48 protein-coding genes (1 of these 48 cut by a window edge) are annotated in these 57,671 nt (G+C 36.1%); 24 read left to right on the top strand and 24 right to left on the bottom strand.

All coding sequences use genetic code 11. The annotated features are described in order from the left end of the window. Positions 1-265, bottom strand: partial view of a biliverdin-producing heme oxygenase gene (locus tag GFU89_RS09445; RefSeq protein ID WP_318846890.1) — the 5' portion only. 287 nt of this gene lie to the left of the window's left edge; only the first 265 of its 552 coding nucleotides appear in the window; its start codon is at positions 263-265; the stop codon falls past the left edge of the window. Between the two features lie 21 nt (positions 266-286). Beyond that, positions 287-2,485, bottom strand: a complete 2,199-nt coding sequence (locus GFU89_RS09440; protein WP_318846889.1) for an ATP-binding protein — start codon at positions 2,483-2,485, stop codon at positions 287-289. 367 nt (positions 2,486-2,852) lie between these two features. Between GFU89_RS09440 and GFU89_RS09435 the strand changes: the two genes are divergently transcribed. The 6 genes from GFU89_RS09435 (at position 2,853) to GFU89_RS09410 (ending at position 10,058) form a co-directional block, all read left to right on the top strand. Continuing rightward, entirely contained in the window at positions 2,853-3,902 is a 1,050-nt protein-coding gene (locus GFU89_RS09435; protein ID WP_318846888.1) for a linear amide C-N hydrolase, read from the top strand. 170 nt (positions 3,903-4,072) lie between these two features. Beyond that, positions 4,073-5,239 (top strand): porin, encoded by a 1,167-nt coding sequence (locus GFU89_RS09430; RefSeq protein WP_318846887.1) that lies wholly within the window; start codon positions 4,073-4,075, stop codon positions 5,237-5,239. A 20-nt stretch (positions 5,240-5,259) separates the two neighbouring features. Beyond that, on the top strand, positions 5,260-6,690 hold the full coding sequence (locus GFU89_RS09425; RefSeq protein WP_318846886.1) for an anion permease: 1,431 nt from the start codon (positions 5,260-5,262) through the stop codon (positions 6,688-6,690). 16 nt (positions 6,691-6,706) lie between these two features. Then, positions 6,707-7,363, top strand: coding sequence for a succinate dehydrogenase cytochrome b subunit (locus GFU89_RS09420; RefSeq protein ID WP_318846885.1), 657 nt, complete (start codon positions 6,707-6,709; stop codon positions 7,361-7,363). Between the two features lie 11 nt (positions 7,364-7,374). Continuing rightward, positions 7,375-9,291, top strand: a complete 1,917-nt coding sequence (locus tag GFU89_RS09415) for a fumarate reductase/succinate dehydrogenase flavoprotein subunit (protein WP_318846884.1) — start codon at positions 7,375-7,377, stop codon at positions 9,289-9,291. Positions 9,292-9,305: 14 nt separating this feature from the next. Then, the gene (locus tag GFU89_RS09410) at positions 9,306-10,058 is read left to right on the top strand and encodes a succinate dehydrogenase/fumarate reductase iron-sulfur subunit (RefSeq protein ID WP_318846883.1); all 753 of its coding nucleotides are present in this window, start codon (positions 9,306-9,308) and stop codon (positions 10,056-10,058) included. 122 nt (positions 10,059-10,180) lie between these two features. Here the strand turns inward: GFU89_RS09410 and GFU89_RS09405 are convergent, their stop codons facing one another. From GFU89_RS09405 to GFU89_RS09395, 3 genes are all read right to left on the bottom strand, one after another. Then, positions 10,181-10,954: a cyclase family protein gene (locus GFU89_RS09405; protein ID WP_318846882.1), complete on the bottom strand. Its 774-nt coding sequence runs from the start codon at positions 10,952-10,954 to the stop codon at positions 10,181-10,183. 57 nt (positions 10,955-11,011) lie between these two features. Continuing rightward, on the bottom strand, positions 11,012-11,974 hold the full coding sequence (locus tag GFU89_RS09400; RefSeq protein ID WP_318846881.1) for a hypothetical protein: 963 nt from the start codon (positions 11,972-11,974) through the stop codon (positions 11,012-11,014). A 61-nt stretch (positions 11,975-12,035) separates the two neighbouring features. Next, a complete protein-coding gene (locus tag GFU89_RS09395) occupies positions 12,036-13,049 on the bottom strand; it encodes a nucleoid-associated protein (protein ID WP_318846880.1) in 1,014 nt (337 codons plus the stop codon). Between the two features lie 464 nt (positions 13,050-13,513). Between GFU89_RS09395 and GFU89_RS09390 the strand changes: the two genes are divergently transcribed. The 5 genes from GFU89_RS09390 to GFU89_RS09370 all read left to right on the top strand — a co-directional run bounded on the left by GFU89_RS09390 (position 13,514) and on the right by GFU89_RS09370 (position 15,441). Further along, positions 13,514-13,678, top strand: a complete 165-nt coding sequence (locus tag GFU89_RS09390) for a hypothetical protein (protein WP_318846879.1) — start codon at positions 13,514-13,516, stop codon at positions 13,676-13,678. 11 nt (positions 13,679-13,689) lie between these two features. Then, positions 13,690-14,046, top strand: a complete 357-nt coding sequence (locus GFU89_RS09385; RefSeq protein ID WP_318846878.1) for a hypothetical protein — start codon at positions 13,690-13,692, stop codon at positions 14,044-14,046. Positions 14,047-14,126: 80 nt separating this feature from the next. After that, positions 14,127-14,258, top strand: coding sequence for a hypothetical protein (locus GFU89_RS09380; RefSeq protein WP_318846877.1), 132 nt, complete (start codon positions 14,127-14,129; stop codon positions 14,256-14,258). 50 nt (positions 14,259-14,308) lie between these two features. Next, the gene (locus GFU89_RS09375; protein ID WP_318846876.1) at positions 14,309-14,704 is read left to right on the top strand and encodes a hypothetical protein; all 396 of its coding nucleotides are present in this window, start codon (positions 14,309-14,311) and stop codon (positions 14,702-14,704) included. A 134-nt stretch (positions 14,705-14,838) separates the two neighbouring features. After that, complete coding sequence (locus tag GFU89_RS09370; protein WP_318846875.1) at positions 14,839-15,441, top strand: hypothetical protein; 603 nt, start codon at positions 14,839-14,841, stop codon at positions 15,439-15,441. 68 nt (positions 15,442-15,509) lie between these two features. Here the strand turns inward: GFU89_RS09370 and GFU89_RS09365 are convergent, their stop codons facing one another. Continuing rightward, positions 15,510-16,022: a thioredoxin family protein gene (locus GFU89_RS09365; protein WP_318846874.1), complete on the bottom strand. Its 513-nt coding sequence runs from the start codon at positions 16,020-16,022 to the stop codon at positions 15,510-15,512. 163 nt (positions 16,023-16,185) lie between these two features. Between GFU89_RS09365 and GFU89_RS09360 the strand changes: the two genes are divergently transcribed. The 3 genes from GFU89_RS09360 to GFU89_RS09350 all read left to right on the top strand — a co-directional run bounded on the left by GFU89_RS09360 (position 16,186) and on the right by GFU89_RS09350 (position 17,916). Continuing rightward, positions 16,186-16,977, top strand: coding sequence for a helix-turn-helix transcriptional regulator (locus tag GFU89_RS09360; protein WP_318846873.1), 792 nt, complete (start codon positions 16,186-16,188; stop codon positions 16,975-16,977). A gap of 149 nt (positions 16,978-17,126) precedes the next feature. Further along, on the top strand, positions 17,127-17,543 hold the full coding sequence (locus tag GFU89_RS09355; protein ID WP_318846872.1) for a DoxX family membrane protein: 417 nt from the start codon (positions 17,127-17,129) through the stop codon (positions 17,541-17,543). A 19-nt stretch (positions 17,544-17,562) separates the two neighbouring features. Beyond that, a complete protein-coding gene (locus GFU89_RS09350) occupies positions 17,563-17,916 on the top strand; it encodes a cupin domain-containing protein (RefSeq protein WP_318846871.1) in 354 nt (117 codons plus the stop codon). A 462-nt stretch (positions 17,917-18,378) separates the two neighbouring features. Here the strand turns inward: GFU89_RS09350 and GFU89_RS09345 are convergent, their stop codons facing one another. The 9 genes from GFU89_RS09345 to GFU89_RS09305 all read right to left on the bottom strand — a co-directional run bounded on the left by GFU89_RS09345 (position 18,379) and on the right by GFU89_RS09305 (position 31,898). Next, positions 18,379-19,128, bottom strand: coding sequence for a carbonic anhydrase family protein (locus GFU89_RS09345; RefSeq protein WP_318846870.1), 750 nt, complete (start codon positions 19,126-19,128; stop codon positions 18,379-18,381). A 192-nt stretch (positions 19,129-19,320) separates the two neighbouring features. Beyond that, complete coding sequence (locus tag GFU89_RS09340; RefSeq protein ID WP_318846869.1) at positions 19,321-20,859, bottom strand: M20/M25/M40 family metallo-hydrolase; 1,539 nt, start codon at positions 20,857-20,859, stop codon at positions 19,321-19,323. 250 nt (positions 20,860-21,109) lie between these two features. Continuing rightward, complete coding sequence (locus GFU89_RS09335) at positions 21,110-22,657, bottom strand: tetratricopeptide repeat protein (protein ID WP_318846868.1); 1,548 nt, start codon at positions 22,655-22,657, stop codon at positions 21,110-21,112. 298 nt (positions 22,658-22,955) lie between these two features. After that, entirely contained in the window at positions 22,956-24,068 is a 1,113-nt protein-coding gene (locus GFU89_RS09330) for a heparan-alpha-glucosaminide N-acetyltransferase domain-containing protein (RefSeq protein WP_318846867.1), read from the bottom strand. 362 nt (positions 24,069-24,430) lie between these two features. Then, positions 24,431-25,570, bottom strand: coding sequence for a cytochrome-c peroxidase (locus GFU89_RS09325; RefSeq protein ID WP_318846866.1), 1,140 nt, complete (start codon positions 25,568-25,570; stop codon positions 24,431-24,433). Positions 25,571-25,577: 7 nt separating this feature from the next. Then, positions 25,578-27,170 (bottom strand): DUF6850 family outer membrane beta-barrel protein, encoded by a 1,593-nt coding sequence (locus GFU89_RS09320; RefSeq protein ID WP_318846865.1) that lies wholly within the window; start codon positions 27,168-27,170, stop codon positions 25,578-25,580. Beyond that, positions 27,160-28,509, bottom strand: coding sequence for a DUF4876 domain-containing protein (locus GFU89_RS09315; RefSeq protein WP_318846864.1), 1,350 nt, complete (start codon positions 28,507-28,509; stop codon positions 27,160-27,162). Before GFU89_RS09315 ends, GFU89_RS09320 begins: the two co-directional genes overlap by 11 nt. A 20-nt stretch (positions 28,510-28,529) precedes the next feature. Continuing rightward, positions 28,530-31,250, bottom strand: coding sequence for a TonB-dependent receptor (locus GFU89_RS09310; RefSeq protein ID WP_318846863.1), 2,721 nt, complete (start codon positions 31,248-31,250; stop codon positions 28,530-28,532). A 204-nt stretch (positions 31,251-31,454) separates the two neighbouring features. Further along, positions 31,455-31,898, bottom strand: coding sequence for a DUF3291 domain-containing protein (locus GFU89_RS09305; protein WP_318846862.1), 444 nt, complete (start codon positions 31,896-31,898; stop codon positions 31,455-31,457). A 93-nt stretch (positions 31,899-31,991) separates the two neighbouring features. Between GFU89_RS09305 and GFU89_RS09300 the strand changes: the two genes are divergently transcribed. After that, on the top strand, positions 31,992-32,405 hold the full coding sequence (locus GFU89_RS09300; protein WP_318846861.1) for a helix-turn-helix domain-containing protein: 414 nt from the start codon (positions 31,992-31,994) through the stop codon (positions 32,403-32,405). A gap of 69 nt (positions 32,406-32,474) precedes the next feature. On the opposite strand, the gene GFU89_RS09295 is transcribed toward GFU89_RS09300, so the two are convergent. Together GFU89_RS09295 and dnaK are read right to left on the bottom strand one after the other, a co-directional pair. Further along, complete coding sequence (locus tag GFU89_RS09295; RefSeq protein WP_318846860.1) at positions 32,475-33,713, bottom strand: erythromycin esterase family protein; 1,239 nt, start codon at positions 33,711-33,713, stop codon at positions 32,475-32,477. A gap of 401 nt (positions 33,714-34,114) precedes the next feature. Further along, positions 34,115-36,013, bottom strand: a complete 1,899-nt coding sequence (gene dnaK, locus GFU89_RS09290; RefSeq protein WP_318846859.1) for a molecular chaperone DnaK — start codon at positions 36,011-36,013, stop codon at positions 34,115-34,117. Between the two features lie 409 nt (positions 36,014-36,422). On the opposite strand from dnaK, the gene ppk1 reads away from it, so the two are divergent. The 7 genes from ppk1 to GFU89_RS09255 all read left to right on the top strand — a co-directional run bounded on the left by ppk1 (position 36,423) and on the right by GFU89_RS09255 (position 45,070). Next, the gene (gene ppk1, locus GFU89_RS09285; protein WP_318846858.1) at positions 36,423-38,495 is read left to right on the top strand and encodes a polyphosphate kinase 1; all 2,073 of its coding nucleotides are present in this window, start codon (positions 36,423-36,425) and stop codon (positions 38,493-38,495) included. Next, on the top strand, positions 38,492-39,376 hold the full coding sequence (locus GFU89_RS09280; protein ID WP_318846857.1) for an exopolyphosphatase: 885 nt from the start codon (positions 38,492-38,494) through the stop codon (positions 39,374-39,376). The genes ppk1 and GFU89_RS09280 overlap by 4 nt, the downstream gene beginning before the upstream one ends. A 303-nt stretch (positions 39,377-39,679) precedes the next feature. Then, a complete protein-coding gene (locus tag GFU89_RS09275) occupies positions 39,680-40,333 on the top strand; it encodes an NAD-dependent epimerase/dehydratase family protein (protein ID WP_318846856.1) in 654 nt (217 codons plus the stop codon). Then, positions 40,330-40,479, top strand: a complete 150-nt coding sequence (locus GFU89_RS09270; RefSeq protein ID WP_318846855.1) for a hypothetical protein — start codon at positions 40,330-40,332, stop codon at positions 40,477-40,479. The genes GFU89_RS09275 and GFU89_RS09270 overlap by 4 nt, the downstream gene beginning before the upstream one ends. 141 nt (positions 40,480-40,620) lie before the next feature. After that, positions 40,621-43,659 carry a choice-of-anchor I family protein gene (locus tag GFU89_RS09265; RefSeq protein ID WP_318846854.1) on the top strand — a complete coding sequence of 1,013 codons (3,039 nt, stop codon included), beginning with the start codon at positions 40,621-40,623 and terminating at the stop codon, positions 43,657-43,659. 101 nt (positions 43,660-43,760) lie between these two features. Further along, positions 43,761-44,588: an SIR2 family NAD-dependent protein deacylase gene (locus GFU89_RS09260; RefSeq protein ID WP_318846853.1), complete on the top strand. Its 828-nt coding sequence runs from the start codon at positions 43,761-43,763 to the stop codon at positions 44,586-44,588. Between the two features lie 89 nt (positions 44,589-44,677). Then, complete coding sequence (locus tag GFU89_RS09255) at positions 44,678-45,070, top strand: DUF3060 domain-containing protein (protein WP_318846852.1); 393 nt, start codon at positions 44,678-44,680, stop codon at positions 45,068-45,070. 101 nt (positions 45,071-45,171) lie between these two features. Here GFU89_RS09255 and GFU89_RS09250 read toward each other — a convergent pair whose 3' ends face one another. The 4 genes from GFU89_RS09250 to GFU89_RS09235 form a co-directional block, all read right to left on the bottom strand. Continuing rightward, a complete protein-coding gene (locus tag GFU89_RS09250) occupies positions 45,172-45,420 on the bottom strand; it encodes a NifU family protein (protein ID WP_002977212.1) in 249 nt (82 codons plus the stop codon). Between the two features lie 46 nt (positions 45,421-45,466). Further along, positions 45,467-46,573, bottom strand: coding sequence for an Mrp/NBP35 family ATP-binding protein (locus GFU89_RS09245; protein ID WP_318846851.1), 1,107 nt, complete (start codon positions 46,571-46,573; stop codon positions 45,467-45,469). A 119-nt stretch (positions 46,574-46,692) separates the two neighbouring features. Beyond that, positions 46,693-47,439 (bottom strand): hypothetical protein, encoded by a 747-nt coding sequence (locus tag GFU89_RS09240; RefSeq protein WP_318846850.1) that lies wholly within the window; start codon positions 47,437-47,439, stop codon positions 46,693-46,695. Between the two features lie 40 nt (positions 47,440-47,479). Then, positions 47,480-49,435 carry a hypothetical protein gene (locus GFU89_RS09235; RefSeq protein WP_318846849.1) on the bottom strand — a complete coding sequence of 652 codons (1,956 nt, stop codon included), beginning with the start codon at positions 49,433-49,435 and terminating at the stop codon, positions 47,480-47,482. Positions 49,436-49,662: 227 nt separating this feature from the next. On the opposite strand from GFU89_RS09235, the gene GFU89_RS09230 reads away from it, so the two are divergent. Continuing rightward, positions 49,663-50,118 (top strand): hypothetical protein, encoded by a 456-nt coding sequence (locus GFU89_RS09230; protein ID WP_318846848.1) that lies wholly within the window; start codon positions 49,663-49,665, stop codon positions 50,116-50,118. Between the two features lie 78 nt (positions 50,119-50,196). On the opposite strand, the gene GFU89_RS09225 is transcribed toward GFU89_RS09230, so the two are convergent. After that, positions 50,197-52,539: a TonB-dependent receptor domain-containing protein gene (locus tag GFU89_RS09225; protein WP_318846847.1), complete on the bottom strand. Its 2,343-nt coding sequence runs from the start codon at positions 52,537-52,539 to the stop codon at positions 50,197-50,199. 94 nt (positions 52,540-52,633) lie between these two features. On the opposite strand from GFU89_RS09225, the gene GFU89_RS09220 reads away from it, so the two are divergent. Beyond that, positions 52,634-55,435: a GH92 family glycosyl hydrolase gene (locus GFU89_RS09220; protein ID WP_318846846.1), complete on the top strand. Its 2,802-nt coding sequence runs from the start codon at positions 52,634-52,636 to the stop codon at positions 55,433-55,435. A gap of 187 nt (positions 55,436-55,622) precedes the next feature. Here the strand turns inward: GFU89_RS09220 and GFU89_RS09215 are convergent, their stop codons facing one another. Next, positions 55,623-56,345, bottom strand: coding sequence for a phytanoyl-CoA dioxygenase family protein (locus GFU89_RS09215; RefSeq protein WP_318846845.1), 723 nt, complete (start codon positions 56,343-56,345; stop codon positions 55,623-55,625). A gap of 6 nt (positions 56,346-56,351) precedes the next feature. Continuing rightward, positions 56,352-57,602: a dicarboxylate/amino acid:cation symporter gene (locus tag GFU89_RS09210; protein ID WP_318846844.1), complete on the bottom strand. Its 1,251-nt coding sequence runs from the start codon at positions 57,600-57,602 to the stop codon at positions 56,352-56,354. Positions 57,603-57,671 lie beyond the last annotated feature (69 nt).

Raw genomic sequence — 57,671 nt, 5'->3', positions numbered from 1 at the left:
GATTTTCCAGAGAAAGGCTTTTCAGGTCTTTTTCAATAAGAGAAAGCTTCTTTCTTGCATCAAGCTGAAGCTTTTCTGCATACTTATCAGAAAGGCTGCTGAATATTTTGGCTTCACTGTGAAGAAGCATCAGGTAATTGGTATGGATGATCTTTTTATAATCCTCTAAAGTGAAAGTTTTGTTAAAAATCTTTTCAGAATTAAAAAGTTTCTCTGCTGCATCGTGATAATCTGCCGTATTCTGTTTAAGATATTCTGATACCATAAATAACGTTTTAAAAGTTTCTCAAATATAAGGCTTTTTGAACGTTAAAATAAAGGAAGTTCCCTCACTGCTGCTTTCATAATCCACATTTCCTCCTATTCTTTTCATGATACGGTGTACAATAGACAGCCCTACTCCATTTCCTTTAAATTTCTTGGCATTGTCCATCCTGTTGAAGATCTTAAACATCTTGTGCTTCTCCTCTTCAGGAATACCGATACCATTATCAGAAATTTTGTAAATAACAGTCTGCCCGTCTTCTGTCCCTTCAATTTCCACTTTCGGAAGATCTTTGTGGGATGAATATTTCACGGCATTATTGATGATATTCAGGAATACCTGATGAAGCATGGTTTTATCAGCCAGTACATCCGGGCATTCCTTAATGATAATTTCACTATTCGGACTGCCATAGGTCATCTTGGCATTTTGAGATATTTTCTCAATCGTATGAGCCGTTTTCAGACTTTCAAGCTGTATTTCACTATGCTTGGCGCGGCTGAGCTGCAGTACATCATGCATCATTTCAGCCATATTATCTATTTCCTCGATAATTGTGTTGATCTTGGTTTTGCTTTTTACAGAATCATCGGTAAGATTTCCCAAAAGCATTTGTGCATTCAGTTTCATTACCGTAAGAGGCGTTCCAAGATCATGCGAAATGGTATAAGAAAAACTGTCAAGTTCATCATTTACCTTTTTCAGCTCATCATTAAGCCTTTTGATCGCATTGTAATTTTTGTGAGAGGTTTCTAAAATCAAATCTCTTACAGCCTGTACCGCACTTACGTTTCTGGAATTCCATCTTTTAGAATTCCCTTTGATATTTTCTGTAAAAATGTGGAAGGAAGTTCTCGGTGATATCATTTGTTTTTCTTCTCCATTCTGAGAAAATACACCAATTTTTTTCTCTGGATTGCCAGCCCAGTTGATGTGTTCATCAAATTCTTTCCGAAACCAGATCAGCATTTCATTTTTATCTCTTTCAATAAAATAAATAATCATACCTGCAGCATTTTTAGGTACATCCAGTTCTGCACCGTGATCTTTAAGAAAGCTGCGGTTCACATAGATCCGTTCATTGGTATTCTCAAGTGCCCATTGTATAATTCTACTAAGACTTTCCGGATCAGGAGTTTTACCGTCTGTTACGATGCTCTCATCCGAAACAATGGCAAGCCCGTCTGCCTCGGGTAAATTTCTGATCTCTGTTTTACACTCAATAAGAGAATCAAACAGAATATTATGTTTTAAGAACTCCGTTTTAAGCTGAGATACTTTTTCATTCAGTTCCAAACGGTAATTCAGTTCGCTTTTGGATTTAAATGATGAATAAGCATTCGCAGCCAGAGTCGTGAAAATTCCGGCCTGTACCCTGTCTTCAAGGTCAATATGCTTAGGCTCTACATTCTGGCAGGTTACCAACCCCCAAAGATGATCATCAATAATAATTGAAACACTAAAGCTTGAAGCTGCTCCTGAATTTTTAAGATACTGCCCGTGAACAGGCGACATTCCTCTGGATGCAGAGAAAGTAAGGTCAATATTTTCAGGACTTTTGCTCAAAATAGGAACCGTATCCGCATATACATTGCTGAAGATTCTCTTTCTTTTTTTCAGATAAAGATCCCGTGCCTGTTTTGGAATATCAGACTCCGGATAATGAAGACCCAGAAAGCTTTCCATATTCTCATTTTTCTTTTCGGCGATTACTTTTCCCGAACCATCCATCATGAATTTGTAGACCATCATCCGGTCATAGTTCACCACCTTCGACAGGGTTTCCAGAAGATGATTCCAGAGCTCCTTTTCATTATCGATGATGTAAAAGTTATCGTACTTATTCGAAATCCGTTTATTGGGGTTAATCAGAACTTCTTCAAACTCCATGAAGATATAAAGTTCACTTCTGAAAACAGAAAAATGGTACTCTGTATCACCAATAAAAATCTTGTCAAAATAAGTTTCATTCTTCCTTCTGGTAAACTTATCCAGTGAAGTATAGATTTCTGAATCAATAATGCTTTGAAAACTTTCCGGAAAGTCAGCAAGCTTTCTTCCGAACAGCTCCTCTGAACTCCCGATTTTAAATATATCCGAAATATTCCTGCTAAAAAAAGTAATGGTACGGGACTCCGCATCAATGCCAATCAAATAACCAAAACTTTGTATAGAACCCGGAATATGGATAGGTTCTTCATGGCATTCTATAAAATTCATATATCTTTTCAGTCTAACTATCAAATATAGTGCTTTTTGAAACAGCTTTCTATTTTGTGGTACCTATTTCAAATTTCTACCCCTAGTATTTTCATACAATATACCTCATAAAAAACACATTGAAATATTCTTCACTTTCACCTCTTTTTTATGAGATATATCTAAAATTTACAAAAAAAAATCCAATAATCACGTTTTCACTCTTTAACCATGATTCATAACATGAATTACACATTATTAACCTTAATAATTATTTTATTTAAACAAATTTATCTAAATTTATATCACCAAATAATGAATATGATCAAAATTAATTGAATTATTCACAATAAATTCAATATAAAATTTAAATTCAAATAATACTATTATGAAAAAGTTCCCATTAATTTTATTTTCCCTGGTCCTCTCTATAGGATTATGGAATCCATCAGAAGCATGTACAAGAGTCGTTTACAAAGGGCCCCAGAATACCGTTATTACAGCCCGTTCTATGGACTGGCGTGACGAAATCCCCGCTAACCTGTGGGTTTTCCCAAAAGGAATAGACCGCAACGGATTGGTAGGCTCTAAATCTATAAAATGGAATTCCAAATATGGAAGCCTGATCAGCTCTTCCTGGGATATTGCATCTGCAGACGGAATGAACGAAAAAGGACTGGTTGCCAACCTTCTTTGGTTAGGAGAATCCCAGTATCCGAAATTTGATGGAAAAGGAAGTAAAAAGGGACTTGCCATATCATTATGGGCACAATATTATCTCGATAATTTCGCCACAGTAAAAGAAGCAGTAGAATTTTCACGAAAAGAACCTTTCGTTATTGTAAGTGATTATATTCCCGGGACGGAAAGATTTACAACAATTCATCTTTCCATTTCCGATGCTTCAGGAGACAATGCTGTATTTGAGTATATTGACGGTAAACTGGTTATTCATCATGATCCGTCTTATACAGTAATGACCAATTCTCCTGTTTTTGAAGAACAGCTGGCTCTAAACAATTACTGGAAAGGAATTCCGGGAACGGTAATGCTTCCGGGAACCAACCGAGCTGCAGACCGCTTCGTAAGAGCTTCTTACTATGTGAATGCAATACCGCAGACTGCTGATACCCGTACAGCTATAGCGAGTGTTTTCAGTGTCATCAGAAATTGTTCCGTCCCTTATGGAATTACTTCAGCAACAGAGCCTAATATTTCATCAACCAGATGGCGTTCTGTATCAGATCAGAAAAATCTGGTATATTATTTTGAAACAGTTTTCACACCGAATACTTTTTGGGTAGATCTTAAAGATTTCGACCTAAGCGCTAAGGGAAAAGTGATGAAACTGGATTTGAGTAATAACAACACTTACAACGGTAAATCCAATGCAAATTTTAAAGAATCTGCACCGTTCACATTCTTAGGATTAAAATAGATATTTCATCACAACAATGCTTCTGCTTAGCAAAATAATACCCTAAGTATACTGCATTATGATTAACCGAACACCATTTTCTTTCTCTGAAGAAAGTCAAATCAATATTTGCAAGTGGTTATAAAGTCGGTGTGGTAAAATAATATTCACAGTAAAAAACAAAAATAGATATGGCCTTTTTTTCGATAAAAAAGAAAAGCCTGATCCTGTGCTTGCTGGCCTGCGGGTTATCAGCTTATGCACAAAATCAGGACTCTCTGAAGACCACCTCTCCTCCACAGGAAGAAGACAATGTAAAATATCCACAACTGCAGATCAAAGGCCTTTTTCAGGCACGCTATCTGGTTGGGATGAGTAAAGATGTAGATGTTAATGGACTTCATCATACGGATGGTTCCGGAACTGATAATAATTTCATGCTTAAATACATGAGAGTTCAGGTTCGGGCACAGATCAGCAAACGCACAGAAGTTGTTGTTTTGGCCAATCTTGCCGATTTTAAAAATGATCCTAAAAGCAGGGTTCTTGAAAATGCTTATCTGAAATACACCTTCAATCCCAAATTAGCGATTACCGTAGGACAATTCAGACCTTGGTTTGGTATTGAAGAGACGTACCCTATTGATATTATTAAATCCTTAGACTGGTCTAATCAGTATACGGAATTCGGAAAACTGGGCTGGACGAGTTTCCAGATCGGGATGTCTGCCACAGGACAGCTTCAGCTGGGAGAAATACCTTTCCAATATGCTGTTTCGCTAGTCAACGGAAATGGAAAGAACCAGATCAATGATAATGACAATGGAAAACAGTATTCTACCCGCCTTGTTTTCGGATTATCCAAAAAATACAATTTCAATGTGGGTCTGAACGGAGGTATTGGAGAAGTGTTCAGCAAAAAAGTATATGCGTTGGGAGTAGACCTAAGCTCACTGATCCAGTTTGATCCGAAATGGAGTCTTGATATGCAGCTGGAAGCTAAACAGGCTACCAACCATGTCCTGTATAATTCCATTGCACCTGAATTGAGACCTGAGAATCCTGACCAATATCTGATCCGCGGAGCATACTTCCTTCCGAATCTAAGATATGAGATCAACCACAAAAACCTGAGTGCCTTCGAACTGTCCTGCCGATACGAATATCTTGACACCAATTTCAGAATGGCTTCCAATCCAAGACAAACGATTACCCCGATGTTCGGCCTGGAATTCCTGAAAAATTACGGAGCAAGAATTCAGCTGGGTGTACAGTTTGACCGCTATAAATATCAGGTGGAAAACACCTCACAATACAACAATAATCTATTCATTGTGCAAGTGCAAAGTAGGTTTTAACCCATTAAATAGTTAGTATCATGAAAGAAATAAATATCAGAAACGTAGCGATCACATTTGTTGTTGCGTTGATCATATGGTTCATTCCTGCTCCGGAAGGTGTTGCCGAGAATGCCTGGCATCTGTTTGCCATTTTTGCAGCCACTATTTTAGGAATCATCCTTAAAGCCGCTCCAATGGGTACGATGTGTATGATGGCCATTGGTTTTACAGCCCTTACACAGGTTGTTGCTCCCGGAGATGCAGGAAAATCTATTACAAAAGCTCTTTCCGGTTTTGGAGATAAAGTAATCTGGCTGATCGGGATTTCATTCTTTATCGCCAGAGGATTTATCAAAACAGGACTTGGAAACCGTATTGCCTTTCTGTTCATCAGAGTTTTTGGTAAAAGCTCATTGGGATTGGCTTACGGATTGGGCCTTGCCGATGTTTGTCTGGCACCTGCTATTCCGAGCAATACAGCAAGAGGTGGGGGGATTATCTACCCCATCATGAAGTCTATGGCGATAAGCTTTGATTCCGTACCTGACAAACCGGAAACCCATAGAAAATTAGGATCATTCCTTACGTTGAACAGCTATTATATGAACCTCATCGCTTCTTCTATGTTCCTTACTGGGACAGCAAGTAACCCGATGTGTCAGAAATTTGCAGCCAACCTTGGTATTGATATTACATGGATGTCATGGGCTGCAGCAGGTTTCATTCCGGGAGCAGTAGCATTCTTTGTCGTTCCTTTGGTATTGTACAAATTATATCCGCCTGAATTGAAAAAAACAGGAGATGCTCCCAAAATGGCCGCTCAGAAATTAAAAGAAATGGGACCTATTTCCAGAAACGAATGGCTGATGCTGTTAGCATTCTTTATTCTGTTAGCTCTTTGGATATTTGGAGGAGCGCTTTCTATTGATGCAACAACTACTGCATTTATCGGATTAACATTATTGCTGCTAACCTCAGTATTAACCTGGGAGGATGTAAAAAGTGAAAAAGGAGCATGGGACACCATTGTTTGGTTTGCCGTATTGGTAATGATGGCAAGTTCTTTGAATGAATTAGGCTTCATTGGCTGGTTCAGTAACCTTATCAAAGTTCAGATCGGAGGTCTGAGCTGGCAGGTAGCCTTCCCGGTTATTATTATCGTCTATTTCTTCAGTCACTATATTTTTGCAAGTGCTACAGCTCACGTAGCAGCCATGTATGCTGCATTGTTAGGGGTTGGTGTTTCTTTGGGAATTCCTCCTATGCTATTGGCGATGATGCTAGGTTTCATGGGTTCTATTTATGGTGTGCTTACCCATTACGGACACGGTCCTGCTCCGGTATTTTTCGGAAGCGGATATGTAGACCTGAAAGTATGGTGGCTCAGAGGTCTTGAAATAGGAATCGTTCTCTTGATCATCTATATGGTTGTAGGCGGATTGTGGATGAAAGTCTTAGGATATTATTAATTTTTAAATCAAAAATATGTTATCAACATTGTCAAGAAAAATGCTGATGTGCCTTACAGGACTCTTTTTGGGATTCTTCCTGTTGATTCATTTCCTTGGAAATCTTCAGCTTTTTCTACCACAAGAGCAAGCACATCTGCAGTTTAATGCCTATTCGCATTTTTTATCCGGAAATATTATTATCAAAATAGTTTCTTACGTTTTGTATGCCAGTATTATTCTGCATGCTGTAGATGGATTGATTATTAGTTTAAAAAATAAAAAATCTGGTGGCAGCTATCATTCGGACAGACGTGGAAGAGCCAGTAAATGGGCTTCCAGAAATATGGGAATCCTTGGAACCTTAATCCTGATCTTTCTGGTAATCCATTTCCAGAACTTCTGGTATATCTACAAATTCGGAAATCCTCCTTTGGATGAGAACGGAAATAAAGATCTCTACATTTTAGTAGTGAATGTCTTTAAAGAATGGTGGTACGTTATCATTTATGTTTTATCAATGATCGCATTGTGTTATCACCTGATTCATGGAATATACAGTGCTGTAAGAACTCTGGGGCTTTATCACCCTAAGTTTGTACAATGGTTCAAAACTATCGGAATTGCTTATTCAATCATTATCTGTGTAGGTTTTGCATTGATGCCTGTGTATGTATTTTTTACTTATCATTAAACAGAACGGTCATGATTTTAGATTCAAAAATACCACAAGGCCCATTGGAACATAAATGGGAAAATTATAAAAAGAAAGCAAGACTCGTCAACCCAGCCAACCGTAAAAAACTGGATGTGATTGTTGTAGGAACGGGACTTGCAGGAAGTTCTATTGCAGCTTCTTTGGGAGAAATGGGATATAATGTCAAATCATTCTGTTTCCAGGACAGCCCGAGAAGAGCACACTCTGTAGCCGCACAGGGAGGAGTGAATGCTGCTAAAAATTACAAAAATGATGGTGACAGTGTGTACAGAATGTTTGTAGACACGTTAAAAGGAGGCGACTTCAGAGCCCGTGAAGCCAATGTATACCGCATGGCAGAATGTTCTTTGAACCTCATCGATCAGGCCGTAGCTCAGGGAGTTCCTTTCGGACGTGAATATGGAGGGTATCTGAACAACCGTTCTTTCGGAGGAGTTCAGGTAAGCCGTACTTTCTATGCAAGGGGACAAACGGGCCAGCAGCTGCTGTTAGGAGCTTATCAGGCTTTAATGAGACAGGTTGGAAAAGGTTCAGTACAATTATTTTCAAGACATGAAATGCTTGATCTTGTTACGGTTGATGGTAAAGCCAGAGGAATTATCGTAAGAAATCTAGACACAGGAGATATTGAAAGACACGCAGCTCATGCTGTAGTATTGGCAACGGGAGGTTACGGGAAAATCTATTATCTGTCCACTCTTGCTATGGGATGTAATGGTTCTGCCATCTGGAGAGCCCACAAAAAAGGGGCTTTAATGGCTTCTCCAAGCTGGATTCAGGTGCACCCTACTTCTCTTCCGCAATCCGGAGATTATCAATCTAAACTGACCTTAATGTCTGAATCATTACGTAATGACGGACGTATCTGGGTGCCGCTGAAGGAAGCTGAAAATAGAATCGCGAATGATATTCCGGAAAATGAGAGGGATTATTACCTTGAAAGAAGATATCCGGCTTTCGGGAATCTTGCTCCGAGAGATATTTCTTCCCGTGCAGCGAAGGAAAGAATTGATGCCGGTTTTGGAATCGGGCCTTTGAAAAATGCAGTATATCTTGATTTTTCAAAAGCAATACAGGAACAGGGAAAAGATAAGATCAAGGAAAAATATGGAAACTTATTCGATATGTATCTGAAAATAACAGGATATGATGCATATAATGAGCCCATGATGATCTCTCCGTCAGCACACTTCTCTATGGGGGGCCTTTGGGTAGATTATGAACTGATGACCACTGTTCCGGGATTATTTGCATTAGGGGAAGCTAATTTTGCCGATCATGGAGCTAACAGATTGGGAGCCAACTCTCTTTTACAAGCTTCTGTAGACGGCTATTTCATCGCTCCTTACACCATTGCAAACTATCTGGCAGATGAAATTCACACCGGAAAAATTTCACCGGATTCGCCTGAATTTGAACAGGCTGAAAATGCCGTTAAAAACCAAATTACTGATTTTATCAATATCAAAGGAAGCAAAACTGTAGATTATTTTCACAAAACATTAGGAAAACTCCTGTACGATTATTGCGGCCTGGCCAGAAATGAAGAAGGTCTGAAATATGCCATTCAGGAAATCCGAAAACTGAAAGAGGAATTTTATAAGGACGTAAGGGTTTCCGGACAGGGAGGTCAAATGAATACCGAACTGGAAAAAGCAGGCCGTGTTGCCGATTATTTCGAAATTGGAGAACTGATGTGCTATGATGCCTTAACCCGTAACGAATCCTGTGGTGCTCATTTCCGCGAAGAATTCCAGACTCCGGACGGAGAAGCCATGAGAAATGATGCAGAATACCAGTTTATCTCTGCATGGGCATGGGCAGGTGAAAATAGCGAACCAGAATTGATCAAGGAACCTTTAACCTTTGAAGAAATTCAGCCAACGGTAAGAAGTTACAAATAGAAAAACAGAAAATTATGGATTTACATCTTAAGATATGGAGACAGAAAGACAGAAAAAGTGAAGGGAAACTGGTAGGTTATGATCTGAAAGGATTGAATTCTCATATGTCTTTCTTAGAAATGCTGGATACATTGAACGAAAAACTGATCATCGAAGGTGATGAACCTGTAGAATTTGATCACGACTGCCGTGAAGGAATTTGTGGACAATGTGGAATGATGATTAACGGTATTGCCCATGGTCCTCTGAAAAATACAACGACCTGTCAGCTTCATTTACGGTCTTTTAAAGATGGTGAAACGATTCTGATAGAACCCTTCCGTGCCGAGGCATTCCCTGTAAAGAAAGATTTAAAAGTAGACCGCTCTGCTTTTGACAGAATTATATCTTCAGGAGGTTTTGTATCTGTAAACACAGGTCAGGCTTCTGATGCCACTGCCATTCCGGTTACCCACCAGACAGCAGAGGAAGCTTTTGATTCCGCAGCGTGCATCGGATGTGGAGCTTGTGTTGCTACGTGTAAAAACGGCAGTGCAGCTTTGTTTACGTCTGCCAAGATCACCCATATGGTTCTTCTTCCTCAGGGGAAAGAAGAAAGAAGCAAAAGGGTTCTGGATATGGTAACCCAGATGGATACCGAATTATTCGGGCACTGCTCCAATACAGAAGCCTGTGAAGTGGAATGTCCGCAAGGAATTTCCGTACTCAATATCGCCAGAATGAATTTTGAATATAGCAGATCATTGTTTTTCAGAAAGAAAAACTAGTCAAGCGAAAGAATAGAAAGATAAGAGGGTAAATTTGTCAATAGGCAGATTTACCCTTTTTTATTTTGTGCTAAATTACTGTGAGAACACCGATAAAATAGAACAAATTCTCCTTTTGCATTCTATTCATTCATCATCGCTACCACTCTTGCCGGCGCTGCGGAACCACCGACAATTTTAAGCGGAAATACACAGATTTTAAATCCGGATGGAGGTAATGCACTAAGATTTGTAAGCTGCTCAATGTGTAAATATTCTTTTTCGATACCTACGCGATGGCCTTCCCAGAAGAATTCGGGATCATTGAGTTCTTTGGCTTTCTGCGCCATATATTTCAGAGGAAGATCCCATCCCCATTGGTCGATTCCCATTACTTTCACGCCCTGATCAATCAGCCATTCTGTAGCTTCTTTGCTCATTCCGGTTCCTTTTTCTACAAAATCTGAGGTTCCCATCATTTTGTCACGGTCGGTTCTGATCAAAACAATATTTCCTTCCTCTATAGTAATTCCGTTTTTATCCAGATCTTTTTTCAGATCATCTATAGTGATGGCCACAAAATCTTCTTTATGAGTACAATCAATCACAATTCCATCTCCAAAGCACCACTCCAAAGGAATCTGATCTATGGTTTTAGCCGGTTTGCCTTCCACAACAGGACCATAATGCCATGGAGCATCAATATGGGTTGTAGCATGAAGTCCCATATTTTTGATGGTATCATCTGCCCAACCCGTCCAGTTTTTAGGAAAAAGCCTTGCTGGAAGCCTTAGTGCCAAACGAATCAGCCAGTGTGATTTTCTGTGTGCTTTATGTTTTATTTTCACCCTCATGAACCATGGGTCACCTGCATTGTATTGAATGGGTTTTGTAAGATCGACTATTTTTGTTTTCATATGATTCAGCTAAAGAAACAAAGATAGCTAATGAGGAGAAGAAGGCAAAGAGGAAACTTAAAACCCTTTAGGAATCATAATTTTCTTCGGATCGTTCTCATCATACATGATTTCAATGCTTCCGTATTTAGGGACAGAAGAAAGATTTAAAAGGCTGACAACTTTCTTGTAAACGGTGATATGTTCAGTTCCTCTGAAATCTTTAAAACTTACCTGAAACATAATTTGTGGCTGATCATTTACAAGAAGACCTGTCTGGCTTACACTGATAATATTGGCTTCCGCATTTCTTCCTGAGAAGAGGATTCGTTCTTCTTTTTTATTTTTAAAAAGCCTGCTGATCAGCAACTGAAAAACCAATATATAAATAAGAGTCATTACTCCACTGAAAATAATCGGGTGCATAAAAGTCAGGAATCTCCAGCCAAAATCGAAGGATTCCCGCATATAGAAGTAATAGTAAAGTCCAACTATGTAAGCAATCAGAAATACAGCAAACACAATTCTTAAAACAATTCCAGAGGTATTGAATCCCACCTTCTGATCACTTAAAATAAAGTAAGGCTCCTGTGAAACGTTGGGATTAAGCAGGACCTTCACCTTATTTCCGACATCAAACCTTTTTTCCTTTGGCTTGGAGTCGTGAAACATCATTTCATGTTCAATCAAGGTATTTCTGAGATTAGGAAATGAAAGAACAATCTGAATGATATTCATATTGGTTTTCGGAATATACTTCAGGAGTTTATAGTTGATGATTTTTGCTTCTCTGGGAATTCCGTTCTGCAGTATAGACTGAATAGTATTCTTTTCTCTAAAGGTTTTTATAAAAAGGATATTGATAAAGAAAATAATCACATACAGCCATATGAGCAAAGAAAAACCGAGATATCCATAGCTCGCAGCTAATGAATTTCTCGGTTCTGTTGCCAGTTCCTCACCCATCATATAGATAAAAATAGGAAAAGGAGCACTGAAAAAAAAGAAAAAAGCCCCCCAGAAAATGATCAAAAATTTCATAACTTTTATTTTGTGTGGTGAGATAAAGTTATGATATTATTATTGAATGGGAGAATTCTTTTTATACCTCTTTTTCGAAATAAAGTCTGTAGTATTTTCCTTTATCATCTTCCCCCATTTCCAGTTTCTGTCTGTCTCCGTGGATGTAGATATGGAAATTTTTATCAAGCTTAATGATACTTTTAAAGTGTCTTTGAGTCTTTTTTACCGCTGCTTCACTGATTGGAAATTCTTCAGCAATATTCACCTGCATATCCTGTTCGTAATCTGTTTTAAAGTTCACAAAACTTTCAATCACATGTTCATCTCCCAATACTTCACTGGCAAATTCATCCAGTTTAAACTCTTCTTTTTCCTTGAAGAAATTGATAGATTTATTCAGGAAATCGGCTTGGTCTGCTTTGGAAACTTCAAATTCCTGAGGAAGCTGTTTTGTGATATAGTCTTTATACACCATCAAAGCTTCCTGCGTGTGAAAATATTCATCATCACGCTGCTTTACTTTCAGGAAATCTTCGAACCAATAGTACATATCTCCGTTTTTGTTGTTGTCAACTACAGAAAGTACATATCCGGTTTCTTTATTGTTGTTGTAAATTAAAGCCGCTTTATCAATTTTAGACAAACCGATTCCCTGATCTTTTTCAATATCAAATGTTTCTTCGGAAGGATTAATTTTCAGGAAAGATTCTCTCTTCTCCGTTTTAAAGATCCCGATTTTGTCTACTCTATCCGGACGGTCACTTTCATCTTCAAAAAGAACAATGAAAAGTTCTCCACTCTGAACTCTTGGGTTTTCTGCAGCTTCGAAAAGATGCTTTGCAAGGTTTTCAGATTCCCAGATAAATTTGGATTTGTCATCAAAAATTTCTGATACTGCACTGTAAACCGGATTATTTACCAGGTAAGTATCACTATAAAAATGGAAAGTTTCTTCCGATTTAAAAGAACCTAAAAAGTAATCCTCAAGCATTTCTGCCATTCCTTCTTCCAGCTTCAATTCCTCCTGAGAAAGCGTCAGAGAATCTCCATTGATTTTATTTCCGACTCTGTGTACTATTATTTTTGAAAACATTTTTCTGAATATTTGGACTGCAAAGATATTCATTCTTATTCTTTCTGCGAAACTTAAAAATAATATTGATTTTGGTAGAATGTAAACTTTATTTTCTACCACAAAAGGCACAAAAGGTTTTATTTTAAACACTTTAGCACATTTTAGAAGGTTAATGATAACACTAAAAAGTTCACTAAAGGTGAAAATCTAAGATTTTCAAAACTTATGAGTACTTCTTATACATAAAGCTGGTGACCTTAAATAATTTAACAGTTCAACTCTTTTGTGACTTTGTAGTGAGCTTTAAGGCAAGTAATTTATTCTTAAACCTTCTCCATTTTGATAAAATCCTTATCATTTTGACATGCTTTTTTGTTTAAAAAATCAAGCTTAAAAATCACAAAATACTATTTATCAATACTTTAAATTAAAGTTATTTCCAACGGAATACCATTGGCATCATGATTTGAAAACATAGAAATATGGACTTAAAGACTTTAAACAGAATAGACAAGCTGAGAAGATTAAAAAGCAGAGGACCCGAAACTCCAAAGTGGCTGAAGCCCTATCATCTGCTCTTCTTTGCTTTTTTAACCATTTTCATCTTTGGCGCCATCATCAGAATGCTGGAACAGAATCACCATTAAAATATAATATTATGAATTATCTACAAGCCGTAAAGGAAATCACAGATGTGGTTCCTGATTTTGAACAAGAAGTGAAAGAAATCAAAATTCAAAACTCCTACAGCATCATCCGCACTTTCACAGAGCGTATTAAAAACATGATCCGCCAGAATGACAGAAATCTGCTGTTCAGAAGTTTACAGAAAATGGACAAAATTTACACTGATGGAGATACGGTATTAAAGAATGCTATTGAGACTACTTTTATCTATTCTCTGGACAATTGTACTGCTTTCTGCAGTGAAGAATACAGAAAAGTGATTTTTAGTCACATTTCTACCAACCTTCAGAAGGTGTATTCAAGACAAATTTACAGTCACGGTATATAGGTTTTATTACATTTTTTATCCGTTTCATTACAAAGTGTTTAAATTAAACAAAATTAAAAATAACTCACAATCAATAGATTATGAAAAATAAAATAAGAAGGATTTCAGACTGGAAAACCTGGAAAACTACGACTAACAGACACAATGCAGAGATATTACTCACTCACATCGCTGTGATAGCAGGAGTATTTATTTTTGCAGCATGCCTTTAAATTTTGGTATACATTTCGCTGCAATAAAAGTGTTTGAAAAATTCTAAATTATGATGAAAGTACAAATGCAAACTATTAATCAAAAAATAGCTGTTGAATACTTAAAATTTTTCTATCCGCCACTTCGCAATGAAATCACACAATTGTCTGTTCAGGACAATTTCGCTGGGATCATGCAGGCTACCGTGAACTATCTGAAGAATCTTTTACAGGAATCTAAAATCAGCATTATTGCCCATCACCTTAAACTGATGGACTCAATCTATAAAAATGGGGATTCTTATGTAAGAACCATGATTGAAAATCTGTTTATAAGATCCTTTGAAAGCTTCAAAAAACACGCAAAGATTCAACATTGGAAACTCCTTTATCAATATATGCCTGTAAGCTTCCAGATCATTTATAATGAACAACAGAAGCAGGATATGATGTATTTTGGGAAATAACATGTAAAATAAAAAGCAAAAAGGCAAATAAGTGAATTCGTCTTTTTGCTTTTTCGCTTTATTACTGACAAATGACACCCTATTCTATTTCACCAAAACGTGTAAAACCTCTATTTTTGTAAAAAAAAATAACGATGAAGTACCCTTTTTATGCTGCGATGATATCGCTCTCGATGATCTCATGTGGAAATAATGATAACACCATTGACGATCCGAAGCCAATTGATAAAGAAATGTATCAATTTGAATTCAAAAGCTATGCAGTAAAAGGAACCACTCTTTATACCGGATCATTCGGAAGTAAATCTAATCCTGATGAATCTTATCTAAACAAATACTGGAGCATGTATCAGGAACCTGCGTGGAAAAAGATAAGTCTTGATCTCACAAACAAGACCATCAAATTGATTTCTGAAACCTCATCTACAGATTTCACGTATAGTTTCAAGATCGAAAATGACTCTGTACTCATCAAAGAGAATAATACGAATAAACCAACTTACATTGGTGATTTCAATAAAGAGAATTCTACCTTTACTTTGAAGAGAACATTACAGTATATGAAACGTGAATCGAGAGAAAGTGGTAATGGTCTGACGGTTGTTCAGAATGTATCTTTTGGCACTACCCAATATGACAATATGTTTGGAATTCTTTTTATCACTCCATCTGATATGACAAAATCAGGAGATCAGGTTTTATGGACGAATATTGAATATTACTATAAGAAGCTTTAATCAACCGATGATATAATAAAAATCCCTCCAATGAATTCGTTGGAGGGATTTTTTCTATTTTTTAAGTCTTATTTCTTCACAAATACCTTTTCTATGGTCTGTGCTTCTTCATTATTTAGTTTTGAGGCTTTTCCCAACTTGGCAATGAAAGTGGTTACTTCTTCAGGCGTGGCTGGTGATCCCAGATTTTCTCCTTTGGCATTAAAGGAATCTGCCAACACTTCTCCTTTTGGATTTAGAATCAGCCAGAAAGGAAGTCCTGCATTTTCACCTTTATATTTATTCATCAGATCTTGTCCACCCGGGTTTTCAAGGTTTTTCTTGTCACCTCTTTCCTGAACATCTACATAAGCAGTAACAAATCGTTTATCAAAAATAGGTTTGGCTTCAGGAAGATCCATATTTTTCTCCATCATCTTGCACCATTTGCACCATGAAGCATGGAATACCAGTAAAACATTTTTCTTGCCTGCTTTAGCTTCTTTGAAAGCTGTATTTAATACTACATCTGCTTTTTCCTGTGCGGCTCCTAACTGAAATAAAAACAGAGTAACAACGATAATAATTTTAGAGTATTTCATTCTGAATTTTTGTTTAAATCTACACGAATTTAAGTATTTTTCTTTAACAATATAACTTTGCGACTAATCAATTTAGTTAAACATTTTGTAATTTAGTCCATGATAAATTTGCTTTCTGATATAGTATAAAAATGGAATTTTCTATTCTTAAATAGGTTTAAACATGATTGAAATAAAAAAATATTCTAATCAGGCAGGCCATCCTGAACCAAGACGGGTCATCAGATACACATTATTCTGGTGCCATCACGGAAGTGCTGAAATTCTGATTGACGAAAATATTTTTATCCTGAAAACCGGACAGACCATCACAATTACTTCCGGACAGTTTCATCAATTAAAATCTGTGGATGGAGAACTTACTGCGTTGGAATTTACGCTGGATTTTTTCTGTAAAAGTGACAGTGATATCGAACTTATTTTTCACAACGGACTTTTTTGTCATTTCGGAATGAATGAAATGATCACCGTACAACATCCTGAATTTTTCACTGAAACATTGAACACCATTGAAAAAGAAATTCTGGAGCAGCCTTATCAATATCTGATCTCTACCCATTCTCTGGTGGAATTGCTGTTGGTGGAAATCAACCGCAGTAAAATTGCCAACGGTGATGAAATCTGGAAACCGGATGCTTTATTTTTAAAATTCCTTGAAAGTGTCAGAAACAATTTCAAAAATAATTATCAGGTCTCTCATTTTGCTGATATCCTTGGAACCACTGAAGCTAAACTGAATGAGGTTTCAAAACTCCATACCAGCAAAACGGCTCAGAATGTCATCTACAGTCTTATTATTTCTGAAGCAAAGAGACTTTTACTGTATGAAAAACTAACGGTAAAAGAAATTGCATATCTGCTTGGTTTTAATGATCCTTTCTACTTTTCGAATTTCTTTAAAAAACATACTTCCCGTTCTCCCAAAGATTATCAGAAAGCCGTAAAGGAAGTTTAGTTTTCCGCTTGAATAAAAAAAGCTCATAACTTTTCGATTATTCTTCTTTTCAGCATTCAAATATTATATGCTTTTCCCGGAATTGTCTATTCTTTAGGCAACGGTTTTCGCTGAACTTTGTACCTGTAATTAAGACTAAAAATTATAGTATGAAAACTCAACAGGACACCGCAGTTTTTTTATTAAGGATCGCTTTGGCATTTGGATTTTTATCTGCCGTAGCAAGCAGGCTGAATCTTTGGGGAGCGCAATCTTCAGGATGGAAAAAATTTATTGATTATACCGCTGAAACAAATTCATTTTTACCGCAGGCATGGGCTTCCATTATTGCTGTATTGTCTACTGCAGCTGAATTATCAATCGGTATTCTGCTACTTCTAGGCTATCAGGTAAAAGGAACGGCAAAATACGCCTCCATTCTCACTTTATTATTTGCGGTTGCAATGAGTATTTCTTTTGGCATTAAAGAACCTTTAGATTATTCTGTCTTTGCATTCAGTGCCGGAGCATTTCTACTAAGTACTTTCTCCCGCTATCAGTGGAGTTTAGACCAATTTTTACAATAACAATTAAAATTTATATATCATGAACACCAACATCCACGATTACATCGTAAAAACAGAACAAAAAGAATGGCAGCCATTAATTGAAAAAGGGATTCATTATGAAGGTATTTTTGTAAAATCTTTAAAATTTGATCCGGAGAAAAACCGTTCTACCAGCATTCTTTTAAAATTTGAACCGGGAGCCAGCTATCCTTATCACAATCATCCCGCCGGAGAAGAACTATTTATCATGGAAGGTGATGCCAGTATTGCAGGAGCCCAGCTTGAAAGAGGAGATTATTTGTATACCCCACCTAATTTTAAACATTCCGTAAAATCTGAGAAAGGCTGTATTATTCTTTTTGTAATACCTGAGGAGGTGGAACTTCTTTAAAATGACCATCAAAAAACCACAGTAAAAATTTTACTGTGGTTACCTATAAACTGTTACAAATACTTTAGGCAAAAAGCAGATCAGATTGAAAATTAAAATATTCTCTTTCTTTCATAATCTACTAATACCTGGAATGAAACTGTGAGAAAATATATAAAACGATGAACCTTAGCACAAAAATTGTATACAATTGACAATCTGAGAATCAGCTGATTTCGCAGAATATTCGACTGTAATTAGGTTTTAATTATCAAAAAAGCAGTTACCACTTCCGGAGTATTACTGGCTATCAAAGGTTTACTCTTTATCACCAGCCAAATCTGCCGGAATACCTTCGTTTCGCACTTGGAATCTTCAGGAAAAAAAGTCCCTCATTTTACCTTCTATTTATTCACAAACACAGTACAACCGGAGCTTTTCTCTTTATCCTACACATCCGTATAAGTGATAACCGCTATTTTTTTAATTGCTTAGAAACTCTACATTTCCTGTCTCCATATGATATTCCCCACCAACTATTTTTATTTCTCCTTTTGCTTCCATTTCTTTAAGGATAAGACTGCTGTTTCTTATGTTGAATATAGTCTGATTAATATTTGCCTTTGTAACAGCCTCCAGATATTCATTGTTACCAGAGGTTTTCTCTCCTTTAAAACCATTGACCTTCTCTATAGCCGGTCTTATTTTGGATAAAAGAGCGGTAATATTTCCGAGTTCCACATGGTCAATTGCTGATTTTACAGCACCGCAATGCTCATGCCCCAAGACTATAACTACTTTCGCACCAGATACTTTACATGCAAATTCCAAACTTCCCAAAATATCCTCATTGCTAATATTTCCAGCAACCCTCGCTACAAACAAGTCTCCAATTCCTGAATGAAAAACATCCTCCACCGGCACCCTTGAATCCAGACAAGACAGTACAACGGCTTTGGGATATTGTCCTAAAGAAGCCTTTCTTATTCTTTGCGAGGTATTCCGAATGGTCAAATTATCATTAGCAAAATCATTATTTCTCTTTTTAAGAATATCCAAAACAAGATCCGGAGTCAATTTCGACTGGTCTTCTTCGGTTAAAAACTGTTCATCAATCATTTCATTTTCAGAAATAGTTTCCCGTCTGTTTTCTGATTTTTTACAGCATATGAAGCTCATTATAATAATTAAAGTCATCATCATTACCTTAATGAAATTATCTTTTATTTGCATTTATTAGTTATTTTAATGTTATTTTTATATAAACTGCTTAGTCCTTATTTAGCAAAGCTGTCTAAACTTTCATAAAAATCACACTCCTCGGATAGTTTCAAACAATCATTCTCTAGACATACAAAATGTTGTTTATTTTAGTATGACTTTGCATCAGCTGATCATAGAAACTATAAAGCTTTCTGACTAATTCTAATTATCATAATTCTTCATAATAAACTCAAAATAACTGATCATTTTCGTATAGTTCTCTATACTGATATGTTCATTGGTACTATGCATACTTTGCTGTTCTGAATTATTAATTTTGATGGGCATAAAACGGTAAATATGATCACTCAGCTCCTGATATTTAATAGCATCTGTTCCTCCAACTGTTAAATAAGGTGTTATAAGAAGATCAGAATAAACATGATTAAGCGAAGATTTCATTATTGTATATGCTTTTGTATCTACCGGTGAAACTTTTGAAGCTTCTCTGGCATTATCCACTATACTTACTTCAACATCGAATCCTTCAGTTGCTTTTGCAACATGCTTTTTCACTTCTTCAATTGTATTTCCCGGTAACAACCGGAAATTGGCCACAAACTCCACCTCAGAAGAAAGTACATTAGGCGCATCACTTCCCTTCATCATAGTTAATGCCGTTGTTGTACGAATGAGAGCATTTGTTGAATGATTTTTTGAGAGTTCTGATAATAAAACAGACTCCATCAGCCATGCATTGGCAATAGCTAGCCTTGATGTAAAAGACATAGAACCGCCTACATTCTGAAAAAAATTACGCATCAGTGGAATAACCATAGGCTTCATAGGATTTTGCTCCAATCTTTGCATCATAATAGCAGCTCTTCCAATGGCCGTTTCTGACGGTGGCATGGAAGAATGACCTCCTAAACCTTTAACTTTAATTTTCAATGATAGAAATCCTTTTTCAGCACAACCTATCAATGCTACGTTAGCGTCTATACCCTTTAGATTTCCTTTTTCAAGAATAAATCCTCCTTCATCATATATGGCATCAAACCAAAGACCTTTATTTTTAAAGTATTCCGCTATTTTCGCAGCTCCAAGTTCTCCACCTACTTCTTCATCAAAACCAAAGGCAAGATAGATGTCACGTTTAGGCTGTTGCCCACTCTTTATTGTATTTTGTAATGCCTCCATAAGAGCGAACAGCATTCCCTTCATGTCCAAAGCTCCCCTTCCATATATCTTCCCGTTTGTAACAGCGCCAGAAAAAGGTCCGTAATCCCATTCTTTGGCAATAGTATTCACCGCAGTACCAGGTTTATCTTTTGGACGGAATATATTTTCCTGGGTATTCCTGATCCGGGCAGAACCTGGAGGTACAACATCCATATGGGACAGGAATAAGATAGGTTTTAAATCATCATTTGTGCCTTTTAATTTAAATACAAGCGCATGGCCATTCACTGTAAAGCTTTCAGCATGTTGATATATATAGGAATATTCTTTTTTTATAAATTCATGAAATGCATCAAAACTGGTATAATCAAATTTCAGAGAATCCCCTGAGGGAACTGTAGGAATTTTGATTCCTCCCGAAAGCCTGTATACTGAAGAATCACTGACCATTATTTTAGGTAAATCTTTGCTGACTTTCTCCATTTTGGTAAACGGATAAGTAAGCGTACGGATTACGAAGAATACAATTAGAAGTCCTAAAAAAGCAAAGACTGTAATGAGAATTTTTTTCCTTTTCATGTTGATTGTGTTTTTATCCTGACCCTTCAATTATAAATCCAGAGAGATCTTCATCTCAATTTATTGTAGCACCAATACCAACATGGTAAACTACTTTGATCCGTTATAATTTTCGTCTTCTTTCATTTTCAAAATTAAACGTGAATACTACTGCCACAAAATAAAACACCTCTGAAATTATTAAATCCAGAGGTGTTTTAAAATACATTACCTTAACTAAATCAAACAGTTATAACCAATTATTCAGAAATTATTCTTTGGCTTTCTGTTTAATAAAAACAGAGGGTGTCATCCCTGTATATTCTTTAAAAGCAGATACAAAGCTGCTATAGGGAAGCCCGCACTCATCAGCTAGATACGTTATTTTATAGGTATGATATTTGGGATCAGTATATATTTTATTGATGATGTATCCAATTTTAAGATCATTCACATAGGAATTGAAATTCTTATTTTTATGTTTGTTGATAACCTCAGACAAATAAGTTGTATTGGTCCCCAACTGAAATGCAAGAGATGCTATAGTGAGATTTTTATTGACAATTTTTTTAGAATTTTCAAATTCTGAGAGCTTCGCTAATAACTCTTTTTCTGTTTTCTCAGTGATAGAGGATGAAGATTTTATGATTTCAGAATTTTTAATAGGAACTTGTTTTTTCAGTTCATTTTCCTGTTTTAGATTTTCAATAACCTGTTGATACCGGTTTTTATTTTTAAGCGCTCTTTTTCTTAGTATCAATATGACGATGCCCGCGGCCAATATAATCACTACAATGGTAATGATAAGCATGTACTTCCAGTTTTCCTGAATATCAATTGCATGCAGCATTTCTTTTTTCGAATTGGTGAAGGCAAGGGAAGTGGCATTATTCAGATCATGATCTCTCTGCTTTTGAGGATTTTCCAAAAGATGATAATACTTTTCGGAATTGAGATGATCTCCCTGCTTTGCATAACTTTTTGCAAGTAATTCATACAGACCGCTTTTTAAACCAAAACCATCGAAAAAAATAATATTCTCAGCTTTTCCTGCAGAATCTATAACGGCCTTATAATTACCTTCGGCAAAATACAATTCGCCATAACTTTTAAGAAGGTAAACTTGTAATACCTTATCTTTTACAGGGTAAATAATATCTCTGGCTTTATTATAGCAGATCCTGACCGAATCATTTTTTTTCATTTCTATATAGCTTTTACCCATTGCTAGATAGTTATTGGCCAGCAGATAACTAAATTTCTGATGAGCCTTGTATTCTTTCGGAATATCCTGTAATAACTGAATTGATTTTTGGTAATATTTTAAAGAGGATCTGTCATTCTCATTTGCATATTCTATATTCCCGATTTCATAGGCCGCACCAGCTGCTAAAAAGACAGTTTCTTTCTGATGGGTATTAATTTTTGATACTAAACGGAGTGCCTGATTATAATAATCGACTGCCTGCTCATTTAAGCACAACTGGCGGTAATCCTGTGCTATCAGAGATAAAGACAATGCAGTGTACTCAGGGCTTTTTATTTTTTCTGAAAGTTCCCTGGCTTTCATGATGGCATTTAATGCTTTTGGAGTTTCGCCCATTATAAAATAGGCATTGTTCATCATGTGATAAGCTCTTATTCTTTGGATGTCTGTTGCATCCTCATTTTTTATGATGGCCTCTGCATCTTCTATTGCTTTTCTTATACCCTGAGGCTGATCTTTTATTATTCCTGCGTCCAGAATACGGTCTATTTTATTTTGTGAGGGAACAAATAAATAGAAAAAAAGGCAAAAAAATAAAATATTTTTTCTCATAAATCCATCGTGTTTTCGTGATAAATATATGAATTTATGAGAAAAAAAGTGGTATTTCCTTTCTAATGAGTTAATTTACAGAGTTCGGTGTAAAAAATTAATCTTTTGTAACTGGAAGAGGAGAATAAAGGTTAATCATAAAATTAATAAAATTCACCTGAAGTACGGTTTTAACTTCAGAAATTTCGCTCTTCCGACTTTAACCTCCCTGATATCATTAAAAGCTTAATATATAAACCCAAACTGAGATGATTGAATATCATTCCATTTACGGAAATACCTTACTGATTCAATTTTGCTATTCCTTCAAAACCGTTTCATCCACTGAAGTCTGTTGGAAATAGAATAGCGTTTTTTTCTTTCTTATAAGATCTACCAAAGTCTGCACTGAAAATGTGAGGATAATATAGAATAAGATTAATACCAATACATAGCCAATACTGTGCTGCCTGTACCCAAAAATTCCTTTTCCCCACGAGATCAGTATCCATTGGATCATATACATGGAAGTCAAATTTCTGCTGCAGTATTTTAAAACTTTAATCGCCTTATTTTCCTTACTGTTTACGGTGAGAGTATAGATAATCCACAGGAAGATCAGCGTCCAGCCTGCAAAATAAACAACTCCGCCGGGTCCCATATGATAGAAACCGTTGTAGTTATATCCGCCATATAGAAAAACCAACGGCGCACCAACTGCCACGAAAACCAATCCCACATACAGCATATTTCTAAATAACTGCTTGCTGTTGTAGTTCAGCTCCTGGAACCATTTTCCGAAAAACATTCCGATGATGATAAAAGCCATCCATGGAAAAACAGGAAAATATACATATGCCGGATAATCAGTATTAAAAAGAAGATCCAGAACATAATTGATCACAGGATAGTCAAAATTAATTCCACTAACTTCTCTGGATATCAGTGCAACGAAAAGACCTATCGCCAGAATGATATATTTATTTTTCACATACTCTCTGATAAACCCGACAAACAGCAAAGACATTCCTGCCAGCTGTAAAATATCACCCAGCTGTACCAGATAAACATATTGCTGCTCTATAGGAGCATGCCATCCGTATTTTTGGATAAAATTATCAGGAGCAAAATTAAAAATCACAGGGATCATAAACTTCATAAAATTCATGAACAGGCCTGCAAATACAAGTAAAACACCCCGCTTCAACGCGCTCTTAAGACTTTGATGACTGGAAGTCATGAAGGTAATTCCCATGCAGATCAGGAAAATGGAAGTTCCCCTTCCAAGAAAAACAATAAAACTGCCAATTGCTGTTTCATATTGTGATTTTACATTGGCATACACCAATAAGGTATGTATGATGATCATTCCGATGACACTTATACCTTTTATTAAATCCAGTGTGAGGATTCTTTTGTTTAGTTGTTCCATAGTTTTTTTAGTGAAAATGGTGGATTAGATGGATAAAATTGTATTCATTATTATTTCTTTAAACAATATTTTTATTTATTCTAAATAAAATCAAATATACAAATTAAAACCACATCTCATAATGCACAAATTAATTTTCATAAACAATTAATAATTAAATATTTATTATGAAATCCAAGAGCATTTTGGGTGAAATTTTCATCCAAACCAAACCAAAAAACCAGATACTAAATTGATAAAACCGATATTTATTAATCAACAAAAATATCCGATTGCGAGAATTCTTCATCATTGAATTCAGTGATTACTATTTCATAAAATAAAAAACTCTTCCAGAGCTGGAAGAGTTTTTACTATAATCATTATTTTGGTAATTCCGGTGGGCGCATTTTGTATTTGTAACTGTTTAGTGTTTTTAAAAATGCTACGATATCAAAAACTTCGTCGTCCGTCAGATTTAGTTTTTCTACCATTTCTGATTTATGGGGAAACTTTGGATCATTGATCTGATCTCCTTTTGGAGTTTCTCTTCCCATTCCGGCGTTGTACATCATAACGATGTTCGCCAGTTCAGGGAAAAGTCCGTTATGCATGTAAGGCTTATTCTCAGAAACTTCTCTTAGTGTAGGGGTTTTGAATTTTCCTACATCTTCGTTCTCTTTGGTAACGATATATCTTCCCAGATCTTCATATTTCTTTCCGTAATATGTCAGTCCCAAATTGTGGAACTTCTGGTCAGAAAAATAAGGGGTGTTGTGACAATTGATACAATTCGCCTTGGTACGGAATAAGTGAAGTCCGTTGATTTCAGAATCCGTTAAAGCATCTTTTTTCCCGGTAACGAATTTGTCAAACTTTGATGGCGGGCTTATCAGAGAGCGCTCAAATGTTGCAACGGCTTTTGCAATTTTCTCCTCGGTCACTTCTCCATTTCCGAAAGCTTTTACAAAGAAAGCTTTATAACCTTTAATCTTCCTGATATTCTTTGTCGCCATTGACATATGCAGATTCATTTCTACCGGATTTTCAATGGGAGCTTTCACCTGCTCTTCCAAAGTTGCTGAACGGCCGTCCCAGAAAAACGTTTTTGCATATCCGATATTCACCAAAGTAGGTGCATTTCTGGTTCCAGTCTGCCTGTCATGTCCAAATGAGACTCTGCTTCCATCAGACCATCCAATTTCAGGGTTGTGACAGTTGGCACAGGAAATCTGTCCGCTTTTGGATAATCTCGGATCAAAAAATAACATTTTTCCCAGTTCCATTTTATCTTCGGAATAGGGATTATCTTCAGGAAATTTCATTTTAGACAAAGGTCCGATATCCTGAAAACCTTCTTTCGCTTCATCAAATAAGTGAGCAACTGGCCATTTGTTCTGATCGCCGCTGCTGTATAGGGTACGAAGCTCTTCTACGGTATACCCCGTAGAGTCATTTGAAGTATAACTTAATAAACATACTATTCCGGCAATGGCCAGAAAAGCGAGATATCTGTCTTTCATTTATTTTTTAATAATAAACATTCAATCCTACCATGGCAACGTGATTAGCTCTGCCATTATAGTCAACTTGATTTTTATATGTACTGTTCATCAGCCAGGTTTGAGAAAAACTCCCAAACAGCTCATACCTTATTTTGTTCTGATCAAAAATATAACTTGCATTAAAATTAAGACCTATTTTAGGGGTTGCATCATAAGCAAAGTCCGGCTGAGCGATCTTAGTTGCAAAGATATTCTCTTTTGTGCTTTGGTAAGGCTGATAATTGAATTCTTTTTCCAATGGAATATAAAGATTTTGAGAAAGCCCAATAGCTATTTTATGGGAAGGTTTTAAAGCAAATTCTTTTTCCGCTCCAAGACGATAATTGAAAAAGGAAAGTTTTCTGTCCATCACTACAGAAGCATCTTTCACGTGATTCTTTCCATAAGCTGCATCAAAAAGAATTTTAAACACCTCATTTTTGTGGTTAAACCAAACTACACTATTCTGCCAGAAAAGATTCTTCTGCTCGAGACGGTAGGATCTGTACTCCAAAGGATAGTTGTAATTGGTATCCAGCTGATCCTGATAGGTCATCATGGAAGCCCATTTTTTACCATTATAATTCCCTAGAAAATTAAGATAGAAACTATGAAGATCCGTTTTCAGCCCGGAATATTTTGTATAGTCTTTATGCCAGTTAAAGCTGCCATCCTGATATTCAAAAACTCTGTAAAAACGCTCAATCAGATTTTTATAATCATATCCGGCAGAAAAATGGGTATTCCCATTATTAAAGGCATATTCACCACCCCAGATATAACCTCCTAATTTATATTCTGAAGTTTTATACATAGTATTCCCGATATACTGATTACCATATCCTTCATTATAACGGATATAAATGCTGTCATTCGCAGGTACATTTCCTTTCATATTGACAAACATGATGTCATTTCCCTTGTAATGATGTACGTAGCTCAGTTTTCCGAAAATAGCATGCTGCTTCCATTTCAGACCCAATTTTGCAAATGCTTTGTATTTGTAATCATCTACCTTCGGTCTTGGATCTGCATTCTGACGGTAAGATTTGGAATAGCTCCCTTCTCCTCCCAATTGCAGGATTACAGGTTTTACAGGATTATAGGCAAACTGTCCATTGATAAAATAGTTTTGTTTCTGCCATCTTGCCGAACGGGGAACCCAATAGTATGAAGGATTGTAAATAAAAGAAGAGTTGGTAGTTCTTTCATCACTTAGAATATAGGGAACATCTTCTTCGGTAGTTTTATCTGCTTTAAGTCTCCCAGATAAGACAATTTTATCATTCAGTTTATAAACTCCTTCAGACTGAAACGTAAAACTGCCTGTTTCTCCTGCAGTCTGTACTCTTTTAAAATTTTGTTTTACAGAAGAATACTGAAAAGTTGTCCGTGAAAAATCCAAAGGCTGGAAAAATGAAATATAGGGATCATTTATTCTAATGTCTTTTTCTACAGAACTGATGTTAATACTATCTAAATGACTAATCTGAGCATGGAAAAACTGACTGCTTAATGCAGCTAATCCCAACATACCGTATTGAAAAACTTTAATTGTCTTATTTTTATTATTGTGCATATCCTCTAGGGTTTGCTTTAATCGTTACAAAATCATTGGCAGAATTATTTGTATCCTGCAATACCACACGTCCACTTATAATTTCCTTCGTTTTACGGATGACAGAAAATCCGCTAAAAGTACCTTCAGCCTGTCCCAATAAGTTGACAATGAAAGTTCTTGAAGCATCTATATCTGCAGGGAAATCTTTAGGTACTTTCTGCTCTTTATCTGTAATATCTATTCCGTCTATGATATAGTTTTTAGGAATTTGTAAAAACAGGGTTCCGGTAGGCGCTTTAGGAGCTGCTACTTTTTGCCAGCTTGCCACTTCTGCATCTGTTGCTCTCAGAATCCCCAATCCCAGCATAGAATTCACATTCAGGATTAAGTCATTAGAGGCAATACTCCAGTAAGCAACCTGCATATCTGGCACCATAATATTCTGAATATCCCATGCGAAAGGCTTCTTACCAATACTTATATTATAATCTCCCATATAGGTTTCAAAGTCAGCATGGCTCAGATCAACAGTTCTGTCAGGCTCCTGTATCGCTATTCCTGTACCGTTAATATCATCGAAAGGCATTTTATGATTAATGGCTGTCTGAGCTACAATAATACTTTTCCCTGGTAAAATCGGATATTGGTTACCGCTTCCAGGTATTTTGATAAGTATATTAGAGTATACATAATCTGTATTGGCTGATGCACCTCCTCCAGCAGTTTTGCTCCAGTCATACTGTCCGTTGGATAAAGTATAGGTCGTCACGTTACTATTAACATTTCCTTCCAGAAATACCAGGTATAAGCCGTCAGCATAAATAGTCTGATCTGAATTGTTGTGAATCTCAATAAACTGATCTCTGAAATTGGCTCCTAATTTATTATCAGAACCTGCATAATAATATTGTTTAATCACAAGATCACCAAGATTTCCACTGATGATTCTGACCAATTTGGAAGAAGTATTGGCATTAATGGTTACTTTTTCATCAAACCCTCCGAAGTGAACAATTTCATAACTTGTTTCCTCCCCTAGCTGCTGTTCATATTCACTCTGTTTTAGCTGAAGTTCAGCCTGGACACTGTAGCTTCCTGGCAGAACGGCATCTAATTTCAGTTCTCCGTTGGCATCTGTTTTTCCAACAATCTGATCTTCTGTTGCTGTATTTTTCAGGATAACAGTTACATTCGCTACGCCTTTATCTGCTACAGAAGGATATTTGGAAGCATCATATTTAATATTTATCGTAAACGGAACAGGCTTAATCTCGTTATTTCCTCCAAAGTCATCATCTCTGTTGCATCCAACAAGGGTAAGAACGGGAACTATTAACAATAGTATTAATCGTTTCATTATTTTTATTTTTAGTATTATTAAAATCTGTATGAAATATTTCCTCCGAACGAAGTAGAAGTAAAATTGCCGTAGACACTTCCTCTTTCGTCATATGCTTTTAAATTGAAAACATTACTTACATATATTGACAATCTGAAACCACTTAAGAAATCTTTTGTAACCCTTAAATGAACATTATGAAGTGTTTTGTTATATAACCCTGAAAGTTTTTCGTCAGAAGGTTTCAGGAATAATCCCTGATATTTTGGATTGGTACGATCATTTTCAGAAATCATCTGCATTTCTCCATCATGTTTTATATACCCTATCGGATAAATATCATTCATTCCTGTCAGGGATCTGTCTGAAAGAAAATGATCTGTTCTCAGGCCAATAATTAACCCAGATGAAGCCAGGTGATAATCAAAGCTGAAACTCGCTCTGGCCATTGATCTTTTATTTTTAATATCATTATAAATCCCGTATTGGAAATCTTTATCCATGATCTCCGGTGCACTGATTTTGTAAAGTCCGTCGTCTTTTTGTCCGGAAGTTTCTACGTAACTGGCATTAAAACCAATCACAAGATTAAGGGCCTCTATTTTTTTGAAGCTGACCATCAGTTCCAATCCTTTATCTGAAGACTGGTATCCATTAATAATTCTGTTCTGGAGGTAATTAAATTTTTCAGTTCCTACCACTTCGAAAGTAGGCACGTTTGTTCCTGATATATTGACATCCACTTTGGCTTTATCCATGATCTTATGAACACTCAATGTGGTAAAACCATCAACCAGTTTATTGTAATATGCTGTAAGGTTAACTACTGCGAAAGGAAATCTGTAATCAACTCCTATTTCCGTTTTCCAACTTTTTGAAGGTTTAAGGTTTGCATTATCTCCTGGAGTCACTACTGTTTGCATAATTGCTGCTGAGTAATATCCCGGCAAACGATAATCCCCTAACAAAAAGTCAAAATATCTCGGTGATGTATAGATCTGATTGAGTGAAGGTGCTTTAGATGTTAATCCAAACCCTCCTCTCACAGAAAATTTTCCCATCTGATAAGATGTGTTTACCCTTGGCGAATAGGTAGAATATGAATTCTGCAGATCATAACGAAGACCTAGATTTGTCTTAAAAATGTGTTTATTAGCAAAGACTTTGGTTATATTATCCTGAATATACAGTGCATATTGTTTACTGGAAAATACATTATCCCTGTAATTAAAATCTCTCATCCCATTGGAACCTTGTCCCGCTGCATTTATCGTAGTAAACTGACCTGCCGTTCCGTATCTTCCTTTTCCAAAGTTATCTCCATAGCGGAAATTAGCACCCATACTATAATTATGAGCCCATTTGGAAGAAGTTAATTTTATTCCGTTAATGCTAAAATTAGTGTAAATATTAAGAGGTTTACCATCCGAAAATGCCTGATTCTCGTAACTTGGTGGTGTATAAGGTGCATAATAAACACCATCTGTTGTAGAGTTCCCATAAGGACGAGCACCTTGGTTTAGCCAATATCTACGTTCTGTAAGCTGAGTTGCATAGCTTATCCCCATATCGACATTGATTGATTTAAAGAACGTTTTTTTACCATTCTGTGCGAAAAAATAGCTGATATTATTTCCTAATGAAAAGCTTTTATTTTCGACATTGATAATCATTCCGTCAACATCATCAGGATCTCTTTTTCCTTTGCTGCTATTAGTAGAAAATGAAGCAGAAAGCTTATTTCTAAAGCCTTTTTTATTACTTGACCAAAGAAGATTGACATTTGTTCTGTCATATCCTACAAGACTGGTTCGGGGATCTGAAAGCGAATTCATATAATCAACGGAAGCATTCAGGGCATTGTTCTGATTAATTTTAAAACCTTTGGTAAGGCCAACCTGATAAGTTCCTTCTCTCAGAGAGGCATCCAATCGTAATGGTGATACCTTCGCTGTTGTGGTAACTTTGATTAATCCGGAAGTCAAATCTCCATATTTGGCATCTGGAACCCCTTGTATAACTTCAATACTTTCTATATTTTCTGTAGGAATTTCTCTTAAATCGACCCCATAGTTAGGCTGTCCCGGCATTAAGTTTCCTCCTTTGGTAGAAGTATTAAAGCTTATTCCAAAAGGACCGCTGTTGGCAGAATCATAGCTCTGCATATTTTCGTTATTAGATAATGCAATATCATTGACCATCAACTGTACTCCAAACGCTCTGTTTCCAAAATCATCACCTCCCGGAACAGTTCCGGAGCCCGTGATTGAAGGTCCGCTGGCGGTTCTGAATACAATATTTTTAAATTGGGTATTGTCAAATTGCTGTACATATTGACCAGGTAATTGTTGCAATACGTCACCGATTGAAAATGACTGCAGGTTTTGAAGTGCTTCCTGTTGAATAACGATCTCAGAAAATTGTTTTTTTCTCGCTGTAAGCTGTACACCTTCAATTCTGATTTCTGATGTTCCTGGGGGAATTATTTTATCTGGAAGAATTTTTAGACTAAGCTCTTCTCCCTCTTTTAGAATAATAATTCCCTCTTTATTTTTATCATCACGAAAATTGAGCTCACATTGCCCTGTAAACAATATTTTAAAGTTCTCTGTAAATATCCGTTTACACTTCCCTGTTTCATCATTGTTAATAATATTTCCCTTCTTGATTTGTCCATTGTGAAAAATTTCTACTTTTTGGGCAGACAAGAATCCGCCTACTGTTAGAAAAACAGCACCTGCTAATAACGATAATTTCACCCTTAAAATATTTAGACCGCAAAATTAATTATAATTATTCTAAATAAAAAGTAAGTTTTTGAAATTGTTTAAGTTATTTTAACTTAAAATAAAACAATATACGTATTTAATTCCCCATATAAGGAATATAATTATAATAATACAACTTTAATATACTGCATTTATAGTGTATTAAAGTTGTTCTCTTTATCATTATATATTTAGCTATGGCTTTTGAAAAACAGATTGAAAATTAAATGCATAGGAAGATGAACCTTTTTTCTGTAAATATTCCAACCGTTTTAATGCCTCGTCAATACTTGGATATTCGTTATCTTTAATCCACCATAAAGCATAATAAGCCTTTCCATATTTTTGAAACCATTCTTTTCTTCTTCTTACAAAATCAACGTGAAATGTCTTATAGGTATAATATTCCAACGATTCTATATCTTTCCATACAGAGATATTGATAATAATTTTTTCATCATTAAGCGGATTAAAACTTGTAGCATTGTTTTCATCGTCTTTCAGTCTCCAGATAAATCCATCGCTTTCCTCTGCCAATCGGTTTACTGAATCCAAATGACTGACAAACTCATTCATTACCGGATCTTCTATGTTAGCCCCTATCATTCGGGCAACATTAATTTGTGCTAGCTGGTACATTTTTTTATTTCTTTTATTCTGATTAATATTGTGTAAAAATAGATTCTGTACTATTAGCATAAAATAACTATCAATTTAGATACTATAAAAAAGATGGAAAAAGAATGTAAGACCTTATACATCAATGTTGATCAAAAATCATATCCCTGTGCAGTAAGTTTTGTCATGGATTTCATTGGAGGAAGATGGAAAGCGGTTATTCTCTGTCACTTAAAAAATGGTGATAAAAGGTTTGGTGAACTAAAAAAAGAGCTTTTTTTTATTACTGAAACAACCTTAAGTATTCAACTGAGACAATTAGAAAGAGATCAATTAATAACACGAACAGTATTCGGAACAAAGCCTCCCGTAAAAGTTGTATATAGTTTGTCAGATTTAGGATTATCATTTATTCCTTTGTTAAATCATATTAATGATTGGGGCAAAACCATTTTAGAAAGTAAAAAAAACACTTTAAAATTTGATGTATTAAATCTGAATATCAGTCTAAATAAAACCCCGCAGTAAATAAATTACTGCGGGGTTGATTTATATGTTTGTTTCTAATTTTATTATGTATGTACCATTTGCTGTAATCTATTTATTTGAGTTACCATTTAAAAGTTTTGAGTTTGTTGACTTATTGATAAATATTAAATAATCAAAAGAGTTAGCAACATTGGTTTTTAAAAATTCATTTTTATCTGTACCAGACCCTGTTTTGCGAAATAAAATATCTTCCAATATCCAATTACCAAGTTTGTTATTATCCTTCTTAATGGCTTTCAGGTCCAAAATAAAAATTGGAATATTGAGTGAATTAAGCTTATTTTCTAATGTTTTTGAACCTGCTTTTTCTGAATTATAGGTACCAAGCTTTCCATCAATACTTGCAGAATAAGTCCCTTCATAAAAAGCAAATCCAAAATTTACAAAATCCTGACCATACATTTCATTGATCCAATACCCCATTCTGTCTGAATTTAATTTTGCAATGTGGTAATTATGGGCCGAGACAATTACTTTAGAATTTAAATAGTTTTCTTTTAACCATTTAATATTTTCTGACATGAATTTGTCTCTCCTGATAAAATTGAGTTGGGAATATTGTCTAATAATATCTACATTTTGCAGGAAACGTGATTTTTCTTCTGGATTTTTTATTGATACATTTTTTTGTTTTATTAAAAACAGATACTCAGATATAATTTTCTGGCCTTTTTTAGAATACATTCTAAAGCCTCTGTTATTTTCCTTTAAAGCTGTTTCCAGTTCATTAATCTCTTGCTCGGGCAACTGATTTTCCTGGTATGTTTTTCTTATTTGATCTATTGCTCCTTGAGCATATTGCATATCGAAACCGTCAAAAAAAACTTTTGAACTATGATTTTCATTATATTTTTTTAACCATTCAACAAAAGTTAAAGTTTCTTCGGTTTGCCACAGCCAAAAATACATACCCTTTAGAATATCTTTGGGATTTCCTTTTCCTTCCTGAATATATTGATTCATTAAAAAACTTTCAGGCATATTGGCTTCGAGTGAAAAGACGTTGAAATCTTTATGAGCGATCAAATATTCACTTATTCTATATTTCATTTGATACATTTCACTCGAACCGTGAGTAGATTCTCCTAATCCTACTATTTTAGAATCTCCAATCAGTTTGTTTAAGATGAGCAAATCACTATTATCTCTTTCGTCAGAATTAAAAGTTTTTATGGGATATATAAACTTTGAAATATATTCTTTCTCTTCAGAGTTTAAATCATTTTTTGATTGTGCACTGATGGTTACAAAAAACAGAACCAAAATAAAGGATAATTTCAAATTCATTTACTACTTATAATTAGATTACAATTTTACAAAAAAATATTACTTAAAAAATTCAGTATAAGTTTAAATAATGTTCAAAACCAGCGCATATTTTTTAAGTCGCAGATCATTTACTACAACTGATATCCTAACAGTTTTCTAATCTGATAAAAAAAGCGTTCAATGAATATCAGATCTTCTGTGATGATTTCTGCGTTGCCCCTGAGTTACATTTTAGTATTTAACACCTTTATTTATTTTTCCAGTTGTTTTCTGTAAAGAATCCAATCAAGTCCTTTATTTATTTGTCCGCATAGTGGAAGTTTACCATTACACCGAACAAGTATCAAAAAAATGAAAAACCCCATAAACAGTTGTTTATGGGGTTTTCTATATTTTATTAATTATTATTAATCAAATATTTATTTTACTTCTTCGAAGTCTGCATCCTGTACATCTTCAGCTCCGGCATTTCCACCAGCATTCTGAGCTCCAGCACCTGCATCAGCACCTGGCTGTTGACCAGCTGCATATAATTCTTCAGAAGCTGCCATCCATGCTGCATCTAATGCTTCAGTCTTAGCTTTTACATCATCAACATTTTTAGCTTCGAAAGCAGTTTTTAATTCTGCGTGAGCTGCTTCAACTGCTGCTTTTTTGTCAGCAGAAAGTTTTTCACCAAATTCTTTCAATTGCTTTTCAGTCTGGAAGATCAATCCGTCAGCTTTGTTGAAGATTTCAACTTCTTCTTTTCTTTTAGCATCCGCTGCAGAGTTTTCCTGAGCTTCTTTCTTCATTCTTTCGATTTCTTCGTCAGAAAGACCTGAAGAAGCCTGGATTTTGATAGTCTGCTCTTTACCAGTTCCTTTATCTTTAGCAGATACACTTAGAATACCGTTAGCATCAATATCGAAAGTTACTTCAATTTGAGGAACTCCTCTTGGTGCTGGTGGAATATCCTGAAGATCGAATCTACCGATTTCTTTGTTATCGTTGAACATTGATCTTTCTCCCTGTCCTACTCTGATGCTTACAGCCGGCTGGTTGTCAGAAGCTGTAGAGAATACTTCAGATTTTTTAGTTGGGATCGTTGTGTTCGCTTCAATTAATTTTGTGAATACAGAACCCATTGTTTCAATACCTAAAGAAAGTGGAGTAACGTCAAGTAGTAATACGTCTTTTACATCACCTGTCAATACACCTCCCTGGATTGCTGCACCAATAGCTACAACCTCATCCGGGTTAACTCCTTTAGATGGTTTTTTACCAAAGAATTTTTCTACTTCTTCCTGAATGATCGGGATTCTTGTAGAACCACCTACCAAGATTACTTCGTCAATATCAGAAGTTGAAAGACCAGCATCTTTTAATGCTTTAGCAACAGGCTCCATAGATCTTCTTACAAGATCAGCAGATAATTGCTCGAATTTAGCTTTCGTTAAAGACTTCACTAAGTGCTTAGGACCTGTAGCGGTAGCTGTGATATAAGGTAAGTTGATTTCAGTCTGTGGAGAAGAAGATAATTCAATTTTTGCTTTTTCAGCAGCTTCTTTCAATCTTTGAAGAGCGATAGCATCAGATTTTAATTCAACACCTTCTTCAGCTTTGAATTCATCAGCCATCCAGTTGATAATCACATCATCAAAGTCATCACCTCCTAAGTGAGTATCACCGTTTGTAGACAATACTTCGAATACACCATCTCCTAAATCAAGGATAGAGATATCGAAAGTACCACCACCAAGGTCATATACTGCAATTTTCTGATCTTTATGGTTCTTATCAAGACCGTAAGCTAACGCTGCAGCTGTAGGTTCGTTGATAATTCTTTCTACTTTAAGACCAGCAATTTCACCAGCTTCTTTAGTAGCTTGTCTCTGGGCATCATTGAAGTATGCAGGAACAGTGATTACCGCTCTTGTTACTTCCTGTCCAAGATAATCTTCAGCAGTTTTCTTCATTTTCTGAAGAGTCATTGCAGAAATCTCCTGCGGAGTATATTCTCTATCGTCGATTTTTACTTTTACAGTATCATTAGGTCCGGAAACCACTTTATAAGGTACTCTTGTGATTTCAGAAGCATCATCTTTAAAGTGTGTTCCGATAAATCTTTTGATAGAGTAAACAGTCTTCGTTGGATTCGTTACAGCCTGTCTTTTTGCAGGATCACCTACTTTTCTTTCTCCGTCTTCCGTAAAAGCTACGATAGAAGGAGTAGTTCTTTTACCTTCTGCGTTAGGAATAACAACAGGGTCTTTACCCTCCATTACAGCAACACAAGAGTTGGTTGTTCCTAAGTCAATTCCAATTATTTTACTCATAATATTTTATATTTTTTCTAATTTCTAATATTTAATTTACACTCTCAATTTCTCAATATCTGTACCATTCAAAGAATTATGACAAAATGACACAATAAAAATAAAAACCCCGATAAAATCGAGGCTTTGTATGATTTAATATGGAAATATTTTCATGCAAGCTTCAACAAAATGCATAGATAAGAAGTGCTGTCCTTCCTAAAGATTAATAATACATATATTATATTTTTCTACATAAAGTTAGGGATCCCTTTATCTTTAATACCAAAAATCTATTGATTATCAACATAATTGTTATCAACAACACAAATTAATTCACCATCCTTTAAAAATTAATCAAAGTTTAACCTTAGAAATAGAGGCAGAATCTTTACGAATTATTATTTTTGATAAAATATACACATTTAGAATGTCGATACACTTTAATCCACGAGATATCACATGGCTTGCCTTTAATGAAAGGGTTTTACAGGAAGCCATGGATGAAAATGTTCCCTTGCATTTAAGAATACGTTTTCTAGGAATTTTCTCCAACAATTTAGATGAATTTTTCAGAGTACGTGTTGCCGGATTAAAGCGTGCCATGGATTTTAAGGAAAAAGTGATTGCTGAATCTTTCTACCAACCACCTTCCAAGATCCTTCAGCGAATCAATGAAGTGGTGATGAGACAGCAGCTGAATTTCGATAAAACCTGGAAAAAAATCCAGGCTGAAATGGCTGATCATAAAGTTTCCATTAAAAATTCCAAAAATCTGACAGCAGGACAAAAAGAATTTGTGAGACAATATTTTGATGAGGTGGTAGAATCCAATGTGATTCCTATCCTTCTTCATGAAAATACGCCAATGCCCTACATGAGAGATAAAAGTCTCTATCTGGGGGTTGCAATGAGAAAAAAAGACTGGCAATATTCCAGCAATTATGCTATCATTGAGATTCCTTCCCGTTTTGTAGGAAGATTCGTATTGCTTCCAACAGAAGATCCGGAAGAGAAAAATGTAATGCTGCTGGAGGATGTGATCACATTCAACCTTCCGCATATATTTTCTTATTTCGGATATGATGAATTTTCTGCCAATGCTTTTAAAGTGACAAAAGATGCAGAATTGGATCTTGACAATGACATCAGGACCAACTTCGCAGAAAAAATAGAAAAAGGGCTCAAAAATAGAAGAAAAGGAAAGCCTACCCGTTTCGTTTTTGATAAAGATATGGATAAAGCCCTGCTGGAACTCCTGATCAGAAAATTAAATTTAACGAAAAAAGACAGCATTATTCCGGGAGGCAAAATCCACAACTTCAAGCACTTTATGGATTTTCCTGATGTTTTTAAAACGTATGAAAGACCTGTGGAAAGAAGCTCGTTTACTCATCAGGCATTTGAGCATGGTGAAAGAGTGACGGATGTTATTTTAAAAGAAGACGTTCTTCTTACTTTCCCTTATCATAAATATAATCCGGTAATTGACCTTCTACGTGAAGCAGCCCTGGATCCGGATGTAAAATCTATACAGATCACGGCTTACCGCATGGCAAGCAGCTCAAAAATCATCAACGCGCTTATCTATGCTGCAAGAAATGGTAAAGAAGTGACCGTAATGCTGGAACTTCAGGCAAGATTTGATGAAGAATCCAATCTGAAATGGAAAGATATGCTTGAACCGGAGGGAATTACAGTTCTTGTAGGAATTCCCAACAAAAAAGTACATGCTAAACTGTGTGTTATAAAAAAGAGAGCACACAATAAAACCATCCAATATGGATTTGTAAGTACTGGAAATTTCAACGAAAAAACAGCAAGAATATATGGTGACCATCTGCTGCTTACAGCTGATCGCGGTATCATGGCAGACATCAATAAAGTTTTCAATGTACTGAAAAAACCGAAGGATGATTTTATTACGATTTTGAAAACTTGTAAAAATTTATTAGTTTGCCCTCAATTTATGCGTGAAAAGATTGTTCACCATATTGATAAAGAAATCGAAGAAGCTAAAGCAGGCCGAAAAGCAGAAATTATTATCAAGGTAAATTCTATGAGCGACAGACTGCTGATAGAAAAACTATATGCTGCTGCCCAGGCTGGTGTGGTAATCAGGCTGATCGTAAGAGGAATCTATTGTGCTGTAAACCAGAAAGAGTTTAAAGAAAAAATAAAAGCCATAAGTATTGTAGATGAATACCTGGAGCATGCCAGAGTAATGTATTTCTACAATAAAGGAACAGAAGACATGTACATTTCTTCCGCTGACTGGATGACCAGAAACCTGGATTACAGGATTGAAGCTGCGGCTAAAATCACTGATAAGAACCTTAAGAAAGAATTAAAAGAAATTCTTGACATTCAGCTTAGGGATAATGTAAAAGCCAGAATTTTGGATAAAAAGCTCAGCAACGAATACATAAGAAATGATAAAAAAGAATGTCGTTCACAAATAGAAACCTATAAATATTTAAAAGCTAAAACAAGCAAAAAATGAAGATAGCAGCGATAGACATAGGGAGTAATGCAGCCCGCCTTCTTATCAATGAAGTTAAGATAAATAACAGAAAACCTGAATTCATCAAACTCAACCTTCTCAGAATTCCTCTGAGACTGGGAATGGATGTTTTCACCATCGGAAAAATAGGTCCGGAAAGAGAAAAAATGGTTATTGATTCCATGAAAATCTTCAGCGACCTGATGAAAATATACAAAGTAGAACATTACAGAGCCTGTGCTACCAGTGCCATGCGTGATGCTGCCAATGGTAATGAAATTATCAGCCTTGTAAAGGAAGCATCAGGAATTGATATCGAAATCATTTCCGGTGATGAAGAAGCTACTTTGGTCTATGAAAACCATGTCGCAGAAGGTCTTGACAAAGAATTCGCTTATTTATACATTGATGTTGGCGGAGGTTCTACAGAGCTTACCTTCTACGAAAACGGTAAAATGGTCTACGAAAAATCTTTCAATATCGGAACCATCCGTCTTCTCAACAATCTGGTTACAATGGACAACTGGAAAGAAATGAAGGATGAAATCAAAAAAAATATCGTCAGCAAAAAACCAATTGTAGCCATTGGGTCAGGAGGAAACATCAACAAAGTATTCTCCATGAGCAAAACCAAAGATGGGAAGCCAATGTCTTTGTCTCATCTGAAAAAAGTATACAAAGAATTCAATGAGCTGTCTGTGGAAGAAAGAATGAGCAATTACAACCTTAGAGAAGACCGTGCCGATGTATTGGTACATGCCCTGAGCATCTTCAATAATGTAATGTCCTGGTCTGATATCAACAGGATCTTTGTCCCTAAAATATCCGTAGCAGACGGATTGATCCATAATATTTACAGCCAGTTACAACACAAAAAGTAACAACAAATAACAATATTGTAAATTGTAAAGCCAGCCATTTTTGTGCTGGCTTTTTATTTTGGCATCCATTCCGCATTGTCATTGCGAGGAGCAAAGCGACGAAGCAATCTCTATATTCTCTTCTGTCATTAAGTTTTGGCTAAAGCCAATAGATGAATCATTTTTTTGTCAGATGGGTTAAAACCCACCTCTATTGAATTTTAACAACAACACCTTTTACCTTTTATCTTTTATTAAAAATTTCATCAAAATTTAAAGTAAAACCTCATTCCCATTCGTCATACCAATATCAATAGCAAAACAATGAACTCAATCAAAATAATTCTTACAGGAGCTACAGGAATGGTAGGTGAAGGCGTTTTAATGGAATGTCTTGAGAACCCTAATGTTTCTGAAATCCTCAGCATAAGTAGAAAACCCTCCGGAAAATCACATCCCAAACTGAAAGAATATCTTGTCCCAGACTTTTTATCCATAGATATAAATGATGAAAAACTGAAAGGCTATGACGCTTGTTTTTTCTGTGCAGGAATTAGCAGTATAGGCATTAAGGAAGAAGACTACACCAAAATCACTTATGATACAACCCTGCACTTTGCAAAAGCCGTTTTGAATCAAAATCCGGAAATAGTTTTCAACTATGTGTCCGGAGCAAGCACAGACAGTACTGAGAGTGGAAAATTGATGTGGGCACGAGTAAAAGGCAGAACAGAAAATGATTTGAAAAAGATGAAGTTCAAAGGGGCTTACAATTTTCGTCCCGGATTTATGAAACCCGTTGATGGTCAATTGAATGTAAAATGGTTTTTTAAACCTTTTATTTGGATTTTTCCTATTTTTTTCCAATCAAAATCATTAACTTTACAGGAAGTGGGTAGAGCAATGATCAATGTGACACAAAAAGGATACCCCACATCTACTTTAGAAATTAGAGATATTAAAAATTTAGCGATATGAGAGACATGTTAAGAAGAATTGTTCTGGTTATTTTTTTACTCTTGCTTGTGACTGCCGTTTCAGGATATTTTTATATGCAGAAACACCCATTGGAAGAAAATAAGTCAGGAACAATTTTAAATTTCTCCGGAAAATCAGGAAAATAAATACATCCTACAAACCCTCAATCGAACATAATTTTATCTTTTATCGGAAACAAACCTATTTTTTAAACATTTCTTAAAATTCCATTAAAATAGTTACGAAACATAAAGTTCATTTTTGCATTTACCTAATTAAAGTAAAAAATGATCAACAACTACCTATTAAAAGGGTCTGTGATTGCCGCATTCTTTTTTCAGAGCGGTCTTTTCGGACAAACACTGATTCATTACTGGAATTTTAACAACAATACTTCTGCTGCCACAGTCACTGCACCATCTTCTACCATGGTGAATGGTTCTCTTGCAGCTATAGCAGGAGGTACAAGTATAATAGATTTTGCAGGTGGTACCGGGCAGAATTTTAGTGATGAAAATTTAAATGCCAGAAATGGAGATGCATCCGGAACCCATTTAAGGTTCAATAATCCAATTGGAGGAGGATTACAGTTTAATCTGCCTACCACAGGATACAACAATGTTATTTCTAAGTTCACTACCCGAAGATCAGGACAGGGAGCAGGTACTCAGACATGGTCTTATTCAACAGACGGAACTACTTTTGTACAGTTTCAGACTGTGAATCCACAGGATGCCAATCCTCAACTGGTTACTCTTGATTTCTCTGCCATACAAGGAGTAAATAACAATCCTAATTTTAAATTAAAAGTTGAATTCTCAGTAACAGGAGGCGGAACCGGAGGTAACAACCGTTTTGATAACTTTACGGTAGAAGCTGCTCCAGCCGGAGGTGCTGACACGACTCCACCAACAGTCGCTTACCTTCCTGCTCATAATACCAATAACGCTTCAACAGCTGTAAATCCTACATTAACTTTTAATGAAAATGTAAGATTAACAGATAATTCTGCGATCAATAATTCTAATGCTCAAAATCTTATAGAGCTTCGTCTTGGAAATGCTGCAGGAACACCAATTCCTTTTACGACGACCTTTAGCAATAATATGATCACCGTGGTCCCAACTGCAGGGCTGGTACCAGGACAAACTTATTATGTAGCACTGAAGCCCAATACGGTAGAAGATTTCAGTGATAATGGGATTACTGCCGTTACATCCAGTACTTTCACAACAGCAGGAACAACAATTTCTCTGGAAAAAAACTTCATTAAAGTCAATGAAAATGCAGGAACCCTTGCATTTAAAATCAATATTACCAATCCTTCAACGGCTACGGTAAATCTTGTTGTAAAACCAACACCGTTCAGTACCGCTGATGCTAATGATTTTACTTTAGCCAACCAGACGATTAACATCACTCCATCTACGACGAGTTATACCGTTAACATTCCTATTATTGATGACACAGTGGCAGAACAGCAGGCCGAATATTTTGTGGTAAGCCTTGAAAACCCTACCGGAGCAACTATTTCAGGAGACAATACTGCAACGGTTTATATTGTAGATAATGATAAAGCAGCACCAGTTCCTTCTCATCAGATTCAACTGAATTACCTCGGAAGTTTTGATCCTTCAGGAAATAATAACAGTTCTACGGAAATTGTGGTTCATGATGCATCAACTCAACGCCTATTTACGATCAGCTCCATTACAGATGTTTTTGACATTATTGATTTCAGTAATCCGGCCATTCCATCCGTTGTAAAAACAGTCAACATGGCTCCTTATGGCGGAATCACAAGTATTGCTGTGAAAAACGGAATCATTGCAGCAGCATCTCCAAATACTGATCCTCAGCAAAACGGTTCTGTAGTATTCTTTGACATTAACGGAACCTTCCTGAAGCAGTTAAGTGTAGGAGCTTTACCGGATATGATCACCTTCTCCCCTGACGGAACAAAAGTTGTGACAGCCAACGAAGGCGAACCTAATGATGCTTATACCGTAGATCCCGAGGGAACAATCAGTATCATTGACATTTCCGGCGGTATCGGAAATCTTACACAAAGTAATGTAACGACTCTCAATTTCAACAGTTTTGAGTCTCAGCTTGCTGCATTAACAGCTACGGGTTTAAGAAAGGTAAGAACCAACAATACTCTTTCTCAGGATCTGGAACCTGAATACGTGACCATCAGTTCTGACAGTCAGAAAGCATGGGTAACACTTCAGGAAAACAACGCTGTTGCTGAAATTAACCTGGCGACTAAAACCATCACAGGAATCTGGGGATTAGGTAAAAAAGACATGAGCCTTCCGGGTAATGGTTTTGATGCTTCGGACAATAACGGAGAGGTTTTAATTGCCAATTGGCCGGTAAAAGCTTATTACGTTCCGGATGCGGTACAGAACTATAAAGTAGGAAGCACCCATTATATTGTAACAGCCAATGAAGGGGATGAAAAAGACCTTTCAGGATACAGCGAAAGAACCACTGTGGGGGCAAACAGCTATATTTTAGATCCTGTGCTGTTCCCGAATTCAAGTATTTTAAAGGCTTCATATAACCTTGGAAGATTCAGGGTTTCATCTGCTACAGGAAATACAGACGGAGATGCAGAATTTGAAGAAATATCGGCTTTGGGAGCGCGCTCGTTCTCTATTTTCAATGCTGATACCAAACAGATTGTGTACGACAGTGGAGATCAGTTTGAAAGATATATTGCTGCCTATCAGCCGTTAATTTTTAATGCAGATAATGAATCCAATGCCGTTAAAAACAGAAGCCGTGCAAAAGGTCCTGAACCTGAAGGTGTAGCATTAGGAAATATCAGCGGACAGACCTATGCTTTTATCACATTAGAAAGAACCGGAGGCGTTATAGTGTATAATATCACAGATCCTAACAACCCTACTTTTACCGATTATAAACATTCCCGTTCTACTTCAGCTTACGGAGGAGACAACGGCCCTGAAGGAATCATCTATATTGCGCCTGAAAATACAACTACCAATAAAGGGTATGTGATTATTGCCAACGAGATCAGCGGAACATTATCCATGTATGAAGTGGCTACTCCGGCTACACTGGGAACTGGTGAAACAAAAACTGAACAGGCTACCTTCAACATATTCCCCAATCCTGTGAACAAAGGAAATACACTTTACTTCAATAGAAAACAGGATTATGAGTTGTATGATATCTCCGGAAAATTAATCGGAAAAGAAAAGAATGCTTTAACAATAAGCACATCCAATCTTTCTACTGGTGTTTACCTTGTAAAAACGTCAGAAGGACAGATCAAAAGAATTATTGTAAAGTAACATATATTACAGTATACCATTCTATTTAGTTAGAGCTTCGGATTTTTCCGGAGCTTTTTTGTTATTGAGAAATTCATTAGTTTTAAACTTTTTATAACACAATGGAAAATCAATTAGAAAATATTATTCAACAAGTATGGCACAAAGAAAAACGAAATCTCTTTACCTTTCTTACTGGTGCTGGAATCTCATCCGACAGCGGCATTCCCACTTACCGCGGAATAGATGGAATATGGGTAAAAGGAACTCAGTTTCATAAACCTGAAGAATTTGGTACTTTACGTTATTTCAGACAACATCCGGAAGAAGTCCTGCAATATTCTCTTTTCAGAAAAAAGATGTTTGAAAATGCATCCCCCAATCAAAGTCATTTTGAACTTGCAGACATTGAAACTCAACTTCAGGACAGATTTCATCTCATCACCCAGAATATTGACAATCTTCACCGCCGTTCCGGTACTCAAAGAATTTATGAAATTCATGGAAACAACAGAGAAATTAAATGTTCAAACGGATGCAAAGAAATTCTTGAACTTCCTTTAGAAATAAAAGGTAAAGAATTGGACGAAGACCTTACTGATCATGATAAGATGCTTCTAACATGTGCTCAGTGCGGACATTGGATGCGCCCGAATATTTTATGGTTTGATGAATATTATGATGAAAAAACCAACAAAAAATTCAGCGCCCTGAAAATCGCCAAAAATAGTGGCGTGCTGTTTATTGTCGGAACTTCTGGTGCAACAAGTCTTCCGATTGCCATTGCAGAGACAGCATTAAAATATGGAGCCTTTATTGTGGATATCAATACGGAGGATAATAATTTCACAGATCTGATCAGAAATAAAAAAAATACTTTAATCATCCGGGAAAAGTCAACCGAAGTATTGAAAGTGATCAAAAAGATTATTGAAAAAACAGCATCATAAAAACTCATTATTTAAGATGATTTAACTTTTAAAATGCCTGAAAAAATCATTTTATTTTTATATTTACCCTTAACAAAACCAAATTCACAATGAAAAGTATTAAGACAGCAGGAATTCTGGCTATCCTGTTACTGGGAACAGGTACTGCCTTTTCACAATCCAGAAAAACAGAATCTACAAAAGGAGTAGAGAAAACAGACAATGATAAAACCATACAGGTAGAAGGTGTGGGCCACAAACTCAATTATACACTCAACGGAGGAGTTGCTGAGGTGGAAGGCGGTGATAACACGGTAACCATCAAAGGAAGTGCAAAAAAGATTGCTGTTTCCGGAACCGGCAATAAAGTATACATTGATAAAGTAGACAAAGTAACTATAGAAGGTGGTGGCAATATAGTTTATTATCGGACTTCCGGAACAAAATCAGGAAAACCGGATGTTTCTCTTACCGGAGTGGGAAATAAAGTGGTAAAACAATAAATACAATCCTCACAGATTTCAAAGTCTGTAAAGAGTACATGTAAACAAAAAAAGACAGACCTCAATGAGGTCTGTCTTTTAAAAATATCTCAGATATAATTTTACTCTACGTTGATTACCTTTTCGATTTCTGGCGCATGTTGTTTGATGGTATTTTCAACACCTAATTTCAGGGTTGAGAAATTCAACGAACATCCGGAACAGTTACCCAAAAGTTTCACAAACACCTGATTATCTTTCACATCAATAAGCTCAATATCACCACCATCTTTGTTCAAAAACGGTCTGATGCTTTCCAGAGCTTCCATTACTCTTGTTACTGTATCTTCGTGCGTTATGTTTGTTTCCATATTTTTCAGTTCAATTTGGTACTTTCAAAATTATTGAAAGTTATTATTATTTTGCTTTTGGTGAGCATCCTGCCATTGTTGAAATCTTCACTGCTTCAGTAGGAGGAAGACTTTTGTTTCTTTCTACTAAGCTTTCTACCATTTTTCTGGCAGTTTCTGTATAGATATCTGCAATTTTAGATCCTTCCTGAAGCGCAGCTGGTCTTCCTACATCTCCTGCTTCTCTGATGCTTTGGATCAATGGAATCTCTCCCAATACAGGAATTCCCAGATCTTCAGCTAAATATTGCGCTCCCTGGTTGCCAAAGATATAATATTTATTTTCAGGAAGTTCTTCCGGTGTAAAATAAGCCATATTTTCTACCAATCCAAGAACAGGAATATTGATGCTTTCCATCTGGAACATAGCAATACCCTTTCTTACGTCTGCCAATGCAACATGCTGAGGTGTACTTACGATCACCGCACCTGTTACCGGTACTTCCTGGATAATTGACAAGTGAATGTCACCTGTTCCCGGAGGAAGATCTATTAGTAAGAAATCCAATTCTCCCCATGCAGCATCTCTGATCATCTGGTTTAATGCTTTTGAAGCCATAGGACCTCTCCACACTACTGCCTGATTGGCTCCGGAGAAATATCCTATTGAAAGCATTTTCACACCATAATTCTCAACAGGTTTCATCATGCTCTTTCCATTTACTTCTACAGAAATAGGTTTCTCCCCTTCTGTATCAAACATGGTAGGAACTGAAGGACCGTAGATATCAGCATCTAATAATCCTACTTTAAAGCCCATTTTAGCTAACGTTACTGCCATATTTGCAGAAACTGTAGATTTTCCTACGCCTCCTTTACCGGAAGCAATAGCGATAATATTTTGAATCCCCGGAATTTGTTTTCCTTTGATCTGACTTTGCTGAATTTCACTAGGCTCCGGAGAAACGATTTTAAGTTTTAAATGAACGTTTTCTCCAAACTCACTGGCAAAAGCCTGTTTCATTGCAGCCTCCAGTTTTTTCTTTTCATGCATTGCAGGCGAATGAGCAGTCATGTCTATATAAACATCATCACCCATAATCTGAAAATTATTCACCAAATCGTCTACTTCTATTTCTTTAAGGAAATCCTGAACCTTTTCTTTCGTCAACATATAAATATAAATTGTTTACAAATTTACGCATTTTTCACCTATTTAGAATAAGTAAACACTATCATAGATAAATTCTTTTGTAAACCCAGACTTTCAGACTTTTATGTCTCTACAAATTATTACCTGAAATAGGTCACTAATGGAATATTTTTATTCCAGAATTCACTGGATTTTAACAGCCAGGAAGTAGAGAAGAAAAACAGTGATGTGGTCTCAAAAATAAGGGTAGAATAAATTAGAAATTTATTCGCAGAAGCCGAATCATCTCCTAAAAGAGCGATGATCCCAATGCAGGCAAGACTTATAAGTATTCCCCAGCCGCAGAATTTATAATATAGGTTTCTACGGCTTTTCTTAAGTGCTTCTTCTTCGGAAATAGGTTCACCATCCTGTTGTTTATCACTTTTCTGAAAGAAATAAAGACAAAAGACAGCAAAAGACACAAAAAGCAGTCCTGCACTGATATAGTGAGCCCAGCTGAACCATTCCTGATAATTTGCTTTATCAATCGTAATATAAATATTTCCTCCATACCCTTTAAAATTTGTTGGAAAGACAGCGACCAATACTGCCATTATGCCTGCAAAATTTGAAAGCCTATTTTCATATTTGTCTTTTCCTCTGTAGGTGGCGAATAATCCGCCCAGAATACATAATGTTCCTACAAAGATCACATGTCCGAAACTGTAGTAATAATGGCTGATGCTTACTTTGAGCGGATGTTCATCATTGAGAAAATAGGTGGTTATAAAAAGAAGAAATGAAAGGAGAAACCCAAGTAATCCGATAAACATTCGCAGTTGGTAATAAGAGATCAGTACTCCGTTATGATCATCCTGAGCAGGTTTTTTAAAATTAGTTTCCATGAGGTTCGTTTTTAAGGTTATAGTTATTTTGAAGCTGAGGTTATAATGAAATGGTTATTTTATCAATAATTTTCACATTTTTATCCGGATCCAGCTTGAAATTATCTTTTATAAATTTCTTCGGATCCTCCGTAAGCATCTCTTTTTGCAGGAGGGAAGCCTGTTTCTTTTTTAATAAATTCATCCATGGGTATGTTTTTTTTATAGCAACGACATAGATGACAATTTCGTTATCCGTTATTTTAAACTTCAGAAAGTTTTTATTTCCGGTGTTTATTTTTCCGGATGAGATTTCAGTGATATACAATTTAAAAAAATGATATCCGAAAAGAATATACCATCCAAAAAGTATGGATTGCAAAAGGGCAGAAATAATCAACTGAGAAATAAAGTAATCACACCTGGCTGGAATTTTAAAGAAGCTTTTTATTTCATTAATATGAATAAAAGACAAATGGCTGTCCTCTAAAAAAGCAAATCCATACGTTGGAAGTTTCATAAATACAAACCACTGAATAGCAAACGATAATACAAATAAAAATCCCCGCAGAATTTTGCTCGTCCATTTTTCCTTCTCGGAACATTCTGTATTGGTGACTTTGGTGATGGTAAAATGAAAGATCACAGGAATTAACAATAAAATAAGCCCTTTCAAAATAGAATCTGAGTAACAATGGGTATACGTAACGATTAATGAAAGTAAAAACAGCAATACGGTAAATTCATAATTGATGATAAAGAAAATAAGATTCCAGAATGTTTTTTTACCGGATTTTTCTTTGGACGGATATCTGCCATCCAGTTGATAGGTGAGTTCCGTAGTCGTTGTGTTTTGCAGGATCGGAAGAGTGATTGTATCTTTTAAAAAATCGGTAATATGCCCGAAAGCGCCACCTCCTCCTGAGGTAATATAATGTTTGATCTCTTTATCATAGCCTTTTTCATTTTCATCTAATTTATAATGTGAATAATGATGAATATCTCCTGTAAGCACTACATCAAAAATAATTTCTGACTTTATATTACTTGCCTCCAGTTTTCTAACAGCTTCTTTCATCGTCCTGATGATATATTCCAGGCTATCCATACGCTGTCTTCTCTTGTGTCTGTCTTTTATCTGATAATTGTACCAATAAGGTTCTGCTATGAGTAAAATAACATGGTTAGTATCATTTCCTTTTGAAATTTTTTCGACATATTCCGTAAAAAAAGTCATTTGAGGAATATCAATATCACCCAGCAGCTGATTGTCTATACCCATTAAATGAACGTTGTCCCTTAGTGAATAGGCAAAATAGCTCCTGTTCTGTACGGTTCTGTAATCACTGATTTTACTTCTCTGGCACATCAGCCTGAAAAAAGCACTTAAACCATCGTACCAGTCATGGTTTCCCGGTGTTGCAATAAGTATCGGGCCTGCCTCTTTTGTATCAGGAGCAACAAGTCTTAAAGGTCCTTTGAAACGGTCTCTATAATTGGTTTCAGAGCCTACGGGATACACCAGATCGCCTCCCACGACCAAAACAGATCCCCTTTTCAGTTTGATTTCAACCTCATCTTCAACCTCTCTGTTGAATTCATTTTTAAAAGAATAGATATAACTGTCTCTTGTCAGATGATAAAAAACAGAGGTAGTAGCATCAAAGCCATCGCCCGTGTCTGCAATGAAATCAAACCAGAATTCATCTTCCGATTCATCACAGTTATTTTCCATCAGCTCTCTTCCCGTATCTTTTCCCAAAGCGGTCTGCATTTCTCTTTTATCAATGATAGAAAGGATATCTGCAGAAAGAGAAACCATTCTGAAACTGTTCATCAGCCCGGTAAAATCAAACCATTTGACAGGTTTTTGAGGAATAAAGTAATAAGGATATTTCTCATCAATATCTTTAAATATTTTCACTTTTTTAGCAGCGTAGAAACTGTCTTTAAAGTAAAATATCAGAAACATAACTGCAGCGAGCAGCAGAAGATAAAAAAATAGTGTTTCCATCATATTTATATATTGAATTTGTACTGGTTTTCTTGAAGTTCTTATGTTAAGCTATTTTTTAACATACCAAACCGGAAATTATTAGTTTACAATCAAATGTATGAAATTTGAAATTCGATTCATATAACACTTTTGTGGTATTTTATCCGTTAACAAAAATATTTATGAATAGATATTTAAAATAAAATTATTAGATTTATTAGCACCATTATCATTGTAAAACAATTAATATGAAAACCAACACCTACCCTTCCAAATATGCACTACCGAAAGGAATTTTTACCGTTGGAAAAACAAAATTCAAATGGTACGATCTGGCCGAAGATCCAGCAGAAATCTCTCCACAGGAGATTCATAATGCCAGATTATGTGTTGAAAATGCAGAAGAAGACTATCAAAACATTGATGATCTGGGATTTATCATCATGCACCGTTGCGGAGAAAACTATCTGCTGTTAGTATGTACCTGGCGAAATGAAAATGAATTATGGGAAAGTGTTTATTATGACGGTTCCGGCAACTTTGAAATATGGGACAGAAACAAAACCCACCTCCCTACTTACTGTGTTTGGGAAATGGGCATTGTCTATCATGAATCCCAGTCCTGGAAAAAATACCTGGGTTCTGAAAGAGAAAAAAAAGACAAGGAAGAATATCTCAATGATGTCTTTGAAGGAGAAGTGTAAGCATTTCTTCAATGAGATTCTTCATTTCACTCCGTTTCATTCAGAATAACATCAAAACAACAATGTAAATCCAGATTATTAGTTCGCTCTGTTTTTTTCATCAAATCTTACATTGCGGTCTGTACCTTTTACTTTTTTATTTCCAAAAGTATACGTTGCAGATACCGTAAGCCTTCTGGCATCGTAATAATTATTGTACGAATGAGTTCCGGTGGTATAATAGATTTCTCCCAAACTCTTCCCTTGCTTCAAAATATCAGAAACAAACACATTCAGTTGAAGACTTCTTTCCATAAAGCTCAGTTTCAAACCTGACGTAAAATTGCCGGCAAACTTCATATATGAATTTCCGGAATTGGAAGGCAGGCGGAACCAGTAATTCAGGATCAGCTGTATCGTTTTGCTTGAGTTGAGGGATATATTATTCTGAAAATCGAAATCATAACTACTCCCTTTTCTGGACAACGCATCAGTGGCAAAAACATCCGTATTCATATAAGAATAATTGGCAGAATAATTAGCCTCCCATTTTTTGAAAAAAGTATCCGAATAGTTAAGCGAAACTCCCATGCTATTCTGATTGTAATAGTTTTCAAAAGTACTTACCCTGTTTTCGCCTTTCAGATTCGCTAATTGGCCAAATGCCTCCAATGTTCTCTGAAAATAAGCGGATGCAGATAATTTTCCTTTATAGACATAAGAAAATTCGAAATTATGATTAATAGAGGGCTTCAGAAAAGGATTTCCGGTAAAATAAGAATTGATATTGATATACCATCGGTACGGATTGATGGCACGGAACCCCGGTCTGTTGATCCTTTTGGAATAATTCAGGTTAAATGTATGATTCTCATTGCTTTTATAGCTGATATAAGCTGTAGGGAAAAATTTTCCGTAAGAATTTTCGTTCTGCTGACCTGAAGTTAAAGAATTTCCGTTGACTACAGAATATTCATACCGTAAGCCTGCTTTTGCCGACCATTTTTCATTGAATGTCTTTTCAAAACTGATATAAGCCGCATAATTTTTCTCATTATACTCAAATTCATTGCTTTTCAGAGGATCTGTAATGTAGTCTCCATTTGTCAAATTCTGATAAAATATATTGGAATTATTATCAAAATTGGTGAATTTTATCCCAGCCTCTGTCTTTGCAAACTGATAAGGCAATGTAAGGTCTGCCTGCCCGGAATAAATTTTATAATCCACCATGGATGGCGACTTTACAACAAATCGGTCTCCAGAGGTTTCTGTAGTGGTGAAATCAATGGTCGTTTCCGGCGTATTGGAAAAATAATTTCCTGTAATACTCAGTTTATTGTCCTGTTTCCCGAATTTAAGATCATAATAAGCACTCACCGTATGCTGTTTACTTCTAGCTCTGTGTTCTGCATAGGTAAGCAGAGTATTGGTATAATTACCATTCTGGAAATAGTTTGAGGTATTTGTGATATCCATATTGGAATGCCCGAATCCTAAATCATAAATAAATCCGATATTGGACTTTTTACCCAGCTGATAATCCAGACTTAGATTCGCTCCAAGTCCATCTCCAAAATCCCTTCTGTTATCATTACTTTTAAGGCCATCTGCACCTTCTATCCAATAGTTTTCGTAAGAATGCTTTTCATTTTTATTTTGTCTTAATTTCAATGAGGTGCGCAATTTTTCATTTTGATAATTAACTGTTGCGCTGTTTGAATTTCCTGTATAGGTTGTCTGCTGCAGACTGGAAGTAAAGCTCCCGCTCCATCCAAGATTCTGGTTTTTCTTCAAAACAATATTGATCAGACCACTATTCCCCTGCGCTTCATACTTAGCAGGAGGTGAAGTAATGACTTCAATTTTTTCTATATTTTCAGATCTGAGACTTTTAAGGTAAGTAACGAGCTCGGCATCTGACAAATTCAAAATCCTGTCGTTGATCATTACGGCTACTCCACTTTTCCCGACAATGGAGACACCTGTATTCTCATCTACTTTTACCAAGGGGGTTGTTGCCAGAGCATCTGCACCATCCATTCCCTGTGAAGCCACCGAATTGGAAACATTGAAGACTAGTCTGTCTGCTTTTCTCTCAATCAGTTTTTTTCTGGCGGTAAGCGTAACTCCTTCGATCTGTTTTTCTTTCTTTTTTTCAATAAAAAAATCATGTTTCACCTCACCATTTACCGCCAGTTCCTTACTGGATATTTCTACACCATCCTGGATAAGCTTAATAGTATACATTCCGTTTTCTGAAAGTTTCAGGGAATAATTTCCTTTTTCATCCGAAATAGCAGTCTGCTTCTTCTCACCTTTTACAGCAATTATCTCAACATAAGGAACCGCATTTCCGGTTTGGGAGACTTTCCCTTCTATCGTCTGGGCAAATACGGCTGCAGGAAACAGCATGATTACAGAAAGTAATGTCTTCTTCATGAATTATATCGTTTTCTATAAGACAATCTGCCCCTCTGTTTTATTACCTCTGTTATGCTGTTTTTCAATATCTTCGCCTTTATAAAATCAGAACATGAAAAAAGGGCTTATAGCATTTTCTTTATTTATTACTCAGGTCATTTCTGCACAGAATTACTCCCAATATGTGAATCCTTTTATAGGAACCGGAGGTCATGGCCATACTTTTCCGGGAGCAATTGTTCCATTCGGGATGGTACAGCTTTCTCCAGATACGAGAATTGATGGAAGCTGGGACGGATGCAGCGGGTATCATTATTCGGATTCCGTGATCTATGGTTTTTCTCATACCCACCTGAACGGAACAGGAGTTTCAGATTATGGAGACATTATGCTGATGCCTACAATGGGAAAGCCAAGTCTTAGCAGTAAAGAGTATTCTTCAAAGTTTTCGCATAAAAATGAAAAAGCGGCTGCCGGATATTACGCAGTAAAATTAGATAAACATAATATTGGAGTGCGTCTGACAACGACAAAAAGAGTCGGTTATCATGAATATACCTTCAATACTGCAGGTGATGCTAATATTATTCTAGATCTCAACCACAGAGATAAACTTCTGGAAGGAGAAGTAAAGATCATTGATGATAAAACCATTGAAGTTTTAAGAAGAAGTGAAGCCTGGGCTACCAACCAATACATCTACGCAAGAATTGAGTTTTCAAAACCTATGAAAGTTTCAAAAAAAGAGGGTAACGGAAAACAGGAAACCAATCTTTTTACAGGAACAAAGCTTGCCCTGGCATTTTCAACCCAAGTTAAAAAAGGAGAAAAAATCAATATAAAAGTGTCCATTTCTCCTACAGGGTATGAAGGGGCAGGAAAAAACATGCTGGCAGAAGGTCAGTCCAAAGATTTTGAAGCTGTAAAAAAACAGGCAGAAGCCAATTGGGATAAAGAGCTTTCAAAAATTGAAGTAAAGTCTGATGATAAAAATAAATTAGCCGTTTTTTACACTGCTCTTTACCATGTTTTCACACAACCGAACATCAATATGGATGCTGACGGAAGATACAGAGGCAGGGATAATAAACTCTACACGGCAAATGGTTTCGATTATTACACCGTCTTTTCACTTTGGGACACCTTCAGAGGTGCTCATCCGTTGATGACTTTAATCGATAGAAAAAGAACTGCAGATTTTATCAACACCTTTATCAAACAATATGAACAGGGTGGAAAACTTCCGGTATGGGAACTGGCTTCCAATGAAACAGAATGTATGATTGGCTATCACTCCGTTTCTGTAATTGCAGATGCAATGGCTAAGGGAATTCAGGGGTTTGATTATGAAAAGGCTTTTCAGGCAGCTAAAGGTTCAGCAATGCAGGATATTTTCGGATTAAATGCTTATAAACAGAATAATTATATCAGTATTGATGATGAACATGAAAGTGTTTCCAAAACGGTAGAATATGCGTATGACGACTGGTGTATTGCCCAAATGGCAAAAATTTTAGGCAAAAAAGAAGATTACCAGTATTTCATGAAGCGTTCTCAAAACTGGAAAAATCTTTATAATCCTAAAACAGGATTTATGCAGCCAAGAAAGAATGGAAACTGGTATGAACCATTTGATCCGAGAGAAGTCAACAACAATTATACGGAAGGAAATTCATGGCATTATTCTTATTCCGTACAACAGGATATTCCCGGTCTTATTGCTGCGCATGGCGGAAAAGAAAAATTTGAACAGTTTATTGATGCCATCTTTACTGCTCCAGATACAACAACAGGAAGAGAGCAGGTAGATATCACAGGATTGATGGGACAATATGCTCAGGGAAATGAGCCAAGCCACCACATTGCTTACCTGTACAATTTTATTGACAAACCTGAAAAAACAGATGCCAAAATAAAATATATCCTTGATAATTTCTATAAAAACACCCCTGACGGATTGATCGGAAATGAAGACTGCGGCCAGATGAGTGCATGGTATATTCTAAGTTCCATGGGAATTTATTCTGTGACTCCAGGATTACCGGAATGGGAAACAACAACGCCTTATTTTGATGAAATCAAACTCCACCTGGAAGATGGCACAACAAAAACCATTACTAAAAACACCGGCAGAGCAGAACTTAAAAAACTTGGTTTCGAAAATGTAAAACCTGTTAAGGACTTTAAATATACTGAACAAACAGCTTCACCTGTGATTGCAGCCGACCGAATCTTTGATTTTTCTACCAAAGTTGAGATCACTCCCTTGAATCCAAATGACAAGGTATATTATATGACCATGGATGAAAGCGACAGCAATAAAAGAAAGACTTTCTCTGCTTATAAAGGACCATTCTCAATCACAAAAACTACCCAAGTAATGGCTTACGCTGAAAGAAGCGGAGAAAAAAGTTCTGTAACCACAGCCAATTTCAACAGAAGACCTAATTATTGGGATATTAATATCCTGTCTAAAGTTACTCCACAGTACAGCGCTACCGGAAAGCTGGCTCTTATCGACGGAATCAGAGGTGATGTCAACTGGAGAAAGGGTGAATGGCATGGCTATCAGGGACAGAATTTTGAAGCAATCATTGATTTTAAATCTCCTCAGCACATCAAATCACTATCTTCCACCTATCTTCAGGACAGCAGAGCATGGATTCTGATGCCTAAAAAAGTGGAATACTACGCTTCCATGAACGGGAAAGATTTTATTCTTCTGAAAACCATTGACAATGACCTTGATCCTAAGGATGAAAAAGTACAGATCAAAGATTTTTCCACAGAGATTCTTCCTACTGAAACCCGATACATCAAAGTAAAAGCATATTACTTTGGAAAACTTCCGGAATGGCACCAGGGAGCCGGAGGTGATGCTTATATTTTCCTTGATGAGATTTCTATAAAGTAAGGAAGATGGGAGAAAGCAAATGGAAGTTTCTATTTGACCAATTACTTCCTGAAGTCTGTTTGCAGAGAATTTAATTTTCAAATTTTAATTAAATAGACTGATATTAATCTATAGACTTTCAAAACTTCTTTCTTCCAGCACCAAGCTTCCAACAAAAAACGCCCTTCGAAAATTCGAAGGGCGTTTTTTAATTCATTCTTTCCGACCATTGCAGAACTTCCGGAAGTTCCATATCAGAAAACTCGATGTGGATGACTCTTCTTTTCTTCCCGTTGGTTGTTCGGTTTGAACCATGAAGTGTCAAAGGTTTCATCATCATAATTCCGCCTTTTTCAACGTTGCAGATTTCTTCTGTTTCAATCGTCCAGTCGATGGTTTCCGGTCTGTAAATGCCTTTTGCGTGAGATTTTGGAACTACTTTCAAAGCTCCGTTATTTTCGTCGGTATCATCCAGATGAATTCTGATGGTATAGATATTTTCCAAAACGTTAAGTGGAGGCTGCACAGCAAACTGATTCTTTTTGGTTGTCCATGGACCGAAATCTGGCAAGTCCAGTTTTTTATCAACAGAAATAGTCAGATCCTGATGATAGGCTACATACCAATTGGAAGTTTCAGGCTTATCAAAATAAATGCTTTTTACCACAAAATAGTGTTCTCCGAAGATTTCTTTAACTACTTTCTGAATGTTTTCATTAAAAACAAGGTCTTTGATTTCCGGAACTTCTTTTAAAAACTGTCTAATTGCAAACAGGTCCTCAGATTTTCTGAAATTCTCTTTTGAAGTGTCTATATGTTGCAGAACGTGATTTATTTCTTCAAGTTCTTTCTGTGAAAACACATTATTGATAACAGCAAAGCCATATTCAAGAATATGGCTTTTATTGTTTTGTAAGTTATTTAAACTCATTGATATTTAAATTTTGTCTAATGGCTCAGTCAACTGTCCTTCCCATTTGGAAACTGCTGAAGTAGCCAATGTATTTCCTAATACATTCGTCATACTTCTACCCATATCACAGAAATGGTCAATTGGTAAAATCAAAGCGATTCCTTCCGGCGGAATACCAAACATAGAACATGTTGCCACGATAATTACCAGAGAAGCTCTCGGAACACCGGCAATTCCTTTTGAAGTAAGCATTAATACCAATAGCATGGTGATCTGCTGTCCAAGGCTCATTTCAATTCCGTAGATCTGTGCAATAAAGATTGAAGCGAATGTCATATACATCATACTTCCATCCAGGTTGAATGAATATCCTAAAGGTAAAATAAAGGACACTACTCTGCTGTTACACCCGAATTTCTCCAATTCTTCCACCAATTTCGGAAATACAGCTTCTGAACTTGTTGTAGAGAAAGCGATCAGTAACGGCTCTTTAATTCTTTTTAACAGATCAAAAAGACGGTTTCCTAAGATGAAATAACCTACCAGTAAGAGTACCAGCCAAAGCACTGCTATAGCAAAGAAGAAGTCTCTCAGATAAATAGCATATACTTTAAAGATTTCAAAACCATTGGTAGCCACTACTGCTGCAATAGCTCCCAATACTCCCAGTGGAGCAAACCACATAATATATCCTACCATTTTAAGGATTGCGTGTGCGATGATATCGAAAAGCTTCACCACAGGTTTAGAATACTCTTCTCCTAAATTCGCCAGTGCAACTCCAAACATCACAGCAAATATCACGATCTGCAATACTTCATTGGTAGCAAAGGCTTCAAATAAACTTTTAGGAATCATATGCTTTACAAAGTCTTCCATAGAAAAACTTTTACTGCTTTTAAGAAGTTCATCAGCAGAAGCTACGTCCTGAATAGGTAATTTTGTGACATGTCCCGGTTCCAGCCAGTTAACGAGGATTAACCCGATAAAAAGGGAAATCAGAGAAGCTGAAATAAACCAAAGCATTGCTTTTGTTCCTACTCTTCCGATCATTTTAATATCACTCATTTTGGCAATACCCACCACCAAGGTTGTAAAAACCAAAGGAGCAATAATCATTTGTACTAATCTGATAAAAACCGTTCCCAACAGTTTTATGTTCTTAGCAAAAGGTTCTGCATTTTCAGGATATTTTACGTGTACAATACCTCCGATTCCTACTCCTACAAGAAGGGCAATGATAATTGCTATAAAAAGTTTATTCTGTCCTTTCATATATATAGTTCAATTTGCGCAAATATAATGGTTTTTCAATTGGCAGGAGATTTTCTTCAAACGGGATTA

Source organism: Chryseobacterium sp. JV558, assembly GCF_033712365.1.
Classification (GTDB): domain Bacteria; phylum Bacteroidota; class Bacteroidia; order Flavobacteriales; family Weeksellaceae; genus Chryseobacterium.
The sequence above is the reverse complement of the archived record's forward strand: the minus strand, read 5'-3'. Positions and strand labels throughout refer to the sequence as shown.

What these genes read in the sequence shown, in the direction of transcription:
- GFU89_RS09245 (WP_318846851.1), bottom strand. Translation starts at nt 46,573, where the DNA reads ATGTTGACGAAAGAAAAGGTTCAGGATTTCCTTAAAGAAATAGAAGTA.
- GFU89_RS09355 (WP_318846872.1), top strand. Translation starts at nt 17,127, where the DNA reads ATGAAAACTCAACAGGACACCGCAGTTTTTTTATTAAGGATCGCTTTG.
- GFU89_RS09440 (WP_318846889.1), bottom strand. Translation starts at nt 2,485, where the DNA reads ATGAATTTTATAGAATGCCATGAAGAACCTATCCATATTCCGGGTTCT.
- GFU89_RS09250 (WP_002977212.1), bottom strand. Translation starts at nt 45,420, where the DNA reads ATGGAAACAAACATAACGCACGAAGATACAGTAACAAGAGTAATGGAA.
- GFU89_RS09270 (WP_318846855.1), top strand. Translation starts at nt 40,330, where the DNA reads ATGAGAGACATGTTAAGAAGAATTGTTCTGGTTATTTTTTTACTCTTG.
- GFU89_RS09340 (WP_318846869.1), bottom strand. Translation starts at nt 20,859, where the DNA reads ATGAAAAGGAAAAAAATTCTCATTACAGTCTTTGCTTTTTTAGGACTT.
- GFU89_RS09425 (WP_318846886.1), top strand. Translation starts at nt 5,260, where the DNA reads ATGAAAGAAATAAATATCAGAAACGTAGCGATCACATTTGTTGTTGCG.
- GFU89_RS09375 (WP_318846876.1), top strand. Translation starts at nt 14,309, where the DNA reads ATGATGAAAGTACAAATGCAAACTATTAATCAAAAAATAGCTGTTGAA.
- dnaK (WP_318846859.1), bottom strand. Translation starts at nt 36,013, where the DNA reads ATGAGTAAAATAATTGGAATTGACTTAGGAACAACCAACTCTTGTGTT.
- GFU89_RS09235 (WP_318846849.1), bottom strand. Translation starts at nt 49,435, where the DNA reads ATGATGGAAACACTATTTTTTTATCTTCTGCTGCTCGCTGCAGTTATG.
- GFU89_RS09400 (WP_318846881.1), bottom strand. Translation starts at nt 11,974, where the DNA reads ATGAAATTTTTGATCATTTTCTGGGGGGCTTTTTTCTTTTTTTTCAGT.
- GFU89_RS09320 (WP_318846865.1), bottom strand. Translation starts at nt 27,170, where the DNA reads ATGCACAATAATAAAAATAAGACAATTAAAGTTTTTCAATACGGTATG.
- GFU89_RS09380 (WP_318846877.1), top strand. Translation starts at nt 14,127, where the DNA reads ATGAAAAATAAAATAAGAAGGATTTCAGACTGGAAAACCTGGAAAACT.
- GFU89_RS09430 (WP_318846887.1), top strand. Translation starts at nt 4,073, where the DNA reads ATGGCCTTTTTTTCGATAAAAAAGAAAAGCCTGATCCTGTGCTTGCTG.
- GFU89_RS09260 (WP_318846853.1), top strand. Translation starts at nt 43,761, where the DNA reads ATGGAAAATCAATTAGAAAATATTATTCAACAAGTATGGCACAAAGAA.
- GFU89_RS09280 (WP_318846857.1), top strand. Translation starts at nt 38,492, where the DNA reads ATGAAGATAGCAGCGATAGACATAGGGAGTAATGCAGCCCGCCTTCTT.
- GFU89_RS09345 (WP_318846870.1), bottom strand. Translation starts at nt 19,128, where the DNA reads ATGCAAATAAAAGATAATTTCATTAAGGTAATGATGATGACTTTAATT.
- GFU89_RS09330 (WP_318846867.1), bottom strand. Translation starts at nt 24,068, where the DNA reads ATGGAACAACTAAACAAAAGAATCCTCACACTGGATTTAATAAAAGGT.
- GFU89_RS09390 (WP_318846879.1), top strand. Translation starts at nt 13,514, where the DNA reads ATGGACTTAAAGACTTTAAACAGAATAGACAAGCTGAGAAGATTAAAA.
- GFU89_RS09370 (WP_318846875.1), top strand. Translation starts at nt 14,839, where the DNA reads ATGAAGTACCCTTTTTATGCTGCGATGATATCGCTCTCGATGATCTCA.
- GFU89_RS09385 (WP_318846878.1), top strand. Translation starts at nt 13,690, where the DNA reads ATGAATTATCTACAAGCCGTAAAGGAAATCACAGATGTGGTTCCTGAT.
- ppk1 (WP_318846858.1), top strand. Translation starts at nt 36,423, where the DNA reads ATGTCGATACACTTTAATCCACGAGATATCACATGGCTTGCCTTTAAT.
- GFU89_RS09395 (WP_318846880.1), bottom strand. Translation starts at nt 13,049, where the DNA reads ATGTTTTCAAAAATAATAGTACACAGAGTCGGAAATAAAATCAATGGA.
- GFU89_RS09335 (WP_318846868.1), bottom strand. Translation starts at nt 22,657, where the DNA reads ATGAGAAAAAATATTTTATTTTTTTGCCTTTTTTTCTATTTATTTGTT.
- GFU89_RS09365 (WP_318846874.1), bottom strand. Translation starts at nt 16,022, where the DNA reads ATGAAATACTCTAAAATTATTATCGTTGTTACTCTGTTTTTATTTCAG.
- GFU89_RS09265 (WP_318846854.1), top strand. Translation starts at nt 40,621, where the DNA reads ATGATCAACAACTACCTATTAAAAGGGTCTGTGATTGCCGCATTCTTT.
- GFU89_RS09215 (WP_318846845.1), bottom strand. Translation starts at nt 56,345, where the DNA reads ATGAGTTTAAATAACTTACAAAACAATAAAAGCCATATTCTTGAATAT.
- GFU89_RS09420 (WP_318846885.1), top strand. Translation starts at nt 6,707, where the DNA reads ATGTTATCAACATTGTCAAGAAAAATGCTGATGTGCCTTACAGGACTC.
- GFU89_RS09410 (WP_318846883.1), top strand. Translation starts at nt 9,306, where the DNA reads ATGGATTTACATCTTAAGATATGGAGACAGAAAGACAGAAAAAGTGAA.
- GFU89_RS09315 (WP_318846864.1), bottom strand. Translation starts at nt 28,509, where the DNA reads ATGAAACGATTAATACTATTGTTAATAGTTCCCGTTCTTACCCTTGTT.
- GFU89_RS09275 (WP_318846856.1), top strand. Translation starts at nt 39,680, where the DNA reads ATGAACTCAATCAAAATAATTCTTACAGGAGCTACAGGAATGGTAGGT.
- GFU89_RS09210 (WP_318846844.1), bottom strand. Translation starts at nt 57,602, where the DNA reads ATGAAAGGACAGAATAAACTTTTTATAGCAATTATCATTGCCCTTCTT.
- GFU89_RS09255 (WP_318846852.1), top strand. Translation starts at nt 44,678, where the DNA reads ATGAAAAGTATTAAGACAGCAGGAATTCTGGCTATCCTGTTACTGGGA.
- GFU89_RS09220 (WP_318846846.1), top strand. Translation starts at nt 52,634, where the DNA reads ATGAAAAAAGGGCTTATAGCATTTTCTTTATTTATTACTCAGGTCATT.
- GFU89_RS09325 (WP_318846866.1), bottom strand. Translation starts at nt 25,570, where the DNA reads ATGAAAGACAGATATCTCGCTTTTCTGGCCATTGCCGGAATAGTATGT.
- GFU89_RS09240 (WP_318846850.1), bottom strand. Translation starts at nt 47,439, where the DNA reads ATGGAAACTAATTTTAAAAAACCTGCTCAGGATGATCATAACGGAGTA.
- GFU89_RS09225 (WP_318846847.1), bottom strand. Translation starts at nt 52,539, where the DNA reads ATGAAGAAGACATTACTTTCTGTAATCATGCTGTTTCCTGCAGCCGTA.
- GFU89_RS09305 (WP_318846862.1), bottom strand. Translation starts at nt 31,898, where the DNA reads ATGTACCAGCTAGCACAAATTAATGTTGCCCGAATGATAGGGGCTAAC.
- GFU89_RS09415 (WP_318846884.1), top strand. Translation starts at nt 7,375, where the DNA reads ATGATTTTAGATTCAAAAATACCACAAGGCCCATTGGAACATAAATGG.
- GFU89_RS09435 (WP_318846888.1), top strand. Translation starts at nt 2,853, where the DNA reads ATGAAAAAGTTCCCATTAATTTTATTTTCCCTGGTCCTCTCTATAGGA.
- GFU89_RS09230 (WP_318846848.1), top strand. Translation starts at nt 49,663, where the DNA reads ATGAAAACCAACACCTACCCTTCCAAATATGCACTACCGAAAGGAATT.
- GFU89_RS09360 (WP_318846873.1), top strand. Translation starts at nt 16,186, where the DNA reads ATGATTGAAATAAAAAAATATTCTAATCAGGCAGGCCATCCTGAACCA.
- GFU89_RS09350 (WP_318846871.1), top strand. Translation starts at nt 17,563, where the DNA reads ATGAACACCAACATCCACGATTACATCGTAAAAACAGAACAAAAAGAA.
- GFU89_RS09300 (WP_318846861.1), top strand. Translation starts at nt 31,992, where the DNA reads ATGGAAAAAGAATGTAAGACCTTATACATCAATGTTGATCAAAAATCA.
- GFU89_RS09405 (WP_318846882.1), bottom strand. Translation starts at nt 10,954, where the DNA reads ATGAAAACAAAAATAGTCGATCTTACAAAACCCATTCAATACAATGCA.
- GFU89_RS09295 (WP_318846860.1), bottom strand. Translation starts at nt 33,713, where the DNA reads ATGAATTTGAAATTATCCTTTATTTTGGTTCTGTTTTTTGTAACCATC.